This is a genomic window from Dechloromonas sp. ARDL1 (assembly GCF_051122455.1).
GTDB lineage: Bacteria > Pseudomonadota > Gammaproteobacteria > Burkholderiales > Rhodocyclaceae > Azonexus.
The window spans coordinates 1753668-1807898 of record NZ_CP168939.1 but is presented as its reverse complement, the minus strand read 5'-3'; the positions used below and the strand labels follow the sequence as shown (position 1 = coordinate 1807898).

The 54231-nt window shown below is 60.1% G+C and carries 60 protein-coding genes and 2 tRNA genes (2 of these 62 running past the window's edge); 32 read left to right on the top strand and 30 right to left on the bottom strand.

The features are described from left to right. Positions 1–2052 carry the 3' portion of an ATP-dependent chaperone ClpB gene (clpB, locus tag AB6Q56_RS09010; protein WP_434516713.1) on the top strand. Its footprint begins 531 nt before the window's first position, so the window shows 2052 of its 2583 coding nt (coding positions 532–2583); its start codon lies off the left edge, out of view; the stop codon is at positions 2050–2052. Positions 2053–2121: 69 nt separating this feature from the next. Here the strand turns inward: clpB and AB6Q56_RS09005 are convergent, their stop codons facing one another. Further along, complete coding sequence (locus AB6Q56_RS09005) at positions 2122–2424, bottom strand: DUF2502 domain-containing protein (RefSeq protein ID WP_434516712.1); 303 nt, start codon at positions 2422–2424, stop codon at positions 2122–2124. 88 nt (positions 2425–2512) lie between these two features. Here AB6Q56_RS09005 and AB6Q56_RS09000 point away from each other — a divergent pair, with 88 nt between their 5' ends. Further along, on the top strand, positions 2513–3292 hold the full coding sequence (locus tag AB6Q56_RS09000) for a DUF1684 domain-containing protein (protein WP_434516711.1): 780 nt from the start codon (positions 2513–2515) through the stop codon (positions 3290–3292). Positions 3293–3331: 39 nt separating this feature from the next. Here AB6Q56_RS09000 and AB6Q56_RS08995 read toward each other — a convergent pair whose 3' ends face one another. After that, the gene (locus AB6Q56_RS08995) at positions 3332–4462 is read right to left on the bottom strand and encodes an alanine--glyoxylate aminotransferase family protein (protein ID WP_434516710.1); all 1131 of its coding nucleotides are present in this window, start codon (positions 4460–4462) and stop codon (positions 3332–3334) included. Positions 4463–4599: 137 nt separating this feature from the next. Here AB6Q56_RS08995 and AB6Q56_RS08990 point away from each other — a divergent pair, with 137 nt between their 5' ends. From AB6Q56_RS08990 to AB6Q56_RS08980, 3 genes are all read left to right on the top strand, one after another. Then, positions 4600–4773, top strand: coding sequence for a hypothetical protein (locus tag AB6Q56_RS08990; RefSeq protein WP_434516709.1), 174 nt, complete (start codon positions 4600–4602; stop codon positions 4771–4773). A gap of 11 nt (positions 4774–4784) precedes the next feature. Further along, a complete protein-coding gene (locus AB6Q56_RS08985) occupies positions 4785–6068 on the top strand; it encodes a Glu/Leu/Phe/Val family dehydrogenase (RefSeq protein ID WP_434516708.1) in 1284 nt (427 codons plus the stop codon). 61 nt (positions 6069–6129) lie between these two features. Then, positions 6130–6339: a DUF3460 family protein gene (locus AB6Q56_RS08980; RefSeq protein WP_150430025.1), complete on the top strand. Its 210-nt coding sequence runs from the start codon at positions 6130–6132 to the stop codon at positions 6337–6339. A gap of 84 nt (positions 6340–6423) precedes the next feature. Here AB6Q56_RS08980 and AB6Q56_RS08975 read toward each other — a convergent pair whose 3' ends face one another. Then, on the bottom strand, positions 6424–9141 hold the full coding sequence (locus tag AB6Q56_RS08975) for a GNAT family N-acetyltransferase (RefSeq protein WP_434516707.1): 2718 nt from the start codon (positions 9139–9141) through the stop codon (positions 6424–6426). 90 nt (positions 9142–9231) lie between these two features. Continuing rightward, on the bottom strand, positions 9232–9639 hold the full coding sequence (locus tag AB6Q56_RS08970) for an OsmC family protein (protein WP_434516706.1): 408 nt from the start codon (positions 9637–9639) through the stop codon (positions 9232–9234). Here AB6Q56_RS08970 and AB6Q56_RS08965 point away from each other — a divergent pair. Beyond that, complete coding sequence (locus AB6Q56_RS08965) at positions 9638–10177, top strand: class I SAM-dependent methyltransferase (protein WP_434516705.1); 540 nt, start codon at positions 9638–9640, stop codon at positions 10175–10177. The two genes, AB6Q56_RS08970 and AB6Q56_RS08965, sit on opposite strands and share 2 nt — an antisense overlap. Here the strand turns inward: AB6Q56_RS08965 and mnmH are convergent. Together mnmH and AB6Q56_RS08955 are read right to left on the bottom strand one after the other, a co-directional pair. Beyond that, on the bottom strand, positions 10150–11211 hold the full coding sequence (gene mnmH / locus AB6Q56_RS08960) for a tRNA 2-selenouridine(34) synthase MnmH (RefSeq protein WP_434516704.1): 1062 nt from the start codon (positions 11209–11211) through the stop codon (positions 10150–10152). The two genes, AB6Q56_RS08965 and mnmH, sit on opposite strands and share 28 nt — an antisense overlap. A gap of 4 nt (positions 11212–11215) precedes the next feature. Then, positions 11216–11830, bottom strand: coding sequence for an arylesterase (locus AB6Q56_RS08955; protein ID WP_434516703.1), 615 nt, complete (start codon positions 11828–11830; stop codon positions 11216–11218). Between AB6Q56_RS08955 and AB6Q56_RS08950 the strand changes: the two genes are divergently transcribed. Next, positions 11829–12503, top strand: coding sequence for an ABC transporter ATP-binding protein (locus AB6Q56_RS08950; RefSeq protein WP_434516702.1), 675 nt, complete (start codon positions 11829–11831; stop codon positions 12501–12503). The genes AB6Q56_RS08955 and AB6Q56_RS08950 overlap by 2 nt on opposite strands. Here the strand turns inward: AB6Q56_RS08950 and AB6Q56_RS08945 are convergent. Then, positions 12488–13705 carry an ABC transporter substrate-binding protein gene (locus AB6Q56_RS08945; RefSeq protein WP_434516701.1) on the bottom strand — a complete coding sequence of 406 codons (1218 nt, stop codon included), beginning with the start codon at positions 13703–13705 and terminating at the stop codon, positions 12488–12490. The two genes, AB6Q56_RS08950 and AB6Q56_RS08945, sit on opposite strands and share 16 nt — an antisense overlap. A gap of 267 nt (positions 13706–13972) precedes the next feature. Here AB6Q56_RS08945 and AB6Q56_RS08940 point away from each other — a divergent pair, with 267 nt between their 5' ends. Continuing rightward, positions 13973–14575 carry a LytS/YhcK type 5TM receptor domain-containing protein gene (locus tag AB6Q56_RS08940; RefSeq protein WP_434516700.1) on the top strand — a complete coding sequence of 201 codons (603 nt, stop codon included), beginning with the start codon at positions 13973–13975 and terminating at the stop codon, positions 14573–14575. Continuing rightward, entirely contained in the window at positions 14461–16602 is a 2142-nt protein-coding gene (locus tag AB6Q56_RS08935; RefSeq protein ID WP_434516699.1) for a PAS domain S-box protein, read from the top strand. Before AB6Q56_RS08940 ends, AB6Q56_RS08935 begins: the two co-directional genes overlap by 115 nt. A gap of 31 nt (positions 16603–16633) precedes the next feature. Here the strand turns inward: AB6Q56_RS08935 and pqqE are convergent, their stop codons facing one another. From pqqE to hpnC, 11 genes are all read right to left on the bottom strand, one after another. Beyond that, positions 16634–17773, bottom strand: coding sequence for a pyrroloquinoline quinone biosynthesis protein PqqE (pqqE, locus tag AB6Q56_RS08930; RefSeq protein ID WP_434516698.1), 1140 nt, complete (start codon positions 17771–17773; stop codon positions 16634–16636). Then, positions 17770–18042, bottom strand: coding sequence for a pyrroloquinoline quinone biosynthesis peptide chaperone PqqD (gene pqqD, locus AB6Q56_RS08925; protein WP_434516697.1), 273 nt, complete (start codon positions 18040–18042; stop codon positions 17770–17772). Before pqqD ends, pqqE begins: the two co-directional genes overlap by 4 nt. Then, positions 18042–18845: a pyrroloquinoline-quinone synthase PqqC gene (pqqC, locus tag AB6Q56_RS08920; protein WP_434516696.1), complete on the bottom strand. Its 804-nt coding sequence runs from the start codon at positions 18843–18845 to the stop codon at positions 18042–18044. Before pqqC ends, pqqD begins: the two co-directional genes overlap by 1 nt. Positions 18846–18856: 11 nt before the next feature. Further along, complete coding sequence (pqqB, locus tag AB6Q56_RS08915; protein ID WP_434516695.1) at positions 18857–19777, bottom strand: pyrroloquinoline quinone biosynthesis protein PqqB; 921 nt, start codon at positions 19775–19777, stop codon at positions 18857–18859. Between the two features lie 48 nt (positions 19778–19825). After that, a complete protein-coding gene (gene pqqA / locus AB6Q56_RS08910; RefSeq protein ID WP_040395423.1) occupies positions 19826–19900 on the bottom strand; it encodes a pyrroloquinoline quinone precursor peptide PqqA in 75 nt (24 codons plus the stop codon). Positions 19901–20142: 242 nt separating this feature from the next. Further along, on the bottom strand, positions 20143–22944 hold the full coding sequence (locus tag AB6Q56_RS08905; RefSeq protein ID WP_434516694.1) for a response regulator: 2802 nt from the start codon (positions 22942–22944) through the stop codon (positions 20143–20145). Positions 22945–22970: 26 nt separating this feature from the next. Then, entirely contained in the window at positions 22971–23519 is a 549-nt protein-coding gene (locus tag AB6Q56_RS08900) for a YfiR family protein (protein ID WP_434516693.1), read from the bottom strand. Between the two features lie 21 nt (positions 23520–23540). Continuing rightward, positions 23541–25655 (bottom strand): TonB-dependent receptor plug domain-containing protein, encoded by a 2115-nt coding sequence (locus AB6Q56_RS08895; RefSeq protein ID WP_434516692.1) that lies wholly within the window; start codon positions 25653–25655, stop codon positions 23541–23543. A gap of 199 nt (positions 25656–25854) precedes the next feature. Then, positions 25855–27096, bottom strand: a complete 1242-nt coding sequence (gene hpnE, locus AB6Q56_RS08890; protein WP_434516691.1) for a hydroxysqualene dehydroxylase HpnE — start codon at positions 27094–27096, stop codon at positions 25855–25857. A 4-nt stretch (positions 27097–27100) separates the two neighbouring features. Then, complete coding sequence (gene hpnD / locus AB6Q56_RS08885) at positions 27101–27934, bottom strand: presqualene diphosphate synthase HpnD (RefSeq protein WP_434516690.1); 834 nt, start codon at positions 27932–27934, stop codon at positions 27101–27103. A 4-nt stretch (positions 27935–27938) separates the two neighbouring features. Continuing rightward, entirely contained in the window at positions 27939–28748 is an 810-nt protein-coding gene (hpnC, locus tag AB6Q56_RS08880; protein WP_434516689.1) for a squalene synthase HpnC, read from the bottom strand. Positions 28749–28787: 39 nt separating this feature from the next. Between hpnC and AB6Q56_RS08875 the strand changes: the two genes are divergently transcribed. From AB6Q56_RS08875 to AB6Q56_RS08825, 11 genes are all read left to right on the top strand, one after another. Continuing rightward, positions 28788–28872 (top strand) — tRNA-Leu (locus AB6Q56_RS08875). 163 nt (positions 28873–29035) lie between these two features. Beyond that, complete coding sequence (locus AB6Q56_RS08870) at positions 29036–30253, top strand: tyrosine-type recombinase/integrase (protein WP_434516688.1); 1218 nt, start codon at positions 29036–29038, stop codon at positions 30251–30253. 9 nt (positions 30254–30262) lie between these two features. Continuing rightward, positions 30263–30751 (top strand): hypothetical protein, encoded by a 489-nt coding sequence (locus AB6Q56_RS08865; protein ID WP_434516687.1) that lies wholly within the window; start codon positions 30263–30265, stop codon positions 30749–30751. Positions 30752–30825: 74 nt separating this feature from the next. Next, on the top strand, positions 30826–31158 hold the full coding sequence (locus AB6Q56_RS08860) for a helix-turn-helix transcriptional regulator (protein WP_434516686.1): 333 nt from the start codon (positions 30826–30828) through the stop codon (positions 31156–31158). A 9-nt stretch (positions 31159–31167) separates the two neighbouring features. After that, positions 31168–31611, top strand: coding sequence for a hypothetical protein (locus AB6Q56_RS08855; protein ID WP_434516685.1), 444 nt, complete (start codon positions 31168–31170; stop codon positions 31609–31611). Between the two features lie 76 nt (positions 31612–31687). Continuing rightward, positions 31688–32452, top strand: a complete 765-nt coding sequence (locus AB6Q56_RS08850) for a hypothetical protein (RefSeq protein ID WP_434516684.1) — start codon at positions 31688–31690, stop codon at positions 32450–32452. After that, a complete protein-coding gene (gene dnaB / locus AB6Q56_RS08845) occupies positions 32449–33816 on the top strand; it encodes a replicative DNA helicase (protein ID WP_434516683.1) in 1368 nt (455 codons plus the stop codon). Before AB6Q56_RS08850 ends, dnaB begins: the two co-directional genes overlap by 4 nt. Next, positions 33813–34070 (top strand): hypothetical protein, encoded by a 258-nt coding sequence (locus tag AB6Q56_RS08840; RefSeq protein WP_434516682.1) that lies wholly within the window; start codon positions 33813–33815, stop codon positions 34068–34070. The genes dnaB and AB6Q56_RS08840 overlap by 4 nt, the downstream gene beginning before the upstream one ends. Before the next feature lie 31 nt (positions 34071–34101). Next, positions 34102–34476, top strand: a complete 375-nt coding sequence (locus AB6Q56_RS08835) for a hypothetical protein (protein ID WP_434516681.1) — start codon at positions 34102–34104, stop codon at positions 34474–34476. Between the two features lie 2 nt (positions 34477–34478). Next, complete coding sequence (locus AB6Q56_RS08830; protein ID WP_434516680.1) at positions 34479–34829, top strand: hypothetical protein; 351 nt, start codon at positions 34479–34481, stop codon at positions 34827–34829. Positions 34830–34876: 47 nt separating this feature from the next. Continuing rightward, positions 34877–36619, top strand: coding sequence for a hypothetical protein (locus tag AB6Q56_RS08825; RefSeq protein ID WP_434516679.1), 1743 nt, complete (start codon positions 34877–34879; stop codon positions 36617–36619). A gap of 78 nt (positions 36620–36697) precedes the next feature. Here the strand turns inward: AB6Q56_RS08825 and AB6Q56_RS08820 are convergent, their stop codons facing one another. Both AB6Q56_RS08820 and AB6Q56_RS08815 read right to left on the bottom strand, forming a co-directional pair. Beyond that, complete coding sequence (locus AB6Q56_RS08820; protein WP_434516678.1) at positions 36698–36946, bottom strand: hypothetical protein; 249 nt, start codon at positions 36944–36946, stop codon at positions 36698–36700. Between the two features lie 68 nt (positions 36947–37014). Further along, the gene (locus tag AB6Q56_RS08815) at positions 37015–37500 is read right to left on the bottom strand and encodes a hypothetical protein (RefSeq protein WP_434516677.1); all 486 of its coding nucleotides are present in this window, start codon (positions 37498–37500) and stop codon (positions 37015–37017) included. A gap of 1053 nt (positions 37501–38553) precedes the next feature. Between AB6Q56_RS08815 and AB6Q56_RS08810 the strand changes: the two genes are divergently transcribed. The 4 genes from AB6Q56_RS08810 (at position 38554) to AB6Q56_RS08795 (ending at position 42888) form a co-directional block, all read left to right on the top strand. Then, complete coding sequence (locus AB6Q56_RS08810; RefSeq protein ID WP_434516676.1) at positions 38554–41496, top strand: LPD38 domain-containing protein; 2943 nt, start codon at positions 38554–38556, stop codon at positions 41494–41496. A gap of 22 nt (positions 41497–41518) precedes the next feature. After that, a complete protein-coding gene (locus AB6Q56_RS08805) occupies positions 41519–41974 on the top strand; it encodes a hypothetical protein (RefSeq protein WP_434516675.1) in 456 nt (151 codons plus the stop codon). After that, on the top strand, positions 41974–42435 hold the full coding sequence (locus tag AB6Q56_RS08800; RefSeq protein ID WP_434516674.1) for an HGGxSTG domain-containing protein: 462 nt from the start codon (positions 41974–41976) through the stop codon (positions 42433–42435). The genes AB6Q56_RS08805 and AB6Q56_RS08800 overlap by 1 nt, the downstream gene beginning before the upstream one ends. Positions 42436–42567: 132 nt before the next feature. Then, on the top strand, positions 42568–42888 hold the full coding sequence (locus AB6Q56_RS08795; RefSeq protein WP_434516673.1) for a hypothetical protein: 321 nt from the start codon (positions 42568–42570) through the stop codon (positions 42886–42888). A 20-nt stretch (positions 42889–42908) separates the two neighbouring features. On the opposite strand, the gene AB6Q56_RS08790 is transcribed toward AB6Q56_RS08795, so the two are convergent. The 5 genes from AB6Q56_RS08790 to AB6Q56_RS08770 form a co-directional block, all read right to left on the bottom strand. Next, complete coding sequence (locus tag AB6Q56_RS08790; protein ID WP_434516672.1) at positions 42909–43349, bottom strand: hypothetical protein; 441 nt, start codon at positions 43347–43349, stop codon at positions 42909–42911. 158 nt (positions 43350–43507) lie between these two features. After that, complete coding sequence (gene istB / locus AB6Q56_RS08785; protein ID WP_434517117.1) at positions 43508–44308, bottom strand: IS21-like element helper ATPase IstB; 801 nt, start codon at positions 44306–44308, stop codon at positions 43508–43510. Next, a complete protein-coding gene (gene istA / locus AB6Q56_RS08780) occupies positions 44298–45794 on the bottom strand; it encodes an IS21 family transposase (RefSeq protein WP_434517118.1) in 1497 nt (498 codons plus the stop codon). Before istA ends, istB begins: the two co-directional genes overlap by 11 nt. 91 nt (positions 45795–45885) lie before the next feature. Further along, a complete protein-coding gene (locus AB6Q56_RS08775) occupies positions 45886–46011 on the bottom strand; it encodes a hypothetical protein (protein WP_434516671.1) in 126 nt (41 codons plus the stop codon). Further along, positions 46008–46223, bottom strand: a complete 216-nt coding sequence (locus AB6Q56_RS08770; protein ID WP_434516670.1) for a hypothetical protein — start codon at positions 46221–46223, stop codon at positions 46008–46010. Before AB6Q56_RS08770 ends, AB6Q56_RS08775 begins: the two co-directional genes overlap by 4 nt. 160 nt (positions 46224–46383) lie before the next feature. On the opposite strand from AB6Q56_RS08770, the gene AB6Q56_RS08765 reads away from it, so the two are divergent. Beyond that, entirely contained in the window at positions 46384–46590 is a 207-nt protein-coding gene (locus tag AB6Q56_RS08765) for a hypothetical protein (RefSeq protein ID WP_434516669.1), read from the top strand. Continuing rightward, the gene (locus tag AB6Q56_RS08760) at positions 46590–47147 is read left to right on the top strand and encodes a hypothetical protein (RefSeq protein WP_434516668.1); all 558 of its coding nucleotides are present in this window, start codon (positions 46590–46592) and stop codon (positions 47145–47147) included. The genes AB6Q56_RS08765 and AB6Q56_RS08760 overlap by 1 nt, the downstream gene beginning before the upstream one ends. Positions 47148–47352: 205 nt before the next feature. Here the strand turns inward: AB6Q56_RS08760 and AB6Q56_RS08755 are convergent, their stop codons facing one another. From AB6Q56_RS08755 to AB6Q56_RS08735, 5 genes are all read right to left on the bottom strand, one after another. Next, positions 47353–48636 carry a type II toxin-antitoxin system HipA family toxin gene (locus AB6Q56_RS08755; RefSeq protein ID WP_434516667.1) on the bottom strand — a complete coding sequence of 428 codons (1284 nt, stop codon included), beginning with the start codon at positions 48634–48636 and terminating at the stop codon, positions 47353–47355. A 2-nt stretch (positions 48637–48638) separates the two neighbouring features. Next, positions 48639–48950: a helix-turn-helix domain-containing protein gene (locus AB6Q56_RS08750; protein WP_434516666.1), complete on the bottom strand. Its 312-nt coding sequence runs from the start codon at positions 48948–48950 to the stop codon at positions 48639–48641. 73 nt (positions 48951–49023) lie between these two features. Then, positions 49024–50010 (bottom strand): DHH family phosphoesterase, encoded by a 987-nt coding sequence (locus AB6Q56_RS08745; RefSeq protein WP_434516665.1) that lies wholly within the window; start codon positions 50008–50010, stop codon positions 49024–49026. Positions 50011–50012: 2 nt separating this feature from the next. Continuing rightward, on the bottom strand, positions 50013–50213 hold the full coding sequence (locus AB6Q56_RS08740; RefSeq protein ID WP_434516664.1) for a SlyX family protein: 201 nt from the start codon (positions 50211–50213) through the stop codon (positions 50013–50015). A 9-nt stretch (positions 50214–50222) separates the two neighbouring features. Beyond that, positions 50223–50360 carry a hypothetical protein gene (locus AB6Q56_RS08735; RefSeq protein ID WP_434516663.1) on the bottom strand — a complete coding sequence of 46 codons (138 nt, stop codon included), beginning with the start codon at positions 50358–50360 and terminating at the stop codon, positions 50223–50225. Between the two features lie 102 nt (positions 50361–50462). On the opposite strand from AB6Q56_RS08735, the gene AB6Q56_RS08730 reads away from it, so the two are divergent. The 6 genes from AB6Q56_RS08730 to pheS all read left to right on the top strand — a co-directional run. Next, positions 50463–50539 (top strand) — tRNA-Val (locus AB6Q56_RS08730). Between the two features lie 139 nt (positions 50540–50678). After that, on the top strand, positions 50679–52595 hold the full coding sequence (thrS, locus tag AB6Q56_RS08725; protein WP_434516662.1) for a threonine--tRNA ligase: 1917 nt from the start codon (positions 50679–50681) through the stop codon (positions 52593–52595). Positions 52596–52663: 68 nt separating this feature from the next. Continuing rightward, positions 52664–53143: a translation initiation factor IF-3 gene (gene infC / locus AB6Q56_RS08720; RefSeq protein WP_434516661.1), complete on the top strand. Its 480-nt coding sequence runs from the start codon at positions 52664–52666 to the stop codon at positions 53141–53143. 102 nt (positions 53144–53245) lie between these two features. Beyond that, positions 53246–53443, top strand: a complete 198-nt coding sequence (gene rpmI, locus AB6Q56_RS08715) for a 50S ribosomal protein L35 (RefSeq protein ID WP_027458635.1) — start codon at positions 53246–53248, stop codon at positions 53441–53443. An 11-nt stretch (positions 53444–53454) separates the two neighbouring features. Beyond that, positions 53455–53814, top strand: coding sequence for a 50S ribosomal protein L20 (rplT, locus tag AB6Q56_RS08710; protein ID WP_434516660.1), 360 nt, complete (start codon positions 53455–53457; stop codon positions 53812–53814). Between the two features lie 85 nt (positions 53815–53899). Then, positions 53900–54231, top strand: partial view of a phenylalanine--tRNA ligase subunit alpha gene (gene pheS, locus AB6Q56_RS08705; protein WP_434516659.1) — the beginning only. 715 nt of this gene lie beyond the right edge of the window; the window shows 332 of its 1047 coding nt (coding positions 1–332); it begins with the start codon at positions 53900–53902; the stop codon falls past the right edge of the window.

Below are 54231 nucleotides of genomic sequence, written 5' to 3'. Positions count from 1 at the left end.
GACCCGGTGATCGGCCGCGACGATGAAATCCGCCGCGCCATCCAGATCTTGCAGCGCCGCACCAAGAACAACCCAGTGCTGATCGGCGAACCGGGCGTCGGCAAGACGGCTATTGTCGAAGGTCTGGCCCAGCGCATCGTCAATGAAGAAGTGCCGGAAACCTTGAAGGGCAAGAAGGTGCTGGTGCTCGACATGGCCGGCCTGTTGGCCGGTGCCAAGTATCGCGGCGAGTTCGAGGAACGCCTGAAGGCGGTGTTGAAGGAAGTGGCGCAGGATGAAGGGCGCATCATCCTGTTCATCGACGAACTGCACACCATGGTCGGCGCCGGCAAGGCTGAGGGCGCCATCGACGCCGGCAACATGCTCAAGCCGGCACTGGCGCGTGGCGAACTGCACTGCATCGGCGCCACGACGCTCGACGAATACCGCAAGTACATCGAGAAGGACGCCGCGCTGGAGCGCCGTTTCCAGAAGGTGCTGGTCGACGAGCCGAGCGTGGAATCCACCATTGCCATCCTGCGCGGTTTGCAGGAGAAGTACGAACTGCACCACGGCGTCGATATCACCGACCCGGCCATCGTCGCCGCTGCCGAGTTAAGCCATCGCTACATCACCGACCGCTTCCTGCCGGACAAGGCCATCGACCTGATCGACGAGGCTGCCGCCCGTATCAAGATGGAAATCGATTCCAAGCCGGAGTCGATGGACAAGCTCGACCGCCGCATCATCCAGCTCAAGATCGAGCGGGAAGCCGTCAAGAAGGAGAAGGACGAGGCCTCGCAGAAGCGCCTGGGCCTGATCGAGGACGAGATCGCCCGTCTGACCAAGGAATATTCCGATCTCGAGGAAATCTGGAAGGCCGAAAAGTCGGCCGTGCTGGGGTCCGCGCAGATCAAGGAGGAAATCGACCACCTCAAGGCGGACATCGCCCGGTTCCAGCGTGAAGGCAAGCTGGAGAAGGTTGCCGAGTTGCAATACGGCAAGCTGCCGCAGCTTGAAGCCCAACTGAAGAGTGCTGAAGCCGCCGGTGATGGCGCGCCGCAGAAAAACAAGCTGCTGCGCACCCAGGTCGGCGCCGAGGAAATCGCCGAGGTCGTGTCACGTGCCACCGGCATCCCCGTTAGCAAGATGATGCAGGGCGAGCGCGACAAGCTGCTGAAGATGGAGGAGCGCCTGCACAAACGCGTCGTTGGGCAGGATGAAGCGGTGCGCCTGGTGGCCGATGCCATCCGCCGTTCGCGCGCCGGCCTGTCCGATCCCAACCGGCCCTACGGCTCTTTCCTTTTTCTGGGCCCGACCGGGGTCGGCAAGACCGAGTTGTGCAAGGCGCTGGCCGAATTCATGTTTGACAGCGAGGAGCACCTGATCCGCATCGACATGAGCGAGTTCATGGAGAAGCACTCGGTTGCCCGCCTGATCGGCGCTCCTCCAGGATACGTGGGCTACGAAGAGGGCGGCTATCTGACCGAAGCCGTGCGCCGCAAGCCGTATAGCGTGATCCTGCTCGACGAGGTCGAGAAGGCCCACCCGGACGTCTTCAATGTGCTGCTGCAAGTGCTGGACGATGGCCGCATGACCGACGGCCAAGGCCGCACCGTGGATTTCAAGAACACGGTGATCGTGATGACGTCCAACCTGGGCAGCCAGATGATCCAGCAGATGTCAGGCGACGATTACGGCGTGATCAAGATGGCGGTGATGGCGGAGGTGAAAACCTACTTCCGGCCCGAGTTCATCAACCGCATCGACGAGGTGGTGGTCTTCCACGCGCTGGACGAGAAGCACATCGCCGGCATCGCGAAGATACAGCTCGGTTATCTTGAAAAACGGCTGGCACAGCTGGAAATGGGCATCGTCGTCGACGACAGCGCCTTGTCCGAACTGGCGCAGGCCGGCTTCGACCCGGTGTTCGGCGCGCGACCGCTCAAGCGCGCCATCCAGCAGCAGATCGAGAATCCGCTGGCCAAGGCCATCCTGGAAGGGAAATTTGGTGCCAAGGATACGATCCGCGTGTCCTGCGAAAACGGCATCATGCGTTTTGGCAAGGATTAAGCAGAACCTTTCTGCCAAAAAGAAGTGTGGCCGAAAGGTCGCGCTTCTTTGAGGAGCCTGTCGTGGAACTCAGCAGTTGCCCTTCTTGGCCTGGCCCGGCGGGCAGTGGCCGCCGCCTTGATGAGGAACCCCATTGTTGCCGCGGCCGGTATAGTATTTCTCGCCACGAGGACCGTCGTGCCGACGCCAGTATTCGGGGTCGCGGTATTCGTAGCCGTCCCAGTAGTAGCCGCGCGTATCGCGGCTGCCGAAGGTGACGGTCACGCCGCCAGGGCCTTGCACGCGGACGTTGCCGAGATTGACATTGACGTCTACTGCTTGGGCGCAAAGGGATGCGGTACCGATCAGTGCCGCCAGAATGATGTTTTTCATGATGTTGCTCCTCGTCTTGACTTCAGAATGGTCAGGTTAAGCGAATAACGGATCGCTGCGGGTGCGGAAAACAAGGGAATTGTAATTTATGGTAAATGATCTCGAAATTTGGCAGCGTGAACGACAGGCCGAACTGGCAGCGCCATCCAGCTGGCTAGGGTTGATCGGCTTGTTCTGGCTGCAGCAAGGTGTCAATCGCGTTGGTTCCGACGAGGGGGCAGAGGTCGTCCTGCCGAATGGTCTTCCCGAACAGGGGACGATTGTCTGGGAAGCGGATGCGCTGCGCTGGCAACCGACGGGAGGGCAGCCGCAAACCCTGAAGACGGATTTTGATGGCGAGCCGACGATGGTGGAAGTCGGCCAGCTTTCCCTCTTCGTCGTCGATCGCGAAGGGCAGCTGGCGGTTCGCGTGCGCGACCGTGACTGGGCACGCCGCACGCCCTTCGCCGGCTTGGCGTACTTTCCGTTCGATACCTCTTGGGTGGTGGATGCCGTCTGGGAGACGATCGATCCGCCGCTGCTGATGGAAGTGCCCAATGTCAGCGGCGATCTGAAACCGGTCAGCGTTTCGCACCGCGCCGTATTCGAGCACGCGGGCCAGGCGGTGGCCTTGCTACCGATGTCGGTTGGCGAGCACGAGGTTTTCTTCGTGTTTCGCGATCGCACCAGCGGCAAGGAAAGCTATGGTGCCGGACGATTCCTGAAAGCGTCGGCACCGGAAAATGGCCGCATCCGGCTGGATTTCAATCGTGCCTACAACCCGCCCTGCGCCTTTACGCCGTTTGCGACCTGCCCCTTGCCGCCGCCAGAAAACTGGCTGCCGTTCGCGATACCGGCCGGTGAGCAGAAATACGTCGGAAAATCCTGACTCCAAAATCGAAAAAGCGCGGCTTGGACCGCGCTTTTTTTAGCCCTGGAGCGAATCCAGCGCCCTGGCAAGGTGGGCGACGGTGCGTTCCGGATGGTGCAGTTTGTCGAGGCCGAAAAGGCCGATCCGGAAAGTTCGGAACTCCGGTGGTTCGTCGCATTGCAGCGGAACGCCGGCGGCCGTCTGGAAACCCTGGGCGATGAATTTCTTGCCCGACTGGATATCCGGATCGCTGGTATAGCTGACGACCACGCCGGGTGCCTTGAAACCGTCGGCCGCGACGCTGGGGAAACCGCGGGATTCGAGCAGTTCGCGGACCTGCCGGCCGAGTTCGCGTTGTTCCTGGCAAACCTTGTCGAAACCGTAGGCTTCGGTTTCCAGCATGACATCGCGCATCGTTGCCAGTGAATCGGTGGGCATCGTGGCATGGTAGGCGTGGCCGCCGTTTTCGAAAGCTTCCATGATCTGCAGCCACTTTTTCAGGTCGCAGGCGAAGCTGCTGCTCGTCGTCTCGTCGATGCGGGCACGGGCGCGTTCGCCCAGGGCGATCAGGGCACAGCAGGGCGAGGCGCTCCAGCCCTTCTGCGGAGCGCTGATCAGGACGTCGACATCGTTGGCCACGATATCGAGCCAGATGGTGCCCGAAGCGATGCAATCGAGCACGAACAGGCCGCCAACCTCTCGTACCGCGGCGCCGACCGCCTTGATGTAGCTGTCGGGCAGCATCATGCCGGATGCCGTTTCAACGTGCGGTGCGAAGACCACGGCTGGCCGGTGCTGGCGAATCGCCGCCACCACCTCGTCGATGGGAGCTGGGGCAAAGGGCGCCTGGCTACCGTTGCCGACCTGGCGCGCCTTCATCACGATGCTCTCGGCGGGAATGTTCCCCATGTCGAAAATCTGCGTCCAGCGGAAGCTGAACCAGCCATTGCGGATGACCAGCACTTTACGATTGGTGGCGAACTGGCGGGCGACGGCTTCCATGCCAAAGGTGCCGCTACCGGGAACGATGATGGCCGAATGCGCGTTGTAGACCTTTTTCAGCAGGCGCGAGATGTCCTTCATGACGCCCTGGAAACGCTGCGACATGTGATTCAAGGCGCGGTCGGTATAAACCACCGAGTATTCAAGCAGGCCATCGGGATCGGGGTGGGGTAGCAGGGCGCTCACGTTTGTCTCTCCGGTTGTTGAGTGCAGTGGCAGAGCATAACTCCAGGGCAGGCGGCTGTGCCAGTCAAGGCCACAAAAGATGATTGTTCGGAAATCGTGTTGAAAAGGCTTCAGTTGCCAGTCGCGCTGCGTGATGAATGAGCCTTTCGCGGCGGTTGCCATCCCCGTCGACGAAGAATGCTCTGGCGCTGGCGGTTTTCATGCTGTCCGCGGAAGGCTATTCTTCGCATTGCGTGGTCGTCGAGCACGTGGTCAGCACCCGCATCGCCACGGTCGGCGGCAATATTGCCCTGATGACGCTTGAAGCATGAAAGGTGTAGCCATGATGCAGACCCAATTGCCTTCGTACATTTCTGCCGAAAATCTCGGTCCCTGGCGCATTTTCCTGCACCAGGTCGAACAAGTGGCACCCTTGCTCGAACCGGCGCTGCAACCCTGGGTGGAAACCTTGCGCCGGCCCAAGCGTTCGCTGATCGTCGATGTGCCGATTCGTCTTGATAATGGTGAAATTGCCCACTACGAGGGCTACCGCGTGCATCACAACACATCGCGCGGGCCAGGCAAGGGCGGCATCCGCTACCATCAGGACGTCACCCTGTCCGAGGTCATGGCGCTGTCCGGCTGGATGACCATCAAGAACGCTGTGGTCAACGTGCCTTTTGGCGGCGCCAAGGGCGGCATCCGGGTCGATCCGCGCCAGCTCAACGCCTCCGAGCTGGAGCGCCTGACTCGCCGCTACACCAGCGAGATCAGTTCGATGATCGGCCCGGACAAGGATATTCCGGCGCCGGACATGAACACCAATGCCCAGACCATGGCCTGGATGATGGATACCTACTCGATGGGCGAGGGGCGGACCGTGACCGGCGTGGTCACCGGCAAGCCGCTGGCGCTGGGCGGTTCGCTCGGGCGGCAGGACGCCACCGGGCGCGGTGTCTTCGTCACGGCGCGCGAGGCCGCTCGGCGCATGAATCTGCCGATCGAAGGCGCGCGGGTGATCGTGCAGGGCTTCGGCAATGTCGGTGAGGCGAGTGCCCGGATGTTTTCGCAGGCCGGGGCCAGGATCGTTGCCATTCAGGATGTCAGCGGCACGGTTTACAACCCGGCCGGGCTGGATGTGGCGGCCCTGAAAGCTTTTCATGCGGCCAACGGTACGCTGCTCGGTGCCCTGGGGGCGGAAGTGTTGCCCAATGCCGATTTCTGGGCACTACCGTGCGAATTTTTGGTGCCAGCGGCACTCGAGTCGCAGATCAATCGTTACAACGCCGAGCAGATCGCGGCTCGAGTCGTCGTCGAAGGTGCCAACGGCCCGACAACGCCGGAGGCCGAGGCTATCCTCGCCGAGCGAGGCGTGATGGTCGTTCCCGACGTGCTGGCCAACGCCGGCGGCGTCACGGTGAGCTATTTCGAGTGGGTGCAGGATTTCTCCAGCTTCTTCTGGAGCGAGGATGAAATCAATGCTCGCCTCGATCGCATCATGACCGAAGCCTTCGATGCCATCTGGCAGCTGGCTGGGGAGCGTGGCTTGTCGCTGCGCACGGCGGCCTTCGTGATCGGCTGCAGTCGCGTGCTGGCGGCGCGGGCGACCCGTGGTTTGTACCCCTGAGGGCCGATACGGCATGCTAGAATCGCAAAATCGTCTTGTTTAGCTTGAGGAATGTCGCGAAATGGGTGACGTCAATACCACGTACACGTCCGATCATCAGGATTGGATGAACGAAATGCTTGCCAAGAATCCGGAGTGGGTCGAAGACCAGAAGGCCGGCCGCGCCCTGTGGTGGGACAAGAAGCAGGATGTCGATACCTCGGCACGCAACGCCGCTTCCAAGGTTCCGCAGAAATCCTACCCGTACGACGTGAATTTCTTCGGCGAATAAACGCCGCGACGTTCAAAGAAAAAGCCGGTCATCGACCGGCTTTTTGCTTTGGTGCGCTCCGGACGAGTCCGGAGCAATCCAGTGTCAGCCCGTCAGCGGCTTGACCACGCGCTTGACGGCCGTGTCGTCCGGGTGCGGGTGGATGGTAAAGCCGAGGCTGGTCATCAGGCGGAACATCTTGGCGTTGGTCGACAGCACGTCGCCGACCACGGCGCGGTAGCCCTTCATGCGGGCACACTCGATCAGCGCCGTCATCAGCTTGCGGCCGACACCGCACTTCTGCCAGTCGTCGCCGACGGCCAGCGCAAATTCGACCGATTCGCCGTCCGGATTGACCACGTAGCGGGCGACGCCAATCTGGTGCTCGTACGGTTCGACGCCGTCGACATTGTCCTCGAGTTCCTTGGTGATCGTCGCCACCAGGGCCATTTCGCGATCGTAGTCGATCTGCGTGAAGCGCACCAGCATGGTCTGGGTCAGCTCGCGCAGGGTATCCATGAAGCGGTAGTAGCGGGATTCGTCGGACATGTTCTTGACGAATTCCTGCTCCATGTCGGCATCCTCCGGGCGGATCGGACGGATGGTGACGACCTGGCCGTCGTTCATCTGCCATTCCTGGATCAGGTGTACCGGATAGGGATAGATCGACATGTGGGCGTAGCGGTCGCCGGTGGCGCTCGCCGCATGGTCGATGACGATGCGGGCATCGGCGGCGATGGCGCCGTTTTCATCGACGATCAGCGGGTTGAGGTCGAGTTCCTGGATCCACGGCAGTTCGCAGACCATTTCCGAGATGCAGAGCAGCACTTCCTTGATCGATTCGCGGTCGGCCGGCGGCATGTTGTGGAACTGGCCGAGAATCTTGGCGGCACGGGTGGAGTCGATCAGGTCCTTGGCCAGGAAACGGTTGAGCGGCGGCAGGGCGACAGAGCGGTCGGAGAAGATTTCGACGTCGAAACCGCCGGCACCGAAGGTGATGACCGGTCCGAAGATCGGGTCGCGGAAAACGCCGATCATCAGTTCGCGGCCGTTCGGGCGCGACAGGAAGGGTTCGATCGATACACCGTTGATTTTGGCGTCCGGACGGCGCTTGTGCACCGTATCGATGATGTCGTGGTAGGCGTTGCGCACGGCCGGTGCATTGCCGATGTTGAGGCGCACGCCGCCGGCATCCGACTTGTGCGGCAGGTCCGGCGAATCGACCTTCATGGCAATCGGGAAGCCGATCTGCTCGGCGAGCAGGAGCGCTTCGGTCGCGGTACGGGCAACCATGGTCTGGGCAACGGGCACCTTGAAGGCACGCAGAATGGCCTTCGATTCCATTTCCGAAAGTACCTTGCGGCGCTCGGCGAGCAAGGCCTCGATAAGCATCTTGGCGCCTTCGGCTTCCGGGCGGCCGTGTTGGCGGGTCGGTTCCGGCGTCTGCAGCAACAGCTTCTGGTTGCGGTAGTACTTCGAAATGTGATGGAACAGCTCGATGGCGGTTTCCGGCATGCGGAAGGCCGGGATGCCGTTCTCTTCGAGCAGCTTGCGCCCCTCGCGCACCTGGTCCTCGCCCATCCAGCAACAGATCAGCGAACGGTTCAACTTGTCGGCAACTTCGATGATCGCCTTGGCAACGCCGAGCGGATCGGTCATCGCCTGCGGCGACAGCATGACCAAGGTGCTGTCTACGTTGGCGTCGTGGGTGACGGCCATGATCGCGTCGCGGTAACGCTCGGGCGTCGCATCGCCGCCGATGTCGATGGGGTTGGCGTGCGACCAGTTGGTCGGCATCGCCTTGTTGAGCACCGCCATCGTTTCGTTGGTCAGTTCGGCCAGCGGAATGCCGAGGTCGCCGGCACGGTCGGCGGCCATGGCGCCCGGGCCGCCGCCGTTGGTGATGATGGCCAGGCGGTTGCCCTGCGGGCGGAACTTGGAAGCCAGTGCCTTGGCGGCATAGAACAGCTGGCCGACGTTCTGCACGCGAACGACGCCGGCACGGCGCACGGCGGCGTCGAACACGGTGTCGGATACGGCGGCCATGCCGGAGTGGGTGGCGGTGGCCATGGCGCCGGCCTCGTGGCGGCCTGCCTTGAGCAGGATGATCGGCTTGATGCGGGCAGCGGAACGCAGGGCGCTCATGAAGCGGCGGGCATTGCGGATGCCTTCCACGTACATCAGGATGTAGTGGGTGCGGCTATCGTAGATCAGGTAATCGAGGATTTCGCCGAAATCGACGTCGGCGGTCATGCCGATGGAGATCACCGACGAGAAGCCGACGTCGTTGGCCTTGGCCCAGTCGAGCACGGCGGAGCACATGGCGCCGGACTGCGAGACGAGGGCCAGGTTGCCGGCCTTGGCGGTGATCTTGGCGAAGGTGGCGTTGAGGCCGAGTTCGGGGCGGATGATGCCCAGGCAGTTCGGGCCGAGGATGCGGACGTTGTAGGAGCGGGCGATCTCGAGCATCTTGCGCTCGATGGCGGCGCCGACGTGGCCGGACTCGGAGAAACCGGCGGTGATGACGATGACGTTGCGCACGCCGCTGCGGCCGCACTGCTCGATCAACTGGGGGACGGTCTGGGCGCGGGTGGCGATGACCGCCAGCTCGACGCGGGCGCCGATTTCCTCGATCGACTTGTAGGCCTGCTGCCCCTGGATGGTGTCGTGCTTCGGGTTGATGGCGTAGAGCCGGCCTTTGTAGCCGGAGCCAAGGATGTTCTTGAAGATGATGTTGCCGACCGAATTTTCACGGTCCGAGGCGCCGATCACGGCGACGGATTTCGGTTCGAAAAGCGCGGTGAGATAGTGCTGTTCCAGCATGGCAAGCCCCTCGTGTTAGGCTGTTATTGTGCAGTGCGTCATTTTCTCACAGGTGCCCTGTATTGTCATTGATCCAGTCAGGGTTATTGGCTAGTTTTCCAGACTGCATGCAAGGACCGCCGACTGCGACAAGAGGCGATGGACCGGGCACTTGTTGGCGATTTCCAACAGGCGCTGGCGCTGCTCGTCGCTCAAGTTGCCTTCGAGGGTGATCCGCCGGCTGATCCGGTCGCGATTGGCGCCGTCGACCTCGACCTTGTCGTGACTCAGCGCGACGCTGATCCGCTCCAGCGGCAGTCCTTTGCGTTCGGCATACATACGCAGCGTCATCGAGGTACAGGCGCCCAGTCCGGACATCACCAGATCGAACGGCGCCGGGCCGGCATCCGAGCCGCCCAGGCTTTCGGGTTCGTCGGCAAGCCACTGGTGCTGGCCGGCAGTCACCACCTGCTGGTATCTTCCCTTTCCATTTTCCGCAACGATCACGATGCCCGACATGCCGATCTCCTTGAATGAAAACCCGACGATCATACCGCCATCTTCCTGGGTATTGCGGCATGGCGAGCGAATTCCGGCAGGCGGGACGGTGCTCGACCTGGCCTGCGGCAGCGGGCGCCATGCCCGCTGGCTGGCCGCCAAGGGGTACGCGGTGCATGCCGTCGACCGCGATGCGGCGGCCATCGCCGGCCTCAGCGGCTGCGCCGGTGTCGAAACCAGCCGGCTCGACCTGGAAGGCGACGCATGGCCCTTGAGCGGTCGTCGCTACGCCGGCATCGTCGTCACCAACTACCTGTGGCGAGCCCGTCTGAACGATCTGCTGGCCATGCTGGCGCCAGGCGGGGTACTGATCTACGAAACCTTCATGCTCGGCAACGCGGCCTACGGCAAGCCGTCGAATCCCGATTTTCTGTTGCGCCCCGGCGAATTGCGCGAAATTGCCGCTGCTGCCGGCTTGCGGGAAGTAGCCTTCGAGGAAGGCTACGTGGATGGCCCGAAACCGGCCATGCGTCAGGCCATCTGCGCCGTGCGCGACTGAGCGATGGCATCGGCCAGGTGCTCGATACCGGCCGGTGACAGGTCGTCGGTGGTGAAGGCTTCCGGGTGGCGCATGCCGGTGAAGTTGTTGTGCTGCGAACGGTGGTACAAGGGGTCGTAGTGCAGTTCGAGCAGTTCGCGCACCAGCGCCGGCCAGTCACCGGCCCTGACCTGTTCATGCCAGCGCTCGATGGTTTCCCGGCTGTGTTGCGAGCGCAGGACTTCCAGGCGTGACGCCAGCAGTTCCGGGCGGCCAAGAAAGTAGTCGTAATCCTTGAGCAGGAAGCTGACGCGGGCCTCGCGCGTGGCATCGACCGTCACGCAGTCGCTTTGCCGGATGCGCTCGATCAGGGCTTCCGGAACGTGCAAGTTGCCGATTTTGCGACTTTCCGCCTCGACGAATACCGGGCGCTGCGGGTCGAGTCCTGACAGCGAGGCCAGCAGGGCCGTTTCAAAGGCTTTCTGCGAAGGCTGTGGCTGATCGGGCAGCACGCCGAGCACCGACCCCTTGTGGCTGGCCAGCGTTTCCAGATCGAGAATCTGCGTACCCCGTTTACCCCGCGCTTGCAGGATGCGCGTCTTGGCGTTGCCGGTGGCGCCGCAGAGGACGATGAAGCGGTATCGTGCCGGCAGTTCATCCAGTTGCGCGATGACGTGGCTGCGCCAGGATTTGTAGCCACCGTCGAGTTGTCCGGCGTTCCAGCCGATGGCGCGGAAGATGGTCGTCATCGAGCCGCTGCGCTCGCCGCCGCGCCAGCAGTAGATCAGCGGCTTCCAGCTTTTGGGGCGATCAAGAAAGCGTTCTTTCAGGTGGCGACCGATGTTCTCGGAAACCAGCGCGGCGCCGATCTTCTTGGCTTCGAAAGGCGAAACCTGTTTGTAGAGGGTGCCGACCTCGGCGCGCTGCGCATCGTCCAATACCGGGCAATTGATGGCGCCCGGAATGTGGTCTTCGGCGAATTCGCTTGGGGAGCGCACGTCGATGATTTCGTCGTAGGCCGCCAGGTCGGCCACGGTGGGGTTGGGACGTTTCATCCCGCTATTTTAGCAAGGGGAGCAGGGTGGGCCAGACGTGGTCCAGTATCAGCGGCTGCGCTTCGGCAACCGGGTGCAGGTTGTCCGCCTGGAAGTAGCGGGCCTGGGCGGCTACCGGCTCAAGCAGGAATTCGATCAGGGGCGCCTTTTTCGCCTTGGCGATCTCGGCAAAGCTGCGCACGAAGTCGTTGGCGTACGGGCCGTAATTGGGTGGCAGGCGCATGCCGGCCAGCGCCACCTTGGCGCCGCCGGCGCGCGATGCATCGATCATGGCATTCAGGTTGTCGCGCATCTGGCCTAACGGCAGGCCGCGCAGGCCGTCGTTGGCGCCAAGGGCAATGACGACGACGGCCGGCTTGTGGGTCTTGAGCGCCGCGTCAAGGCGGGAACGACCGCCGGCTGTGGTCTCGCCGGAGATCGACAGGTTGGCGACGCTATAATCGAGCCGTTTTTCGGACAATCGCTTGCCGAGCAGGGCCGGCCAGGCCTGCTCGGGCCGTATGCCGTAGCCGGCGGAGAGCGAATCGCCCATGATCAGGATGGTCTTCGCCGCCTGGGCTGGCAGCGGCAGACAGAGCAGGGCAGACACGAACAGGCAAAGGAAGAGGACGGGCCGCATGGCAGATAAACCGGTAGTGGAAGTCTCGGGCTTGGGCAAGACCGTCGATAACGGCGGTGAACCACTGACGATTCTGCAGGATATTTCCTTTTCGGTCATGTCGGGTGAAACGGTGGCGATCGTCGGTGCCTCGGGTTCCGGCAAGTCCACCCTGCTCGGCCTGCTCGCCGGCCTGGATGCGCCAAGTTCGGGGGAAGTCCGGCTTGACGGCGTATCCTTGAACGCTCTGGATGAAGATCAACTGGCCAGGTTGCGGGGACGCGCGCTCGGCTTCGTCTTCCAGTCCTTCCAGTTGCTGCCTTCGCTGACGGCGCTGGAGAATGTCATGCTGCCGCTCGAACTGGCGGGAGTTGCCGGCGCGGCGGAGACGGCGCGCGGTTGGCTGGAACGTGTCGGCCTCGACCATCGCCTGAAACATTACCCCAAGCATCTCTCCGGCGGCGAGCAGCAGCGTGTCGCGCTTGCCCGCGTCTTCGCGCCGAACCCCGGGCTGATCCTCGCCGACGAACCGACAGGCAATCTCGATGCGGCAACCGGCAGCCAGATCATCGAGTTGATGTTCGATCTCAATGCCCGCCAGGGAACCACCTTGCTGCTGGTCACCCACGACGAGGCAATCGCCGCCCGTTGTGGACGGACGCTGCGTATCCAGTCAGGTCAGTTGACCGGCTGAGCTTTCGGCTTGCGGTGCACGAGCAGGCTGCGCCGCTCGTCGTCGGGGTGGGCAAAGCCGACCTTTCCCTGTTTCACCTCGCCCATCAGCACCATGTTGTCGCTCAGCGCCTCGTGGTCATCTTTGGTGAAGGGAGGGGAATAGGTCGTGATCACGCCATAGACCGGTTTTTGCAGGTTTTCCAGCGCGGCGCGGATTTTCGACCCTTCGGTACTGCCTGCCTGGTTGATCGCCGCCATGAGCAGCAAGGCAGAGTCGTAGCCCTGGGCAGCCGATACGGCGGACGGAATCCGCTTGCTGCCATTGGCCTGGTGATAGGCGCTGATGAAGGCGGTGCGTCGGTAATTGTTGGGTGCCTCGATGAAGGTTTGTGGCATGCGCGCGCCGTCGGCGTTCTTACCGGCGGCTTCGATGAAATTGGGTAGCGACAAGGGCCAGCTGCCGATCATCGGCACCTTCCAGCCAAGCTTGGCGCGGCCGTTGGCGATCACGGCGAGATCCGGGCCGATGGCATAGGTCAGGATCGCCTCGGCACCGGCGGTTCGGGCGCGCTGCAGGGCGGCGGCAAGATCCTTGGTACCTGGCGCGAAGCTTTCAACCGCCACCGGTTTGAGATCGAGTGCAGCCAGCTCCTTGGTCAGTTGATCGCGACCCTGCTCGCCGTATGGCGTGCTGTCGTGAAAGATGGCCAGCTTGGTGTAATGGCCGCGCTTGACGGCTTCGCGAACGATCATTGCGGCCTGGATGTCGTCACTGGCCGAGTTCCGGAAGGCGTAGCTGTCGGCAACGGCGGGCGGGAAAAACTGTCGGGCCACGGTGCTGCCAGTGGAGACGTTGACGATCACCGGTACGTGCGCTTCTTGATAGGCCTTCAGCGAAGCCAGCGCGACCCCGGTATTGACGAAGCCGAGGCCGGCGACCACCTTGTCCCGACGGATGGCCTCTTCGACCACTTGCTTGCCGACTGCCGGCTCTCCTTTGTCGTCCTTTTCGACCAGTACCAGTTGTCGCCCGAGCAGCCCGCCGCCTAGATTCATTTCGCCGATCGCCAGCCGTACCCCGGCCAGCATCGACTGGCCCATGGGCGATGATGGGCCTGAATAAGGGCCGGTCACGGCGATACGGATCGGTTCATTGGCTTGTGCGGTCTGCATGCTTAAGCACAGTGCGATGCCGGTGATTGCGGTGGTCAGTCGATACATGAGGTTCCTCCTGTTTGCCAGGAAAGCCTAGTGAATCGCGAGCAATAACGAAATTGGGGTTGTCACTAAGCGGGAAAACCCGCAGCACGCCCTACGAGTGCGTGATATCGCGGCTTATGGCACTCGGATTTCTTGCCGCCAGAAGATTTTTGAGAGCATGTGGCTTGTGTCGGCGCATATCTTGAGTCATTTCTACCGCGTTCGGCCGCAAAATGTCATGCGGTTGGCGTAGCATGGTGGCTGAGACTATTCTGGGTTTTCTGAAGCATGTTCATCAATCTGATCAACAATATAGCCTTTCTGGTTGCCCTTGTGGCAGTTGGGCAGCTTGTCGTCTCGCGTTTTCCCCAGAATTCGCCAGGCCGCCGGGTTTTTCTCGGCGTGCTCTTTGGCTGCGTGACCCTGCTTGGCATGGTCAATCCGGTCAACTTCGCGCCGGGCCTGATATTCGATGGTCGTTCGATCGTACTGTCGCTGGCCGGTTTGGTTGGTGGTGGCGCGGTGGCCGCCATCGCAGCGGGCATGGCTGCTGTCTATCGCTATCATTTGGGCGGTATCGGAGCGCCGGTGGGGATCATGGTCATCCTTCAGTCGGCATTGCTGGGCGCACTGGCTCGGCAATGGTTTTTGCGGCGCGGTGATTCACCCGGGACGAAGCATTACCTGGGATTGGGTGTGGTGGTGCAACTGGCACAACTGGGGGCTTTCGCCTTGATTCCCAATCGTGCCGGTTATGCCTTTATCGAGCAGGCTTGGTGGGTGCTTTTGTTGTTCTACCCACTTGCATTCCTGTTTTTATGCTTGTTTTTCAACATTATGCGCAGCAGCAGGTCGATCGGTTGGCATTGCAAAGCGCCCAGGAGGCTGTGACGGCGGAGGAGCGCGCCAGCATGCAGCGCTTTCATGCCTATTTCGATCATTCAATCGTCGGGCTCGCCATTACCAGCCTGGAAAAAGGCTGGCTCGAGGTTAACGATGCCCTGTGCGCCACGCTCGGCTATTCACGGGCAGAACTGACGAATTTGAGTTGGACGGAGCTAACCTATTCGGATGATCTGGCGCTCGATCTGGTGCAATTCAACCGTATGCTGGCCGGCGAGATCGACAGTTATGCAATGGACAAGCGGTTTGTTCACAAGGACGGCCATCTGGTCCATACGCGCCTGGCCGTCAGCAATGTACGCAAGGCGGATGGTAGTGTCGATTACGTTGTGGCGATGGTCGAGGATATCTCGGAGCAGAAGATAGCCAGCTTGGCGCTGGAGCGCAGGGAAAAACAGCTGCGTTTTGTGCTGGCCGGCTCAGCGCTTGGCTTTTGGGATTGGGACATTGTTAGCGGTTCGGTGGATAGAAACGAGCGCTGGGCGGAGATGCTGGGCTATTCCCATGAAGAAATAGAGCATACGACGCGGCAGTGGACGGATTTTATTCATCCTGAGGACCGCGAACGGGCATGGAATTCGATCAATGCCGTTCTTGAAGGTGGCTCGGCCATACACCGGCTGGAATACCGGATGCTCCACAAGGATGGCAGCGTGCGCTGGGTTCTTGATCAGGCTAGCGTGATGCAGCGCGATCCGGATGGCAAGCCGATGCGGATGTGTGGCACCCATACTGATATTACGGAGCGCAAGCAGGTTGAGTTCGAATTGCTGCGGCATCGCCACCACTTGCAGGAGCTTGTCGAGGCCCAGACGCGGGATTTGGTTGTCGCCAAGAATGCTGCCGAAGCAGCGAATCGTGCCAAAAGTGCGTTTCTCGCCAACATGAGCCACGAACTGCGGACACCGATGAATGGCGTCATGGGTATGCTTGAGTTGGCCAAGCGGCGGATGACCGATCCTCAGGGCCTGGACCAGCTAGGCAAGGCCAAGCACGCTGCCGAACGTCTGCTCGGGGTACTCAACGATATTCTTGACCTCTCCAAGATCGAGGCGGAGCGCATGGTGCTTGAAGACGCACCGTTGCAGTTGCGTGACAGCGTGAATGGCGTGGCCGGTACCCTTGGCAACGAAGCGGCCAGGAAGGGCCTGACGTTACAAATCGACTTGCCGGCGGATCTTGCCGAACGGACGCTCAAGGGGGATTCGCTACGCTTAGGACAGATATTGCTTAATCTGCTCGGAAATGCCATCAAGTTCACCGAACAGGGCGGTGTCAGCCTGAAAGTTCGTGCACTCGGCGAGACGCGTGAGGTCCTGCAGGTGCGTTTCGAAGTCAGCGACACCGGTGTCGGGATAGACCTCGAGGCCAGGGGGCGCCTGTTCCAGTCCTTCGAGCAAGCTGACAACAGCATGACTCGGCGCTACGGTGGTACCGGCCTCGGATTGGCGATCTGCAAATCGCTTGGCCAGCTCATGGGGGGGGAAATCGGGGTGGACAGCGTACCGGGAGAAGGAAGCATGTTCTGGTTCGTCGTTCCCCTGAAAAAACGAGAATCAGGCTTGCCTCAGCCAGAAACATCATGCCCCGACTGCTCCGTCGAACAACACCTGCGCGGACAATACGCCGGTTTACGCGTTTTGCTGGTGGAAGACGAACCGATTACCCAGGAGGTCGCGCGTAATCTGCTGGAGGAGGTTGGTCTGTCGGTGGATACTGCCGAAAACGGGCGACAGGCGCTGACACTGGCCAATTGCAACGAATATGCCTTGATCCTGATGGACATGCAGATGCCGGTGATGAACGGTATCGATGCTGCTGGCGCCATCCGGGCCGACTCGCTCAACCGGGAGACTCCCATACTGGCGATGACGGCAAATGCCTTCGACGAAGATCGCCGACACTGCCTCGATGTCGGCATGAACGATCACATCGCCAAGCCGGTTGATCCGGAAAAGCTGTATGAAACCCTTTTGCAATGGCTGGAAGTGGGAGCCAGGAAGGCTACTGCCTGACAAGGGGGGGCGCTGAGCATTCTTGCGCCGGTCATGGCGTATCTGCCGTCAGGCGGCGACTTTCCTTCGGATCGCGGAAAATCAGCGGCAGTGCCCGGCGGGTCGGGTTTTCGGCATTTTCCAGCGCAGCGACTACTTGGTCGTGCCGTGGGCTTTTCGGGCAAACCGGGTCGGCAGCATCCGGGTCGCCGGCCAGCAGGTAGGCCTGGCAGCGGCAGCCGCCGTAATCCTTTTCCTTGTCGTCGCAGCTCGAGCACGGTTCCTTCATCCAGCCCGTGCCACGGTAGTGGTTGAAGCCTTCCGACTCGAACCAGATGTGGCGCAGGCTGTGTTCGCGGACGTTGGGGAAGCTGAGTCCTGGGAGCATGCGGGCGGTGTGGCAGGGCAGGGCGGTGCCGTCCGGCGTGATGGTCAGGAAAACGTTGCCCCAGCCGTTCATGCATTTCTTCGGTTTGCCTTCGTGGTAGTCGGGCACCACGAAGAGGATGCGCATGCGGTCGGCCAGCTTGGCCTTCCATTCGTTGGTGATTGCCTCGGCACGCTTGAGCTGTTCGCGGCTGGGCATCAACTGGTCGCGGTTGAGCAGCGCCCAGGAGTAGTACTGGGCATTGGCCAGTTCGAGGTATTCGGCACCGAGTTCGTCGGCCATTTCGATGATGCGGCCGATATGCCCGATGTTCAGGCGGTGGATGACGACGTTCATGACCATCGGCCAGCCGCGCGCCTTGAGCATGTCGCCGACCTTCTGCTTGAGCTCGAAGCTGCGGGTGTGGGTCAGGAAATTGTTGATCTCCTTGGTCGAGTCCTGGAAGGAGAGCTGGATGTGGTCGAGGCCGGCGGCCTTGAAGGCGTCGAGTCGGGCTTCGGAGAGGCCGACGCCGGAGGTGATCAGGTTGGTGTAGTAACCGAGTTTCCGTGCTTCGCCGATGAGGATTTCCAGATCGTCGCGCAGCAGCGGTTCGCCGCCGGAAAAGCCGCACTGCACGGCGCCGAGTTCGCGCCCTTCGCGCAGCACGCGCAGCCAGTCGTCGGTGGAGAGTTCCTGCTCGTGTTTGGCGAAGTCGACCGGGTTGTAGCAGAACACGCAGTGCAGCGGGCAGCGGTAGGTGACTTCGGCGAGCAGCCACATGGGCGGGCCGATAGTCGGGGCGGGAGCGAGCGAGGCGTTCATGCAGCAACCGATTCGAGGCGCAGCCAGCGTTTGTCGACGGCCATGGCGATGAAGGCTTCGACGTCGGCGCGCAGGCCGCTGGCGGCGAAGGCGGTTTCAAGATCGGTGACGATGGCGGCCACATCGCGCAGGCCGTCGCAGCGCGCCAGGATTTCCCCGGCGCTTTGGTTGAGCTTGATCATCCCTTCCGGGTAGAGCAGCACGTGGCAGTTCTGCACCGGCTCCCACTGGAAGCGGAAGCCGTGGCCGAGGTGTGGGATGCCGTCCATCAGGCTGCCTTGCGCTCGGCTTCGGCTGGAGCGGTCACGCCGTTGGTGCCGTAGTGCTGGCCCATCACGTCGTTCATGGCCCACAGGATGTCGAGCTTGAACTTGAGGATCTGCACGGCGCGTTCCTGCATCGGGCGGGTGCGGAAGTAGTCGAGCGTGACCTGCAGACCCTGCTCGACATCGCGTGGCGCCTGGCTGGTGCGGTTGCGGAAATATTGCAGGCCTTCCGCTTCGATCCACGGATAGTGTTCCGGCCAGGTGGCGAGCCGCTGGCGGTGGATGGCCGGGGCGAACAGCTCGGTCAGCGACGAGCAGACGGCCTCCTGCCACGGGGCGCGGCGGGCAAAATTGATGTAGGCGTCGACGGCGAAGCGCACGCCGGGCAACACGTGGCGCAGATCGACGATTTCCTCGCGCGTCAGGCCGACCGCCTCGCCGAGGCGAATCCAGGCCTCGATACCGCCGGCGTCGAACTGCTTCTCGCCATTCGGCAGGCCGTACTCGAAGCCGTCATGGTCGAGGATGCGCTGCACCCAGCCGCGGCGCACTTCGCGGTCCGGGCAGTTGGCCATGATCGCCGCATCCTTCACCGGGATGGCGATCTGGTAGTAGTAACGGTTGGCCACCCAACCGCGAATCTGCTCGGGCGTGGCGCGGCCGGTGTTGAGCATGACGTTGAACGGATGGTGGATGTGGTACGACTTGCCGTTCTCGCGCAGCTGCGCCTCGAATTCTTCACGGCTCCAGGCCGGGCGGCCGTCGTCGGCGTCGTGGGATTCGGCAAGGATGTCGGCTCGGATCATGGGGGCTCTCGTCAGATGGTGATGCGCCAGCCGTCCTCGGCGACTTCGATGCCGCGCCGGGTCAGTTCGGCACGCTGCGGCGAGGCTTCGTCGAGGATGGGGTTGGTGTTGTTGATGTGGATGAGGATCTTGCGCACGTGCTTCGGCAGTTCGTCCAGCCAGTCCATCATGCCGCCGGCACCGGATTGCGGTAGATGGCCGATGTCGCGAGCGCTCTTCGAGGAAAGCCCGGCGGCGATCATCTCGTCGTCGGTCCAGAACGTGCCGTCGACCATCACGCAATCGGCTTCGGCCATGCGGGCGAAGACTTCGGGCGTGCGGGCGCCGAGGCCCGGTGCGTAGAAGAGCTTGGCGCCGCTCCGCTGGTCGGTGATGGTGACGCCGATGTTGTCGCCATCGACCGAGGCCTCGCGGTGCGGCGAGTAGGGCGCCGCCTTGCTCGAGAGCGGCAGTACGGAGAATTCGATGCCGGGCACCTTGGGCATGGCAAACGACAAACCGTCGAGCGGCACGGCGTGGCGATCGATGCCGCAATAATGCGAGAGGACGTTGAGTACCGGGTTGCCGGTGGTCAGGTCTTCATACACCGGGTCGGCGCACCACAGCGGTATCGGCGCTTTTTGTTCGCGCAGCATGAAGAGGCCGGTGGCATGGTCGACCTGGCCGTCGACGAGCAGGATGCCGCCGATGCCGGTGTCGCGCAGGGCACGGTTGGGCGTCAGTTCGGGCGTTGCCTTGATCTGTTGCAGGATGTCGGGCGAGGCGTTGAGCAGCGCCCAGTCGGCGCTGGCGTCGGCGGCAACGCAGATCGAAGATTGAGTACGCGCTTTGGCCAGGATGCTGCCGCTGCGTACGCCGGTGCAGTTGCGGCAGTTGCAGTTCCATTGCGGGAAGCCGCCGCCGGCCGCGGCACCGAGAATGATCAGTTTCATGGGGTATGCGTGGAAGCCGCCATCCGCAGGGGATGGCGGCAGGCCGGCTTAGCGCGCGGCGATGTACATCGTGATTTCGAAGCCAAAGCGGAAATCACAGGCGCTCGGGGTTTCCCATTTCATTGAAAGTCTCCTTTGTCGGTTGAGGTGCCGGGGCATTGACCGTCGGCGCGTCCGGCTTCGCAGGAAGCGGACTGGCAACCACTATCGCGCATGGCTGGACATGAGCCATCCGGAATAGCTTGAATGGAGGCTCATGATTTTCATGAGCGTGAAGTTGGGGGGAGTCGGCCGGGCAAAGCAATGTGCCCGTTGTTGGCAGGATTGCCCTGCGAGGCGACGGATTTGCCCGTCGTCGGAGTTTCCTAGGCTTCCTGCGGTAGCAGGGATTGCAGTTCGGCGACGACTCGTTCGAGTTGAGCAGCGGCGGCAGACAATCGGGTATCGAGCCCGGCCAGCTGGCAATGTGCCGCACCATGCTCGATCTCCAGGCAGGTTGCGGCCAGGGCGTCCGCCCCGAGATATTTGCTTGCCGATTTGAGCGTGTGAGCTGCCAGCCGCAAATCAGCGCTGTTGCCGGATGACAGTGCCGTACGTGCCTTGGTCAATTGCTGCGGGGCGTCGGCCAGGTAGGCCGAGATCACGCGTTGGAGCAGTTTTCCCGAGCGATCCAGTTCGCGCAGGGTGTCCAGGCTTGCCGGGTTGAGCGCAGTGCAGGCGATATCGTTCGCGTCGGCCGCGCGGGCAGGCGGGGCGTCAGGGTGCGCCCCGATCGTCACGTAGCGGCTCATCGTGTCGAAGAGTATCTTTTGCTGGAACGGCTTGGTGATGTAATCGTCCATGCCCGCTGCCAGGCAGAGCTCCCGGCTGCCGCGCATGGCATTGGCGGTCAGCGCAATGATCGGAACCCGGCGGGCGGGACTGCCGGCGGCGGCCTGCTCGGTTTCCCAGACACGGATGCGGCGGGTTGCCTCGTAGCCATCCATGTCGGGCATCTGGCAGTCCATCAGGATCATGTCCCATGGTTTGGACGTCGCTTCGGCAACCCCGTCGATACCCCCCTCGGCAATGGCAATCTCGCAACCAAAGCGACGCAGGATGGCGCCCGCAACTTCCTGATTGACCGGGTTGTCTTCGACCAGAAGCACGTGCAGCGACGCCAGGGTTGTCGATGACCGATCCTTTTGCGTGGTTTCCTCGAGATCATCGGGGGCCAGGCCCAGGGCGATGCGTAGGGTGTTGAAGAGGTGGGCCTTGCGGACCGGCTTGACCAGATGCTTGTCTACACCGGCATCGCGCGCAGTACGCGTTGTCGAAATGCGGTTCAGCGAGGTGAGCATGACGACCCGGATGCCGTCGAGAAGGGGGCCTTCCTCACGAATTGCCCGGCTCAGGTCGATGCCGTTCATTTCAGGCATGCGCATGTCGACCAAGGCAATGTCGTAGGCCTGTCCACACACGGCTGCCAGGCGCAGTTTGTCGAGTGCTTCCTTGCCGCCGGCCGCGGCATCGGCTGCCATCCCCCAGGCCTGGGCGTGCATGATCAGGATTTCCCGATTGGTAGCATTGTCATCGACGACCAGAACGCGGCGTCCGCACAGCCCGTTACCATCCCGTTCGTGTTCGAGCAGGGGTTTTCCGCTGACGCGTTCGGCCTTGATCACGAACCAGAAGGTACTGCCGATACCAGGCTTGCTGATAACACCGACTTCGCCTCCCATCAATTGGCACAGACGGCGAACGATGGCGAGGCCGAGTCCGGTTCCGCCATGGTGGCGGGCGGTACTGGCTTCGCCTTGCTCGAATTCTCTGAAAACGTTGGCTTGTTTGTCGGGCGAAATGCCACGACCCGTGTCGCGGACTTCGAAGCGCAGTTCCATGCCCAGTTCGTCGGGTAAGGAATTGGCCGTGATGTGCACATTGATTTCGCCGCGCTCGGTGAACTTGACGGCATTGCTGAGCAGGTTCGATAGAATTTGCCGCAAACGCCCCGAATCGGCGTTGATCCAGAGCGGCACATCGTTTGCGATCCGGCAGCTGATTTCCAGCCCTTTGTTTTGGGCCGCTTCGGCAAACAGGCCGACGACATCCTCGGCTGTGTCGCGCAGATGGAAATCGACAGGGTCGAGTTCGAGTTTTCCAGCCTCGATTTTCGAGAAATCCAGGATGTCACTAATCACGCTGACCAAAGCCCTGCCCGAGCGCAGCGCCGTTTCGGCCTGACGCCGTTGTTCTTCCTGCAGGGGAGAGTCCAGCAACAACTCCAGCATACCGAGAACGCCATTCATGGGGGTACGGATTTCGTGGCTCATATTGGCCAGGAACATCGACTTGGACTGGGTAGCCTCTTCGGCTCGGCGCTTGGCGGAGTTTGCTTCGGCTACCGCCTGTTCCAGTTCGTGGTTCGTTTTTGCCAGTTCCCGGCTGCGCTCGGCCAAGTGTGTGTCGCGTTCGTCAAGTTGCGCCAGCATCCGGTTGAAGCCGTCAGTCAGAAGGCCGATTTCGTCATCATCCTCTTTGCGCGCACGCAACGAAAAATCCTGCTCGACCGTAATCTGTCGCATGGAGTCCGCGAGATGGAAGATCGGTTCGATGATCCGGCGCTGCAGGCGTGAGGCCCAATACAAGGCCAGCGAGCCGGCGAGCAGTGCAATGCCGAGAATCATGCCGATGCTGAGGGCGATTTGCCGATAGAAGCGTTTCGGGGTGGCGTGGAGGTGGATGAATCCGATCGTCTCACCGTACATTTCGATGGGTGAAACATGGTCAATGGCGTCCGGGTTGAACATGAATGCCTCGGCCTTGGCCGCCATGTTGTCCCGAAGCCAGCTATTGATCGCCTCGTCATCCCGCTTGTCGGTGTTCTGTCTGCCGTGCCCGGCAAAGAAGACACCATTCCGGTCGAAGATCGTAACGGCCGCGATGTCCTGTTCCGCCGAGAGGCTTTCCAGCAGTTTTGTGGCTTGACGTGGTTCGTCGAATTCCAGCGCGGCCTTGACGTTGCTCGACAGTACCTGCGAGATGGCGGAAAGCCTTTCGGAGATTGCGGTGCGGAAGGTCCAGAACTGGAATACGACGAAGGCGATGGTGATGCAGGCCAGGGCACCGCCGACCGTTGTCCAGATCAGTCGGCGTAGTTTTTCGCGTATGGATTGCGTGTGGGGCATTGGCGGCGGAAACCGATGTACGAGGCTCAGTCTACGATAGTCGCCAGTTCGAGCAAAGAGGCGCCGGGTTCCAAGCCGCCTTCGCGGGCGGTTCGCAGGTTGATTTCGAAGGTCACTTTGTTCTCGCCCTGGGCCAGGCCGATCATGCCGCCGCGGCGGGCGAACTCGGGGTGGTCACTGACCGTCAGCAATCCAGTACCCCGGGGGCGCAGGGCCGGCGGCACGCCGTTGAGCAATTCCCTCGTTCCGCCGGCGACGAACAGGACATGGCATCCCTTGATGTCATTGGCCGCCAGCGAGTCGAGCTTTCGGAAGCGGGCGGTTCTGTCCCTCGCTGGCTTGCCATCGGCGGCGGCGAGTGCTTCGGCGACGCCCGAATTGCCATAGGCGCACAGTTGTAGTGGCATGTTGCCGGAGAGCGCGGATGCCGGCCATTCGACGAATTTGACCAACTTGAAAACAAGCGCCGCCTTGATCCGATCCTCACGCTGAATCCCCTCGGCATGGACGACGGCGGACAGCAACAAGGCTGTTGCCGTCAGTAGTCCAGGAGTGATTCGGGTGGATGGGGACATGTTCGAAAGCGGGCCGATGCGTCAGAATTTCCACTTTACTTGAGCGAAGACCGAGCGGTCGATCAGCATGTGCTGGACATCCAGCAACTCCGAGGTAAATTCCTTGTGCTGCTTATGCAGCAGGTTGCGTCCCACCAGCGCCAGTTCAACCCCTGTTCCGGGGCGCCAGGCGACCCGCATGTCAGCTTCGTTGTAGGCGGGAATCGACACGGCGCCTTGCGCGTCGTCGCCCAGATCGCCGAGTGCTCCGACGCGCCGGAGCCAGACATCGACATCGATGTTGCTGCGCGGGTTCCAGGCCATGCGTAGTCCGGCTTGATGCTTGGGGGCGCTTTCCTCGCGATCGGTGGTGAAGGAGGTACCTTCTTCCCTCATACCCATGCGCAGTTCGCTCCAGGTCAATTGAAAACGGAGGTCAGGGCGAGCGCGCCAGTCGACAGAAAGTTCCATGCCGTTGCTGTAGCCGCGTGCCCGGTTGCCTGCTCCGAACGGATACAGGATGGAGGTCTGGCCAGGGAGAAACAAGCAGCCGGCGGATACCGGGAGACCCGAAGGCTGGCAGACGGCGGGGCCAAAAACAGCCGTCCGCAGATCCTTGTATTCGTTGTGAAACAGCGCCAGATCCAGGCTCAGTGTGGGGAGAACCTGTTGCTTCCAGCCTGCTTCGTAGGCCACAACGGTTTCAGTGCCGACCTGCCCCCCACCCGCCAGGAGGAGGGGGCGAGGCGTGGGGTTGCCCTGGGCGCCCGGTTGCAGGACGGCCTGGTTGACGAATCCCCCCGTGTCAGTTCGGCTGGGAGTGCGGACGGCGCGCGCGACGGACCACCAGAAGGTGCTTGTTTCACTCGGTGTCCACAGCAGTCGCGCATTGGGTTGGTGCTCGTATCCGGTGTAGTCGTTGTGTTCCAGCTTGGTGCCGAGTGTCAGTACCAATTCCTGCGGGAACAAGGTGATGTCGTCTTGAATGAAGATGCTGTAGAGGGTTCGCCGCGCCGAACTGGGAGAAACGGTCACGAACGACAACGTGTTGGCTGGGACGCCCCGGTTGGAAGCCTCCATGCTGTCCTCGCTGACACGGTAGCCGGCGCCCATGACGAGGTCGTGGCCGGTGAAGCGCTTGGTGCGATACTGGAAATCGACATCGTAGGTATTGCGAACTTCGTTCAGGTGGGCAGGCCAGTCGCGTTCCGTGTGGTCGAAATAGCCTTGCAGGGTGAAGGATTCGCTTGCCGATAGGTCGCGCTGCCAGCGCCCGAGCAGGTTGCCGCCGGATACTTTCTGCGTCGTTCCGATCAGCCGGTTATAGGGAGGGGTGAGCGAGTTGAGCCGTGACGACTCACCGGACCATCCATCGTAGTAATCGCCCTGTATGGTGACGGCATCGCGGGAACTGGCCGCGAAATCGGTGCGGAAGCCGGCTCGTTGCTGCTGCCAGCTGTCATTGCCTTGGGCGCCGGTGGACTCGACGGTCGATCCATTGCGGTCGAATCCCTTGGCATAGACGCGCCAATGGCCGACATCGCCCAGCTTTCCACCGTAGCGGGCCGATGCCGCCAGCTTGTCAGTCGTCCCGGCGGCTGCCTCGATCATTCCCCCCTGCGTTGCCGCAGCCGATTTGGTGATGATGTTGATCACGCCATTGACGGCGTTGGCACCCCACAGCGAGGCTCCCGGGCCCCTGATGACCTCGATCCGCTCGATGTCGGAGAGGACCGTGTCCTGCACGTCCCAATAGACGCCCGAGAAGGTCGGGGTATAAACGCTGCGACCATCGATCAGGACGAGGAGCTTGTTGGTGAAGCGGCCATCCATGCCGCGGGCGCTGATCGCCCAGCTGTTGTTGCTGATCTGCCCAACCTGGACACCGGGCGCCATTCTCAGGACGTCCGGAATGCTGGTGGCTCCCGAGCGACGAATGTCGTCGCTGGTGATGACGAATACGGCGGCGGCAGCGCGCGAAACGGTCTGCGGTTTCTTGGAAACCGAGGTGATTTCAAGATTGAGAACTTCCTTCAGGTCTAGATCGAAGAAGGAGTCTCCTTCGGCTCCCGATGCCGAAACCGATCCCAAGGCTAAAAGAATGCTCAGGGCGAGTCGGGATAGCGTTCCATTGGGACGTTGGCTAAGGTGCATCATGGTTCCCCTTGAAAGCGACAACTAATACTGACGAATTGTTGTTTTTATTGATTTTTCGTTTCGTATTGTCGAATTACGATAATGTCGTGCTTTTGATACATGCTGTCAATCGGCAATACCCTGCTCGCGTGAGGGATTCCGGGGTTTGTGACAAATTACTTGCTGCAGCTGGATTTAAAGCCCGCGACGCATGAGTGCGTTACGTTTGGCGCGGCCTGTTTGGAAGGTGATAGTCGAGAGTGGCATTCGCTGCACGCAAGCCGCTTCGGATCGCTCCTTCCAAGGTTGCCGGATAGTCGCTCCAGGAATAGTCGCCGGCGATCTGGAGGCGTCCGCTTTGCGGGTCGGGGCGATGCAGGCCTGGTGTGGCGGAAAAGGTGGCACGTTTTTCCCGGATGACCGAGGCGCCGAGCAGTGGTGCGTCGATTTGCAATTCGCGATCCAGTACCCGTGAGAGTGCCGCGTCATCGTACATTTCCCAATCGCCATGGCCGCTGAGGATGCAGGCCAGCAGACCATTTCCCCGGTCGACGACCCACTGGCCCAGCCCTCCGGAGAGCGAGCGCAGGGGGAAAGAGAGCTGCGTATCGGGCGGGTATTGCAGATAGACCGTGGCAATCGGCTCGAAGTCTTGTGGTACCGGAGTGTCGGGCCACAGCGCGGCGGCGTGCTGCGGTGCGACGGCGAGTACGGCGGCATCGAAAGAGGTGCCGTCTACCCGCAGCGTGTCGGCCTCACTGGCCAGGGAGCGTACGCGATGGCGCAGCCGGATGGTCGCACCGTGGGCCGTCAGCCAGCGGCCGGCGGGTTCGGGCAGCAACTGGCCGAGCGGGACGCGCGGCAGCAGGAGGTCAGTATCCTCGCGGTGCGAACTGCCCAGGCTGTCGCGCAGCACGTTGGCGAACAACTGGGCCGAAGCGCGTTCGACGGGCGTATTCAGCGCCGCGAGGCAGAGCGGGTTCCACAGGCGGTTGCGCAGCACACCGGTTTGCCCGGCGGCATCCAGCCACTCGGCAACCGTGATGTCGTGTGGAAGGCGGAATCCCCGGCGCTTGACGCACTCCATCCACCAGGCGGTCCGGAGCTTTTCGCCGAGCCCGACGCCATGGGCCGCGAGCAAGCTCCAGGCGACATTGAGCGGTGCCGGCAGCCGGGGAAGGCTCAGGCGAAAACCGGCATTGTCGACGACTTGCAGGGGGCGCCTGTCAAGCAGGAGGTCAGGGTCGGCGCCCACCCGGCGCATCAGCGCCAGCGTGTCGCGATAGGCGCCGAGCAGGATGTGCTGGCCGTTGTCGAGCTCGCGGCCCTCCAACTGGACACTTCGCGCCCGACCGCCGAGGATGCGGCCGGCTTCGAACAGCGTGGTGTCGACGCCGGCGGCAGTCAGTTCGACGGCGGCCGCGATGCCCGACCAGCCGCCACCGATGACGGCGACACGCATCCGTTCAGCCCTTGATCCAGGTCTTGACGGCCAGCCACAGCTTGCGCGTCGGCGGCAACGAAATGCGTTGGTGCAGCACCTGGAAGTTCTCGCGCTTGATTTCGTCAAGCACGGTGCGATAGATAGCCGCCATGATCAGGCCCGGGCGCTGGCTCTTGCGGTCGACGGCTGGCAATTGGGCGAAGGCCTGCTCGTAGTAGCGTTCGGCCCGCTCGTACTGGAATTGCATCAGCGCCGTGAAATTGTCGGAGTACTTGCCATTCAGGATGTCGGCGGCCGGCACGTTGAACTGCTTGAGCTCGTCCATCGGGATATAGATGCGGCCCCGCCGGGCATCCTCGCCGATGTCGCGGATGATGTTGGTGAGCTGGAAAGCCATGCCCAGGTCGTGCGCGTATTTTTGCGTCTGACGATCCTGGTAGCCGAAGATTTCGGCGGCGAGCAGGCCGACGACGCTGGCCACGCGGTAGCAGTACAGCGACAGGCCCTTGAAGTCGAGATAGCGCGACTGCTGGAGGTCCATCTCCATGCCGTCGATGATTTCCAGCAACTGCTCTTTTGGTAGGTTGATGCCGGGGGCGACCTTTTTCAGCGCCTGGCCGACCGGATGCTGCGGGTTGCCTTCGCCGATGCGCTCGACTTCCTGGCGCCACCAGGCGAGCTTGGTCGAGGCCAGCGCGATGTCGTTGCATTCGTCGACCACGTCGTCGACCTCGCGGCAGAAGGCGTAGAGCGCCATGATGGCCTGGCGCCGCTCCGGCGGCAGGAACAGGAAGCTGTAATAAAAGGAGGAGCCGCTGGCGGCGCACTTCTCCTGGCAGTATTGGTCTGGATTCATGGGGCTACATTCTAAGGGATCGGGCGCCGAGGATCAGCCAGTCCGTCAGGCCCAGCTTCGGCCGGCGACGGAAAACGTCGCCGCGGACCTGTCGGATGCGTTCCAGGATGCGCAGGCCACCCTGCACGGTCAGCCGGATTTCCCAGCCCATGCGGCCGGGTAGGGCATGTACCAGTGGAGATCCCCGCCGCATCAGGGCTGTGGCGCGGTCGATCTCAAAATCCATCAGGGCAGCCCAGTTGGCCGAACTGCGACCGGCCGCGATGTCGTCTTCGCTGACACGGAAATGCGGAAAATCGGTTTGCGGGATGTAAACGCGATCCTTTTGCCAGTCGATCGCCACGTCCTGCCAGAAATTGATCAGTTGCAGGGCGGTACAGATACAGTCGGACTGCATCAGGTGGACATCCTCGGTTCGTCCAAACAGGTGCAGCACCAGCCGGCCGACCGGGTTGGCCGAGCGGCGGCAGTAATCGAGGAGTTCCGGATAGTCGGCATAGCGCTTCTTGACCACGTCCTGCGCGAAGGCATCGAGTAGGTCGCGGAAGAGCTGGATGGGCAGGGCGTGGGCGGCGATGACCTCGGCGAGGGCCACGAACAGAGGCGTCTGTGGCTGGGTGCCGGCCGCGATGCGGTCCAGTTCGGCCTGGTAGGCCGCCAGCCCGGCGAGTCGCTCCTCTGGCGTGGCATCGCCCTCATCGGCAATATCGTCGGCACTGCGGGCGAAGCGGTAGATCACCTCGATCGGCTTGCGCAGTCGGGGCGGCACGAGCAGGGAGGCGACCGGGAAATTTTCGTAATGATCGACTGGCATGGGCGTTAGCCTCAGACGGTGCTAGAATTCGGGCCGCTTGCCCAGGTGGCGAAATTGGTAGACGCACCAGATTTAGGTTCTGGCGCCGCAAGGTGTGGGGGTTCGAGTCCCTTCCTGGGCACCAAGTTATTATTTTTCATAGTTCAAGCATGTCCATTAAACCCGCGTAACTGCGGGTTTTTTATTGGGTTTTTGTCCGGTTGTGTGTAACATGGTTTAAACATATCCAGTGCTCGGTGTGTATAACTCTGGGTGTAACTGGATGAAAGCCTGATGGAGTTACACACATGCCGTTGAGTAACACTGCAATCATCAATGCCAAACCTTCGGACAAGCCCTATACGCTGACCGACGAGCGCGGCCTGTCTATTCAGATTCAACCAACTGGCGGGAAGTGGTGGCGCCTGCGGTATCGCTTCGACGGCAAGGCAAAGATGCTATCCCTCGGAGTATATCCCGACGTTGGGCTCAAGGAAGCCAGGGATAGGCGCGAAGAGGCTCGCAAGCTCTTGGGGGCGGGTGTTGATCCAGGGGAGCACCGCAAGGCACATAAGGCTGCAAAAACTGAGCGGGCAGCCAACAGCTTCGAAGTGATTTGCCGCGAATGGCTTGAGCAGCGCAAAGATACGGTTGAGCCTGCCCAGACTGCCAAGACCTTGGCCCGGATGGAGAACGACGTTTTTCCATGGATTGGCAGCAAGGCGATCACCGAAATCACCGCCCCTGATGTACTGAGCGTAATGCGCCGCATGGATGAGCGAGGTGCACGCTACACCGCACACCGTGTGCGTAGCGAAATAAGCCGAGCATTCCGTTATGCGATTGCCACCGGCCGTGCTGAGCGTGATCCATGTCCAGATCTGCGCGGGGCGATTCCGCCAGCTAAGGAATCGCACTTTGCTGCGATTACCGACCCCAAGGAAGTGGGTGGGCTTTTAAGGGCATTTGACGGCTTCAGCGGTACGTTCGTGGTTAAGTCGGCGCTACTCCTCGCTCCGCTGTTATTCACTCGCCCTGGTGAGCTACGAAAAGCAGAGTGGGCAAGTTTCGATCTTGATAAGGGTGACTGGCGCTATTTCATCAATAAGACGAAGACCGAGCATCTAGTCCCACTGGCAACTCAGGCAGTGCTGATACTTCGAGAGTTGCATGCACTGACCGGCCGTGGTCGCTACCTTTTCCCGAATGCCAGAAGTAGCGAACGGCCTATGAGTGAAGCTGCCATCAATGCAGCGCTTCGCCGGCTGGGTTATGACACCAGAACCGAAATATCAGGCCATGGCTTCAGGGCAATGGCCAGAACGATCCTACACGAGGAACTGCACGTAAAGCCCGAGGTTATCGAGCACCAGTTAGCGCATACCGTTCCGGATGCCTTGGGTACTGCCTACAACCGCACCAAGTTCCTCAAGGAGCGCAAGGCGATGATGCAGCTATGGGCTGACTACCTGGACAAGCTGAAGGCGGGGGCGGAAGTCATTCCGCTTCATGGGGATGCTGCTTAGGGGGATGTGATGTTTTCGTCAAAACATGCAATTTGGAAAGCTGCAAATGCCGCAGACAGGCTGGATGACTGGCTTGGTAACGCTGAATTCATGATTGGAGAGTGGTCAGCCCAAAGTAGCGAGGGGGTTGAATTTAAGAGTACTTGGGAAATTATTCTCGCAGGGCTATTACTTGAAGATGACCTATTGCCAGCACCGGCGCGAGTGGCTTTTGCGAAAGTGATGCTTCAAACCATCGGCGAGGCTAATGCCAATAAGATTCGGGTGAATAGTCTGCACATTGAACCACCGAAGCCAGGACGCAAAGAAGACCGCCAGCAAATGGGCATAAGGCTTCGCAAGGTTGCGGGGCTAATTAAAGAAGGGATGCCTGCTACCGAAGCCTACAAGATCGTGGCAGAAGAACACTGCAAATCCCCTGAAACCATCCGGCGAGACTACGAGAGAGCGATCAAGAGACCTCGCAAACAGAAGAGGACCGGGGAAATCGATAAATAATTTCCCCGGTGCGTTTCCGTATCTGGCTCAATATATTTCAAGTCATGTTTAACAACGCCCAATAGGGTGCAGACATGGCCGACATCAAAACATTGCCTGAAACCGGATTTCTGAATCTCTACGATATTGTTTGTCGTCCAGAAATCACCCCAGAACAATCCGCCGCAACATACCGAGCATTTGAAGATGCCAAGGTACGGGGCGACGCTAAGGCTATCGAGAAAGCCAGGTTCAACGTCAGGAAACCTCGATGCGCAACAAGGGGTCTTCTGCCAATTTCGAAATCAACATGGCTAAACGGTGTCCGGACTGGAAAGTATCCGAAGCCCGTCAAGCTCGGACCAAAAACTACGGTGTGGCGAGTTGAGGATATCCGCGCGCTAATCAATAGTTTTAGCCAGTCCTGAGGGCTGGCCATGTTCGCCAATTCGTTGCGGCCGCTCGGCCGCGCATGTCGCATGACCCCGAGCCGGTTCGAAAAGCCGGCAGGTTGCCAGCAATGGTTGCCGAAATCGCCGATACTGGCGACGCGAACCCCGCGCAGCAAGCGCTCCGGGAGCGTTCGTGCTGATGGCACGGCCATCTACCGGGATGACCTTTCGAGGATCATCCAAATGTTTACCCCGAAAAACAAAACCCCCAGAACCGGCGAAGAACTGGGGGCTGACGAAGCAAGCGAGGCGGGCAACCTCAAGGCCAATGGTACATCACCGGCCAGCATGTTGTTCGCTGTGGCTGATCAAATCATCGAGACGTTTCCAAGCATCATGACTAGAAGGACGAAGCACCAAGCACAAGCTCGGGTGTTGCGTCTGTTCTTGTCGGCGCTGGCTGCTGGTCGAATTGGACGGGCGGTGTGAAATGGCCCGATCGAGGAACATCAAGCCAGGATTTTTCCGCAACGAACTGTTGGCCGAGTGCTCGCCTTTGACTCGCTTGCTGTTCGCCGGCCTGTGGTGTCTAGCTGACCGCGCCGGGCGTCTGGAGGATCGTCCAAAGCGCATCCGTGCCGAGGTTCTGCCTTACGACGATGGCAGCGTCGACGAGATGCTAAACGAGTTGGATCAAGCCGGTTTCATCCTGCGCTACCAGGTTGGCGGTCTGCGATTCATCCAGGTGCAGAACTTTGCCAAGCACCAGAATCCACACCACCGGGAAGCTGAAAGCACGATACCTGCACCGGTCGAGGACGGTGCTAGTCATGCACAAGGCACGGACAAGCCTGGGGCTAGCCTGGGGCTTGCCCCAGATAAGCCTGGAACTAGCCGTGCTGATTCTCTGATTCCTGATTCCCTTAACCTGATTCCTGAAGAAGTGGCTTACGCCACTGTCCCCGGCAAGCCGGCGACCGAGCAGAAACCGGCATGCCCAGCTGAAGATATAGTTCGCCTCTACCATGAGGCCATGCCCGATAACCCAAGGGTTCGGGTACTAAATGACTCACGCCGGAAAACCATTCGGGCACGTTGGAAGGAAGCAGCCAGTCTGACATGCAAGCCATTCGGCTACAGCAGCCGAGAAGATGGGCTGACTGCCTGGCGGCAGTTCTTCGAAGTCTGCGCCGAGTCGGATTTCCTGACCGGCAAGGCCACACCGCAGCCCGGAAAGCCGCCATTCGTGGCTGATATCGATTTCCTGATGTCGTCGGCCGGGTTTGCGAAGTGCCTCGAGAACAAATACCACCGCGAGGTATCTGCATGAGCCAGGCCGACTATTCTCACCTTCACAGTAACGACGCGGAGCAGTCGGTACTCGGGGCACTGCTGCTCCCCGGGTCCAATGCAGTCGACCGGCTTGGCAACCTCAAGCCCGGCCACTTCTTCACCGAAGCACATCGCCTGATCTTTGCCGAAATCATGGCCATGGCCTCGCAGGGGATTGCCATTGACCCCGTCACCGTTGCCGAGCGCATAGACGCTGCCGGCTTGTCGGACAAGACCGGCGGCTTGGCCTACCTTGGCGAATTGGCGTCGAACACACCGTCATCAGCGAACGCCGGCCGATATGCGCAGGTTGTGGTCGACAAGGCACTCGAACGCGAGCTCGTTGCTGCGGCCGACCAGATTCAGGCGATTGCCTCCGGGGTCGGATCGACCAAGGACAAGCTGTCGGCTGCACAGTCGGCAATTATGGCCATCACTGAGGCAGCCGAACCAAAGAAGCCAAAACTGATTCGCGAGGTGCTGATACGTGCTGTTGCAACGATCGAACGGCGTGGTGAAGGTTCCGACAACGCGATGCCTACCGGTTTCAGCGCTCTCGATACCAAGCTGTCAGGTGGACTTCGACAACCAAACCTCGCAATTGTCGCCGCACGCCCAGGCATGGGTAAAACGGCGCTGGCCGGGTGCATCGGCTACAACACGGCATCGGCCGGCGTGCCGACTCTTATCCTATCCATGGAAATGGGTGACACCGAACTGGCTGACCGCATGATCGCTATTGCCGGGCGTGTGCCGCTTGATGACATTTTGGCGGGCAACATGAAAGGCGAGGCCGGTGACCGCATCCTGGCCGGTACAGCCAGGCTGCACGAATTGCCGCTGATCATTGACGAGCAGGGTGGGCTGTCGCTGTTCGACATCGCCAGCAAGGCCAGGTCGGTGAAACGTCAGCATGGCCTTGGCCTGCTGATCATCGACTACCTGCAACTGGCGTCTGGCGATGGTGATACCCGAAACAGCCAGATCGAGGGCATTACGCGGGGATTGAAGGCACTGGCAAAGGAACTGGAAATCCCAATTATTGCCCTGTCGCAGTTGTCGCGGAACTGCGAGAGCAGGCCGAACAAGCGCCCGATGCTTTCCGACCTTCGCGAATCCGGCGCCATCGAGCAAGACGCCGACATCGTTTTGATGTGTTACCGGGATGACTACTACGACCATTCCAGCCCTGATGCAGGAACGGCCGAAATAATCGTGGCCAAGAACCGGCAGGGTTCCACTGGGATGGCTCGGCTTGCGTACATCGCACCTCAAACACGCTTCGAAACGTTGGCACATGATTGGCGCCCGACTGTGGTTGACCGGCCGTTTGCGCAGAAAAAGCGGAAAGGGTTCGAATGATGAGCGCCCTCGAAAACCTCGCTGCAGCAAAAGCCAAGGCCGATGCCATGGCCAACTTTGACCGGTTCATTGCGGCCCGGCGTGCTAATGGCTGGACTGATAGTGACGTTGCTGAATACCGCGAATCCATCCGCATCTTGATGAGTGATGACGATGCCGCAGCGCTGGCGTTGTTTCCATCCGGCACCTATCAGACCGCGGAGCAGGCCAGACAGGGCGCCCGGGAGTATTGGGCTGCTTCGGTGTCGGCATGAGCACCAACCACACAACCAGGAACGAATATCCATGAACCAATTTCACGCCGATCCGCGCGCTGTCGCTGCTGGTCTAATGCTCCCGCAAGCGCATCCAACCGATGAGCCGAGATTCACCGATGCCGGCCTGTTCGCGATGGTCGGGGCGTTTTCCTACAACACCGAAATTGAAGAGACGAGGCGATTGCACAACCTCAGCGCCCTGTCCCGAGTGTTGTCCGCGGCCAAGGATGGCGGGCTGGATGACTGGGCAGAAATCTGTCTGCTGGTTTTGTTCGCTGAGGGCGTTTCCCCAATCGATTCCGGCGAGAAGGGCCAACTGCTGGCAGTGCTGTGCCGCTTGGTTTCCTTGTCGGTTGGGCGTGGCCGCATGCTTAGCCTGGTCAAAGGATCCAAGGCGCACTGATCATGACTGCCGCCCTTCGCCAGCCAGCGCCGGCCGATCCGGTTGCCGATGCAGCACGGGTGCTTGGTCGGAAAGGCGGGCGGCCGAAGGGATCCTTCAGTTCGCCATTGGCGGAATGGATCCGGGCAGAGGTAAAGCAGCGTCGGGCAGAAGGCTACCGTTGCCGGGAGGCATTCGAGATATTGCGAGACAGTGAAGAGCCTTGCGGCAAGGACGTTTTCAAGGTCAAGGACTGGACCGCAGATGACCACAACCTGGACATCGGAACCCGCGTCACTTGGGACAACTATAGAAAATTGTGGAATCGCACGGGACAAAAACCGGTTTCTGTCCCATCTACCCGGAAAATCTGATTTACCAGAGCGCATGAGTGCTCGCCTCACAGTACAGGAGCGCACTCATGGCCAAGCAAACCCAAAAACCTTCCCTCCGTCTCAGCGTGCCGCCACCCGGCACCTTGGCCTATGCGGACGGCGGCAAGATCGATCCGGACGAGTTGATGCGGCAGATGACCGCGAAATATGGCGCTCCTGCCGCTGGCCCAGCCCCTCAGAAAGCCGTGCAGCAGGCGGTTCAACAACCCGAACCTAAGGCGCAGCCTAGGCCGGAGCAACAAGGCATTACGACCGGCATCATCGGAATTCTGAAAGGGCGTAAGGAAGCGATCGACAAGGCTACCGGCTATGCTCAGGGCGGGAAGATCAGCGGCCCAGGAACCTCGACATCGGACAGCATACCGGCCACAGTCCGCGAGACTGGGGAGAGTATTCGCGTAAGCAACAGAGAACGCATTGTCAGCGCTGAACAAGACCTGTTCCTTGAAAGCGTTGCCAAGGCTGCCGGCTACAAAAGCCTAGATGCCATGCTCGAAGACGGTACCGGAAAGCCGGTCGGTCCTGTTGTGAAGGCGGGAAAGCGTGCAGCAGCAACTGGTATGGCACCGGAGACTGACCCGGATACAGATGGTCGACGGCAGTACAGCCCGGCATCTGGCGATGCGTTTGCCAATCGTTCTGCTCCCACCGGTAGCGTTGCCGCGGCGATTGCTGCACCTCCGACGCTTGGCGGTGCGCCGTTGGCCAGATCGGAGCCCGCCGGGGTGCTGACGAATCCAGCGGCCAGCGGAATCACAATTGATCCCTTTGGGCCCAAGCCCGAAAAGCTTGGATCTGGCTTGAGCGGTCTCGAGTTGTCAGTTTATCCAGGTCAGCAACCGACCAAGCCAGGACGCGACTCGTCCGAAATCATCACAGCCGATTCTGCGCAGGCTGCGATGGGGGCGGGCATGCAACGTTCGGGCGGCAACTCCGGCACGATCGACATGAAGGGCGTAAACGACATCATGGCCCGCGAGAACAAGACGCGCGGCGACATGATCGATCTGTCGATCGCAGCGAATGGTGGAAACGGTATCGGCATCCTGGGCGATGGCGGTATTGAAGCAGCCAATGCCGAGAAGTCTGCTCGCTGGCGTCAAGATGACCTGCTATCACAGTCCAGTCGCGGAAATCAGAGCTCAGTTGCCGCCGCCATTCATGCCAATGCAACAAGTGATGCTGAGGCTCGCCGAAACGAGATCACAATTCGAGGTCAGGATCTGGGTTACGGTGCCAAGATGGCAGCGCAAGGTCTGACTGCCCGTGGTCAGGACATCAGCCTGCAGCGAGCCCAGGAACGGAACGACGTTCTAACCCGGGGCCAGGATGTGCGGGCCGGCACCGCCGCAGATCGTACAGCTTCGAACGAAGCCATTGCAGCGGCGAGGATCACCGAGCGTAGCGGCCCGTCGCTCGGCCAGCAGCGCGGCAATGCCGAGATTGATGCCGCACGCTCGCGCGTTGCGGGCATGGATGCCACCGAAATCAAACGCCGGACGGCCAACTACACCGCAACCGGCCGCGAGAACCCGGATTACGACCCGACACTGGCCAAGGCCGTTACGCTGGCGAACCGGCGCAAGGTTGGCGCTGACGACGAATTCGACCAGCGCCAGCAGGCGCAGCCGCCGGCCGGCACCGATGGGGATGTGATGACGCGCTTCCGCAGCGACAAGGCGATGCAGGGTTACAAGCTGGGAAAGCAGAGCGACCGTGGACATGAAGTCTTGGATGGTACTGGCAATGTGATCGGGTATTGGAACTAGGTATGCCTATCATTCCTCGCTCGGATAAGCCGCAAGGTGATTCACATCCACAGCTTCAGCGTGACTCGCTAGCACTATTTACTTTGCTGCATTGCCAACCTGAATCGCACTCTGCTCGTACTTTGCAAGCAACTCAACAACTGCGGTTCGCTGTTCTGGTGAGAAATTTGGCGACGCAACTGTATTCGTTGCGAATTGTTGAGCGAATGCGTTCAGGAATAACGAGACTTTGTGGGCATCTGTCGAAGTTGCCAGGAGTGCGCTGATGACAAATCTGGATGCCTCCAAGCTGACTTCCAGCGCAGCTATGCGTTCTTCTAAGGTCATGGGCCGTTCCTTTCGTGAAAAAGCTATGAGAGTGGAATCCGTAGCCTATCACCTTGGAATGGCCCGCCCTATTCATTACGAGTATTCGCGCCATGCCTTTCACACCGCTTGAGCAGTTTGATGAAGCGCCGCGCCGTGGCTTCAGTCCGTTGGTAGCGTCGCATCCGAAGCGTGGCTTCACGCCGCTGCCGGATACGGAAGATCGCCCGTCGATCCTGAAAACGGCTGCCCTGGAAAACCCGCTGACCGCGATCGGTGAAACAGGGGCCAACCTCGCCAGCCAAGCAGTTGCCTTGCCGGTTGCAGGACTGGCTGGTTTGGCAACCGAGGCAGGCAACGCCCTGGGCATGACCGACAAGAAGGGTGCTGATGTCGTGCACCAGGTGGGTGAGGCGCTGACCTATCAGCCTCGCGGCGAAATGGGCAAAGCAGCAACCGATATTGCTACGTACCCGTTCCAGAAATTGGCCGAGGCTGGCCAATGGGCCGGCGGCAAGACCTTGGAGGCGACTGATAGCCCAGCTCTGGCTACTGTGGTCGATACGACGATCCAAGGTGTTCTGCCGATGGTCATCGGGCCTGCAGCAAAGGCAGGCAAATCTCGCATCACCGGCAAGGTTGAAACAACGCCCGAAGCCATCGTGCCAGAGGAGCTGGCAACGAACGCAGGCCCGGCTGTATCAGAGGTAGCCCGGCCGGCTGATGGCCCCTTGGCGCGCGATCCTGTAACGCATGACGGAGCGATTGATGGACAAGTTGCCCAGAGAACTAGCGGCCTGGAAAACAATGCTGAAGCGCTGTTACAACCCGAAGTTCACGGGGTACCCGCAATACGGCGGAGCGGGGATTACAGTTTGCCTGGCGTGGCGGACGAGTTACCAAGCGTTCCTGTCCGACATGGGGCCGGCGCCGAGCCCGACATCATGGTTGGGACGACTGGACGTGAAGCAGGGGTACGGCCCCGAGAATTGTTGCTGGACGACACGAAACGATCAGATGAATCGGCGCGCTTATTGCCAGAAGATCGAATTCAAGGGACAGGTAATGACAGCATCCCAGGCAGAGCAGGCCCACGGAATTCTGGGGAGGGATTGCCTGTTGCGCAGGGCGAGGCTTGGCCTGTCTCTCGAGATACCGGTTCGGAGATGGTTCAAAAAGTCGGCCTGGCTGACCTTGAACGGCGAAACGCTACCGATACCCGAATGGTCAAGGAAGACCGGAATTCCGAGGGACGTATTGCTGCGCCGAATCAACGCGGGATGGCCAGCCGAACTAGCCTTGAATCCGGAGAGGCGCCGCGGCCGCAAGCCATGCTCGACCCGAATGCTGGTCCCCTGAGCCGATCTGCCGCCGTTGCTAGACCTGATTTGGTGAATCCGGCCAGTGCATTTTCTGATCTGCTCCCCGCTTCTCGGCCTTCGGCCGAACCAGCACGCGGTTTTACACCGCTTGCCGAACCTGAACGTGCAGCCCATCCAGGCACTGAGTATTCCTTCGCACCAGGTGCGAATTACGCTCCGCTGATCGATGATTCCCGGGCGCCGGTTGGTACCGCGCCGGCCACGGCTGTCGGGCGAGACAAGCCGATTCGCCGCGAGGACATCATCGTGCCATTCGCCAAGGATCTGGGCGCCTCGATCTACACCGGCCGGGTGAAGATGAAAAACGCCCTTGGCTTCTTCCGCCGAGGTAACGAGGAAGTACGCATCAAGCGACATGCTGACCTTGAGGTGACCGCGCACGAAATGGCGCATTTGATCGACGCTCGCGTCCCGGAGTTGTCCCGCGAGTGGCGCAGCAACTCTGCACTGCGCAAGGAACTGAAAACGGTCAGCTACGACAAGGAAAGCGTGTCTGAAGGCTGGGCTGAGTCTGTTCGTCTGTGGATGACGCAACCGGATGTGCTACAGCAGCGCGCACCGATGGTCTTCAACTGGATCGAAGGCTTTGTGGCCAGCGACAAGAAGTACGGACCGCCGATGCGCAAGGCGCAGGAAGGTATGACCGGCTGGTTTGCGCAGGATGCCGTCGACCGGGCCCGTTCCAAGATCGGCGACCACCGTCCGCTGTCGGACGCCATGAACGGTATTTTCGATCGCTTCCGGCAATCGACCGTAGATGACCTGCACGGCGTCTATCGGATGGAGCGTGAACTGCAGGGCGGCAAACTGGAACCGGTGGGCGCGTATGAATCTGCTAGGCTGTCGCGTGCTTCAGCCTCGATCGCTGACGGCGCTGTACGCTTCGGCTACCCGGTAAAGAATGCTGACGGCAGTTTCACCTACCGCGGAAAAGGGCTGCAGGACATCCTCAAGCCGGTGGCCGAACGCCTGGACGATGCACTGCTGTATTTCGTCGGCCGGTCTGCCAACGAGTTGATGCTGCAGGGGCGGGAGCACCTTTTTACCAAGGGTGAGATTCGCGGCATGCTGGCCTTGGAAACACCGGAAGCCCGAAAGGCCTTCGCCGAATACCAGGCCTGGAACCGTGGCGTTCTCGATTTCGCCGAGGCACAGGGCGTACTTAATCCAGAAACGCGCGCCAAGTGGAAGCGCACCGAATACCTGCCGTTCCACCGTGTGGAGCAGCCTGGCGGCCTAAAGGGCAAGCCGGGCGATTGGAAGGGTATCGAAGCCTTGACCGGCGGTACCGAGAACATCCGCGATGTGCTCGGCAACATGATCGGCAACGCGGCTCAATTGATCGATATCGCCGTGAAGAACGAAGCACGGGTGAAGATTGCGAACCTGGCCAGCCGGCCCGGCGGTGGCAAGTTCATGGCCAAGATCGATCCCGGCAGCCGGCCGGTCAAGGTGTCCGGCAATCAGGTCATGGACGAAATGTTCAATCGCTACGGCCTCCTGGTCGATGGCGAGGCTCCGGCCTTCTTTCAGTTCATGCTGCACAACCAGGCACCGGCCGGGAGCAACGTCGTTGCAGTCCTGAAGCAGGGAAAACCAGTCTGGTACGAAGTGGCTGATCCGATCCTGTACCGGGCACTGAACGCCATTGACCGGCCGCCGATGGACTGGCTGACCAAGTGGCTTGGCCTGCCGAAGCGGGTAGGGCAGACGACCATCACCCTGACGCCCGATTTCATGCTGGCCAACATCGCACGCGACACGATCATGGGTTCGGTTATGAGCCGATCCGGATTCCGGCCAGTGATCGATTCGCTCCAAGGGATGCGCCTGCGGATGACCGAGGATCCTCTGTATAAGGACTACTTGGCCAACGGGGGCGGGCTGTCGAGCATGTTCCTGGATGAAGGTCATGTGCGGACCAAGCTCGAGAAGTTCTACAACCGGCAGGGCATAGATTACCGCACCGTGCTGGATACCCCGGACAAGCTATTGGGCGCAATCGAGACAATGGCTGATGCGTTCGAGATGAGCACGCGCCTTGGAGAATACAAGCGCGCTATCGATGCCGGCGAACATCCGCGCCATGCAGCCTATCAAGGCCGTGAGGTATCGACTGACTTTGCCATGCGGGGCGACTCCAAGGCGCTGGGGTTCATGTACGACACGGTGATGTTCCTCAGGCCGGCTGTGATTTCGATGGATCGCCTTTACCGTGGCATCGCCCACGATCCGAACAAGGCAGCCATCGGCGCCAAAACGGCCATGCTCGCCCTGGCATCGGTTGGCCTCTACATGCTCAATCGTGACGATCCGCGTTTTCAGTATTTGCCGGATTGGGACCGTGACGCGAACTGGCATTTCTTCGTTGGTGATCAGCATTTCCGCTATCCGAAGATTTGGGAGATCGGCGCCGTGGCCAGCGTGGCAGAACGTACCACCGAGAAGCTGATGCAATCCGATCCTGCCGGGCTCGGCAAGGACTTCGCGCGCATCGTTAGCAACACGTTTAGCCTCAATTTCATGCCGCAGGTCGTGGCGCCGCTAGCAGAGCAAGCGACCAACAGGAATCCCTTCACCAAGGCACCAATCGAAACCCCGGGCATGGAAAACGTGCAGCCCTTCCTGCGCGCCAAGCCGAACACCAGTGAAACCATGAAGGCCTTGGGTATGGCAACCAGCAGCCTGCCGGAATCGCTGCAAGTGCCGCCGGCCCGCGCCGAGGCTCTGCTGCGTGGATACCTGAACACCTGGGGCATGTATGGCTTGATGATGTCTGATCGCGCCTTCTTCGGCGACAAGTTGCCGGAGACTCGGACCGATCAGCTGCCGGTCGTTCGCCGCTTCTACAGCCAGGAACCAGCCCAGCACACCAAGTTCGAGACGCAGTTCTACGACATGCTCGGCGAGGCAAAGCGCCTGCAGGGCACGCTGCGCGAACTGGACAAGATGGGGCGCCCGGATCTCGCTGACCAGAAAGAGCAGGGTCCGCTTGCCGGTGAATCGAAACCCCTCGAGCGAGCCAACAAGAACCTGCAGGGGATTAATTCGGAAATGCGGGATGTTCGCCGTGATCAGGGTCTGACGCCGGCCGAGAAGCGCCAGCGATTGGATGATCTGACCGTCGAACGCAACTTGTTGTTGAAAGACGCCGTGCTAGCCGCCAAGGCTGCGCAGCAGCAGAAATAACCCAACTCTTGGAGCACTACAAATGACTACTCGTTCGACTTGGTACGCCCATCAGTGCATCGCAGCCTCCGGCCTGGCTGTGATGGATTCCCGCATCGCCTGGCAGTTGCGTCCCGATCTGTGGAGCGGTGCGCAAGATTGCGGCATCACCTTCCGGAAGCAGCAGAGTGTCGATGGTGCCAGGCGCCTCGTCGCTACCTTCCCGACCTACGGTGATGTGCAGGTCTATGCCCGTTCCCTGGACAACATCGAAAATCGTTTGCTGTGGATTGTAGGAGAAGCACCCACAGAGATTGTCGAATGGCAGCCTGAGGTGCCGGCGGTTTCTCCCCAGATGGCTGCGAAGCGTGCAGCCAACCAGAAGGAAATTGAGCGGCTGGAAACGTTGCGCAAGATTGCTGTTGAAGTACCACCGAGCCATGACTGCAGCCGGCGCCGTGAAATCCTTGAGGCGCGCAGGGAACTTGGGATGCAGTGATGGACACCTGCGGGGCGAAGACCAGGGCAGGCACACCATGTAAGCAGAAGGCCATCTACTCGAATGGTCGCTGCAAGTTTCATGGTGGGCTGGCTACCGGGCCAACCACCGAGGCGGGCAAGGAACAGAGCAGGATCAACGGCAGGAAGGGGGGAAGGCCGCGCAAGGATGACCCAAAGGTTACCCCAAGGGAGCCAGGCGGTAAGGTTTCGGTAAGGGGGAATTGCGCTGAATTGTCCAATCAAGTCTATGTATTGGCGCCTCCTGAACCGCCGAAAATCGTTCCCGAAAAACCCAAGTCATGGATCTTGAAAGAAGCAAACTATTCGCAACTTTGTGAGCGCTGCGCGATGTTCGCTTCGAATGGCGCGTGCCTGGCCGTCGCCAAGGGGGTTATCCCGAGCAGGCCGACTGGAGACACCTGTTCCGGCTTTTCCGACTTCGAAAAACCTAAATCATAGGGGGCAAGTTATTGCCAAGGTACGGCGAGTTTTTAACGAGGTGGATAGTCAAATGTTGAGTCACGGTCTAGCTAAAGGGGTGCTGGCTGGCGCCCGAAAATACTGGACATCGCCACCGTACAAGAGCTTTCAATGGGACAGCACTTACCCACCGATGCAGTTCGGGACGCCATCGAACGATACGTAGAGCGGAGCGTTGAGAAGCGTTTCACGACAGCCGATATCGCGCGGTTCATGGGCGTTGAAGAGTACCCGGTGCGGGCTGCCGTTTCATGGCTGGCACGCTATGGCGTGATCGAGATCATTCCAGGGGTTCGCAGCAAGCGATATCTTGAGCAGCCGGCCAATCGCAGACTACACGGCGATAGCTATTCGGTGTCGATGTACCGGATCAAGGAAAAGTGCGCAGAAGTGGATTTTGCGGCGCTGAATCGGGCCTTCGGATTCGCCTAATGCATCACGCCTGTGCGTTCCTAGGCTTTCGATTCGATCAGCTTTTTAGGCAGATCCGGAAGGGCGTAGCCATTCTTGTCGTAGGAAAGGAAGGGCGCGCTAGATTTGCCTTCCAGCTTCTTGATTTCAGCGCCTACCGTGTTCTTGATCTCGATGTCGATCTTTGAGTGCAGGGAGAACATTTCCTCGTTGATGCTCTCCATTGCTGATCGGAGTGCGGTTGCAGCGGTTCCTAAGCCTGGAATAGCGCAAAGCTCGTTCCAGAGATAATTTTTCACGAACGTCCAGAGGAAGTCCCAAGCGGAATTTAGCGCGAAGTAAGACCCATTCTTGCACTTCTTGATCGTGGCAATGACCTTGCTGAGGGCGTTCATCATCGTAACGCTGTCGACTTCACCGCTGGCCTGGATTTCTTCCAAAATACGCACGACGCTTGTCGGCGCGCGTTTAAATTTGACCACCTGTGCGCGTTGAATTTTGACCAGGTGTGATAGCCACCTGACATAGGTGGGCTTGTGGATAAGTGTAGCTCAGAACAACTGATTTCCGAGCCACGACGAATGCGTTGGGAAAGCCGTGGAGGACGGAGTCCGGAACGGATTTCCCAACGCGGCCTCGATCAGAACGGATCTGCTTCGGGTGGATTTCCCCGCTTGCTCTGCTCCCGCGCCTTGATCCTCGACTTGGCCGTTGCCGTGCTGTGCCGGAAGCGAAACGACTCATTCCCGGTCTCGACGATATGGCAGTGATGCGTCAGCCGGTCGAGCAAGGCAGTGGTCATCTTGGCATCGCCAAAGACGCTCGGCCATTCGGCGAAGGTCAGATTGGTCGTGATCATCACACTGGTGTGCTCGTAGAGTTTCGACAGCAAGTGGAACAGCAAGGCGCCACCGGCCTGACTGAACGGCAAATAGCCCAACTCATCGAGGATGACCAGATCCATGCGCAGCAGCCCCAAGGCAATCCGCCCGGCTTTGCCAGCAGCCTTCTCCTGTTCCAGCGCATTGACCAGATCAACCGTCGAGAAGAAACGCACCCGCTTGCTGTGATGGGTAATGCCCGAGACACCCAGCGCCGTCGCGAGGTGGGTCTTGCCAGTGCCCGTGCCACCAATGAACACGACGTTCTGGGCTTCCTCGGCAAAGGAGAGGTCGGCCAGTTGCCGGATCAGCTTCTGATCCACCTTCGATTGTTCGAAGTCGAATCCGGCCAGATCACGATGTACCGGGAAGCGGGCCGCATGCATCTGATAGCCAATCGAACGCATCACTCGATCAGTATGCTCGGCTTGCAGTAGATGTTCGATCAGCCAACGTGAGGCTTCGACACGGCTGCTACCGTTGGCTGTCAGCTCCTCCCAGGCACCGGCCATGCCGTGCAAACGCAGTTCCTTGAACTCGCTCATCAGCTCACGCATGATCAGTCACCTCGGTACGCAAGCGGTCATAGCGGCCGGTATCGGCAATCGGTACTTCGCTGAGGGTGAGTGGCGTTTCCACCGGTGGCGGCATGGGACCCGACTTCAGGCGGTTGAGCATGTTCTCGATGTGCTCGGCACTGGGTAGGCCGGACTCCAGCACCAGATCGACGGCAACCAGCACCGCTTCCAGATCAAACTGCGAAATTGCCGATAGCACTTTGGCCATCACCCGATCACCACCTTCCCGGCGCAGGAGCAAGCTGCGTAATCGTTGCAATGGCTCCGGCATGTCGGCAAACGGCGCGCCATTTCTCAAGGCCCCTGGCTTGCGTTCGATCAGCGGGATGTAGTGCTGCCAGTCGTAGAGGGTTTGCTGCCGACTGAAGTTGCGGGGATGACTGGCCACCCGAGTATCGTGCGCCACAATGTCGATCCGTTCCGGATAAAGACGCAGGCTGACGGCTTGGCCCACCAGTTCGCACGGTACCGAGTAGCGGTTGCGATCCAGCGTCACCAGGCAGGTGCTCGATACCTTGCCCAAGGTTTCGACGTAGCCATCGAAGGATGCGACCATCGGCATCAGGCTCGGTTGTTCGTGTTCGAGCATCTCGGCCACTGTCAGGTCAGCGTACTCGGGATGACGCAATTCCTGCCACAGCCCCCGGCAGCGCTCGAGCAGCCAGACGTTCAGTTCGGTGAATGAACTGAATCGCTCCTTGCCGGCATCCTGCCAGAGACGGAGCCGACTATCCTGGACGTTCTTCTCGACGACGCCTTTCTCCCAGCCGCTGGCGACATTGCAGAAATCCGGATCAAACAGGTAGTGGGAGGCCATCGCCGAGAAGCGCGAATTGACGATGCGGGATTTGCCTTTCTGCACCTTATCCACGGCCGTCTTCATATTGTCGTAGATGCCGCGCCGGGGAATGCCACCCAGCGCCGCAAACGAGCGGGTATGGGCATCGAACAGCATCTCGTGACCTTGCGTCGGATAGGCTTGAACGACAAAGGCCCGACTGGCGCAGAGTTTCAGATGTGAGGCGAGAATCTTGCGCCAGACCCCGCCAATGACCAGATGCTCTTCGCTCCAGTCGAACTGGAAGGCTTCGCCCAACTCGAAGTGGAGCGGAACGAAGGCTTTACTGACGGCTGCACCGCCATCGGCCCGCCAGCGCCGGATGAATTCGGTGACCCGGCAGTAGGTACCGGTGAATCCGGCGGCCTGCAATTCGCCAAACAGTTTCAGTGCTGTGCGCCGATCCCGTTTCGGACGGCGGGCATCCGCCTCCAGTGCCTTGATCAGGCGCGCCGCATACGGGGCAATCTTGATGTTCGGGTTCTGCCGTTCGTACTTCGGCTCCGCCCCTTCCGGTGTCCGTAACCAACGTTTGACGGTGTTCCGGCTATACCCCGTCTTCCGCGAAATCTCGGACAGCGATAGGCCATCCCGATAAAACAACCGCCGAATCCTTCCCAGATCCTTCATGGTGATCATCTCCTAAAATCCTGCTCAAAAAATGAGCGGACGAGTTAATCACCCTGGTCAATTTTCAGCGCGCACACCCCCACTTTTCTGGTCAGTTTTCAACGAGCGTCAACAGGTGTTCGACGAGTAGGGCAACTGCATCCTGGTGGCCGGCGTGTTTTGCGGCCTCGGGATCGAACCGAATCCGATGATCGGGGCGAGTGATGCTGGTATTCATCCCCGTGCCTTCCGCAGCACAGCCGTTTGATTGAGCAGTTCGCAGGCATCGCCGACCGCAAAGGCCACACCCTGGATAGCCTCGGCCGATAGCTCTTCGCTCATGATGCCTTCGCGCAGCATGGCAGCAAGGCAGGACAGCGTTGCCTTGGCAGATTGCAGGCGCTGATTGGCGTCATTGAACTTAGATTCAGAAACGTTGATGGTGGTCATGGCTAGATCCTCATTGATTGCCGCTGTCGTGCTGGCCGCTGGCGGGGTTGAAGGAAATCGTATTGCTGCAAATAATCGTACGACTAGTCGTATATGGCGTCAACAACTATTTACGACTAGACTACGACCAGTAGCAAATACATCACATTGGAAGCAAGTAATGTCGAAAACTCAGGAAGCGATCGCGCTGGTAAACCAGGGAATGACGCCGTTTGCGGCTGCCAAACAGGTCGGCCTATCGGCGAATACACTCTATGTGGCGCTGAAGAAGCAGAGGGAAAAGCAGGGCATTGAGGCCTGCCCCTGCTGTGGCTCCTTGGTGCAAGCTGAGAAGATCAATCGGGATGTGCTGAAGGAACCAAAGTAATGTCAGTTGATTGGGCGACTGTGAATTGGGGATCTGTTGCTGACTGGGTATCAGGATTAGGGTCAATGTCGGCAGGTATGGTTGCGCTGTACCTGGCGCGGTCATCTGAGCGCATTCGCCTTCGTGGATTTTGTGGAGTTCGAACTATGGTCGGTGGGGGCGTTGATCCAACCGACTTCTTTTTCTTGTCTGTTACGAATGTCGGTACGAGAAGCACGGTGATCAACAATGTCAGCATGCAGGTCGGAAGATTTCGAAAAAAAAGACATGCTGTTATTACCGTCGTAAAAGACAGGTATTCAGTTGGCATTCCGTACGCTATCAATGATGGTCAGGATGCTTACTGGGCAATTCCACTTGGGGACAATAATCAGTGGATGCGTGATCTGTGCGATGGCTTTGTATTGTCGCCATCGGATGCCAAGACCCTTCGAATCAAGGTCCATACCAATCATGGCCAAGTACTTGCGATCAAGCCTGACCCTGAGTTCGTAGAGGATTTAGTGAAAATTCTTGCCGAGATCGATCATCAAGCGCCAACGCTCAGCGCTGGGTGAGTCTTTGCGCCTTCAATAAACAGGTGGCAGCAACGAATTGGTGTGTGTAACTTTGTGTGTAACTTTGATTTGTTTTAAATTGAAATCGTTGTGCTGCAATTAATACGGCGATTTATTCGAGTCCCTTCCTGGCACCATCAAGCAGTTGTTCATTGTCGTTGTCAGTCCATGGAACCCGCCGCGCGCGGGTTTTTTGTTGGCGGTTTCAAAGCGGGCTGAATTGTCGCCCGATTCGCACGATTTCGTTCCCATCGACACCTGCCGCTTCGGCAAATTCAGGCCAGCGGGCAATGGCCGACTTGACTTCCCGGATGACCTGTTTGGCCGGCCCGATGCCGAAACGGTCGGCGATGGTCAGGCAATCGCCTTGCGTGATGGCGGAAAAACGGCCGCCGATGCCCATCAGGTGTTGGTAGGTCCATTCCCCTTGCGGATTGTAGGCGTGGGTCACGTCGTAAGCCGGGGCTAATTCCCATTGGCCGCCCTGGCGGAGCAGGAAGGAGAAATTCTTGCTGTGGTCGTCGCAGTTCGCCGCCATGATGTTGAAAATCATCCGGCGGAAGGCTTCGGTGAGCGCTGCGTGGCCGAGGCCCAGTTGTACGATGGTCAGGAACAGTTGGCTGTAGTCGTGCGTCGCCTTCTGCTTGTAGTCGAGGTGGGCCATGGCGCACAGCGTCTGCATGTGATGCTTGTGATTGCCGTCGCGGTCGAAACGGCGCGTCATGAAGTGGGCGCGGCCGTTCTCCTCGAGCAGGCGGCAGGGCATCATGGTTATGCCGGCTTCCCGGGCCATCAGCGAATAGGCGTACTCGATGCGGCCATAGTCCTGCGAAGCCCCCAACTCATTGTCCTTGCCCATGCCGTCGAACTTGAGCAGCCAGTGTTCGAAGCCCTCCTCGACGTCGAACTGGCCGGCCCGGATTTCATCGGTGGCCGGGTTCCAGGCGATGGCTGCCTTGGCCCGTGCACCGCCGGCCGAGGTGCCGACCTGGATGATCTGGGCCAGCGCGGCCTTGGCATGTGTATCGGTGTCGATTTCGCCGTGCACGGCCTGGCGGGCGCTGTCGACCAGTTTCGAGAGCTTGATCGCGGTCTGGCTGGCGACGTTGGGGCCACGGGTCGGACGGAATTCGAGGGCACCCATGCCGCGTTTGCCCATGTAGGCCAATCGGTCGAGCGGCGTGATCGCCGACTTCGCCACGCCCTTGCTTGCCATCCAGGCGTCGATCAGGCTGTTGCCGAAGTCGTCGGGAAGCGCATCGGCCAGCAGGGCGGGCAGGCGCTTGAAACTGGCTTCTGGCAGGTCGGTGAAGATGAAGGGCTCGCGGGCTTTGGCGAGCGGCATGGTCAGTGGTGACAGATCAATGCCGGAGGCAACGAAGCGCGGATCATATTCGAAGGCGTAATAGCCCAGCCGGGGGTCGAGAGCGACGGCGCCGACGGTTTGCCCCCAGATGCGGACTTCGATGGCGTGAACGGGACGATGCATGCTTATTCGGCTTTTGGCTTGCGGGGGCGCGAAGCACGCTGACGTACAGGTTGCGTCTTGAGCATTTGCAGCGGGCTAATCGAAACGTTCGGAGCCAGGGTTTCCAGCCAGGCGGCACGGTCAAGCGCACGCAGGGTCTTGATCAGCGTTTTCAAGGTTGCTCCTTTGCCGGATTCGAGATTTTTCAGCGCGCTCAGGCCAATTCCCGCTCGCCTGGCTAGTGACTGCTGGTCGAGATTGGCGCGCAGACGAAGCTGGCGGACTTGTTCCCCCAGCTCGGCTTCCCAGTCTTCGGTTGCCTTTGATATATCCATTTAATGGTTGCTTAAAAGTCCGCTAATTTAATATTTATATATTATGGATTTAAAAACGTCTATTAATTTTATTTCAGTTCTCGATGCCCAGTACTTCGCTGAAAAACTGCCTGGCCGGCAAGCGGAAACCGGCTGCATTGGGGTGGCCCCCGCCGCCATAGCGTGCCGCGATTACCGATACATCGGGGCTGCTTCCTCTGGAGCGCAGCGATGCCTTGACCTCGCCGTCGCCTGAGAGTTGCCAGATCAGTCCGAAGCTCGCCCCTTTTTCGGCCAGCAGGTTACCCAGATCCGATGCAAACAGCGCGTTGGCATTCACGGCCAGCCCGTTGACGGCAAGCCAGCTTCGATCGCCTGAGGAGACAATGGCTTGTCCGTGGCGTAGCGCCTGCAGGGCGTCCACCGGTTCACCGCGCAGGCGTGCCGGCCCACACAGGCTACCTTGCGCCAGGCCATCAATTTCGCGCTGGAAGAATGTTTCGATGGCCGTGCCCGATTTCACCATGTCCACGTAGCGCTCAGTCGATTCATTGTCGGTGTCCACAATCAGCGCATGCCACCTCTCCAGGTCGAACGGCATCAATCGCAAGGCGCGGCAGAAGGGGCGTGTACCGGCCAGCGCAAAGCGCCACATGTCCTGGTCTTCAATGTGCCGGATGGCGAGGGGCGTGGGGGTTTCCGGATGAAAATAATCCCACGTCAGGCGAGCGCCCGATTTGTTCAGGTTGAAGTGGATCTTGAGTGGCAGTGCCGGGTGGCTGTAGTAATACGCCTCGCCATCCGGCTGGGCGATAGCTGACCATTCCTTCAAGGCCGAGGCGTGGTGGTCGATCTGGGTTACCGAGCGGGCGACTCTTGCCATCTCCTCAAGTACTGCCGGCGGAAACGAAAAGTCGAGGATGAAAACCTCGTGTCCGGCCACATCGTCTGTGTTCCAGTGCTCGCCGTGGTGCATGGGGCGATAGATGGCATTACTTCGATAGTGTCGCCAAGCGGCGTAGGCCGCTCCGAAGCCATCCAGGCAGTCGCCGTGGTAAAGAATCGTGACAGGGTGTTCCATGCTCAGTAATGCGGCGGGATGTCGTCCCGCAGGCTGCGAAACTCTTGGGGCTGGTTGTTCTGGACCTGGTCACGGAGGTTGCGCAGTTCCTTCGCCAATAGATCGATTTGTTGTTGCTGGCGGAAAACGGTGCGGTTCAGTTCCTCGACCAGATCCTCGGTGTAGCTGATCTTGATTTCCAGTTCGGTAATGCGTGATTCCACATTGCTTCCTTATTTCTCGTTGCGCCAGTCGCGCAGGGTTTCCTTGGGGGGCGGCGGTGGTGTTTGATCGCGTTGTCGGATCAGGGGGAGTGCAGCTCCTAGGATGACGATGACGCAAATGCCGAGCACAATCCATACGTTGCTCATTGTTTCTCTCCTCGATGACTGATGCGAAGTGTACTGCGCTTCAAAAAAATCGCGAAAGGCTGTTGACAAGGGCGAATAAGGGTCTATAATGCGGCCTTCTTCAGGCGGTTAGCTCAGTTGGTTAGAGCGCCACGTTGACATCGTGGAGGTCGTTGGTTCGATTCCAATACCGCCTACCAAATTCCTGATGAGGCTGATCATGCTGTTCCGAACTTGCACCGAAGTTCAGAAACTGTAATCGAGTCAGCTATTCGTCAAAAAAAGTGCGGCTCGGACCGCACTTTTTTTTCGTCCAGATTTTTATCCAGAGATTCCGCCATGCCTGATATCAAACTGCCCGATGGTTCCATCCGCTCCTACGAGCAAGCAGTCACCGTTGCTGAAGTCGCCGCTAGCATCGGCGCCGGTCTGGCTCGTGCGGCACTGGCTGGTAAAGTCGATGGTGTTCTGGTCGATACCTCCTATTTGATCGACAAGAGTGTCGATCTGGCGATTATTACCGAGCGCGATGCGGAGGGTGTCGAGGTTATCCGCCACTCGACCGCTCACCTGTTGGCCTACGCCGTCAAGGAGTTGTTCCCGGAGGCCCAGGTCACCATTGGTCCGGTTGTCGAAAACGGCTTCTATTACGACTTTGCCTACAAGCGCCCGTTTACGCCGGAAGATCTGGCCGCCATCGAAAAGCGCATGGCCGAGCTTGCCAAGAAGGATATTCCGGTCAGTCGCGAAGTTTGGGGGCGCGACGATGCGGTCAGGTTCTTTCTCGATCAGGGCGAAAAGTACAAGGCCGAGTTGATCGAGGCTATCCCGGCTGACCAGCAGGTGTCGCTGTACCGCGAAGGTGACTTCATCGACTTGTGCCGTGGCCCGCACGTGCCAAGCACGGCCAAACTCAAGGTCTTCAAACTGATGAAGGTGGCCGGCGCCTACTGGCGCGGCGACCACCGCAACGAACAACTGCAGCGCATCTACGGCACGGCCTGGGCCAAGAAGGAAGATCTCGACGCCTATCTGCACATGCTGGAAGAGGCAGAGAAGCGCGATCACCGTCGCCTTGGCAAGCAATACGACCTGTTCCATATGCAGGAAGAGGCGCCAGGCCTAGTCTTCTGGCACCCCAAGGGCTGGGCGATCTGGCAGGAAATCGAACAGTACATGCGCGCCGTCTATCGCAACAACGGCTACCTGGAAGTGCGCTGCCCACAGATCCTCGACAAGTCGCTGTGGGAAAAGTCGGGCCACTGGGAGCACTACAAGGACAACATGTTCACCACGTCCTCAGAGAATCGCGATTACGCGGTGAAGCCGATGAACTGTCCGGGTCATGTGCAGGTGTTCAATTCCGACCTGCGCTCCTACCGTGAACTGCCGCTGCGTTACGGCGAATTTGGCTCCTGCCACCGCAACGAGCCGACGGGGGCGCTGCATGGCCTGATGCGAGTGCGCGGTTTTGTGCAAGACGACGGTCACATCTTCTGTACGGAAGACCAGATCGAATCGGAAGTGACTGCCTTCAATGCGCTGGTCAAGAAGGTCTATGCCGATTTTGGTTTCAACGATGTTGAGGTCAAGCTGGCGCTGCGGCCGGATAGTCGCGTCGGCTCAGACGAGGTTTGGGACAAGGCGGAGGATGCGCTGCGTCAAGGCTTGCGCGCTTCCGGCCTGGAGTGGGCCGAACTGCCGGGCGAGGGGGCTTTTTATGGCCCGAAGATCGAATTCCATATCAAGGATGCTATTGGCCGTTCTTGGCAGTGTGGCACCATGCAGGTTGACTTCTCGATGCCGGGGCGTCTTGGTGCCGAGTACGTCGCCGGCAACGACGAGCGCAAGGTGCCGGTCATGCTGCATCGCGCCATCCTCGGCTCGCTGGAGCGCTTCATCGGTATCCTGATCGAGAACTTTGCCGGCGCCCTGCCACTGTGGCTGGCGCCGGTACAGGCGGTGGTGCTGAATATCTCCGAAAAGCAGGCCGATTATGCTGCCGATGTTGCGCAAAAGCTGCATCAGGCAGGCTTCAGGGCCGAGGCGGATTTGCGTAATGAGAAAATTACCTATAAAATTCGCGAACATAGCTTGAACCGGCTGCCTTATCAGCTTGTTGTAGGCGATAAGGAAAAGGCGGACGGACTGGTGGCCGTGCGTACACGCGGTGGTCAGGATCTCGGACAGATGACTGTCGAGGCGCTGATCGAGCGACTCCAAGGGGAAGTCGCGGCGCGTAGTGGCACGGCTTAATTATTTGATATTTCGGGGGTTTTACCATCGCTCAGAACAAGGCCCATCGTTTAAACGATGAGATCACGGTGCCGGAGATTCGTCTCCAGGGTGTTGAAGGTGAGCAGCTAGGGATTGTGAATATCCGTACTGCGTTGCAGATGGCCGAGGAAGCCGGGGTTGACCTGGTCGAGATCGCGCCGACGGCAAAGCCGCCTGTCTGCCGCATCATGGATTACGGCAAGTTCAAGTACCAAGAGCAGAAGCGCGCTCACGAAGCGAAGCTGAAGCAGAAACAGGTGCAGGTCAAGGAAATCAAACTGCGCCCGGGTACCGACGAGAACGACTATCAGATCAAGCTCAGGAATATGACGCGTTTCTTGGAAGAGGGCGACAAGGTCAAAGTGACCTTGCGCTTCCGGGGTCGCGAAATGGCGCATCAGGAATTCGGCATGCGCCAGCTGGAACGTATCAAGGCAGACCTCGAGGCCGTTGGTGCCGTCGAGCAGATGCCGAAGATGGAAGGTCGTCAGATGATCATGATCATCGGGCCGGCGAAGAAGAAGTAAAAGGCGGTACCCGCGGTTCGCCGCGGCAACACAAGTGCTTTCGGGTAGTACAAGCGTTCCCGCCGGGAACCACCTGACGGCATGACATTAAGGAGCATCCAAATGCCCAAGATGAAGACCAAGAGCAGCGCCAAGAAGCGCTTTTCGGTCCGCGCTGGTGGTTCCATCAAGCGTGGCCAAGCCTTCAAGCGTCACATCCTGACCAAGAAGACCACCAAAGTGAAGCGTCACCTGCGCGGTGCTACTGCTGTTCACGAGCGCGACGTCGCATCCGTCCGCGCCATGATGCCCTACGCGTAAGGAGATAGAACATGTCCCGAGTTAAACGTGGTGTAACGGCTCGCGCCCGTCACAAGAAGGTTCTTGATCAGGCCAAGGGTTACCGCGGTCGTCGCAAGAACGTATATCGCATCGCCAAGCAGGCGGTGATGAAGGCTGGTCAGTATCAGTATCGTGACCGCCGTCAACGCAAGCGTCAGTTCCGTTCCCTGTGGATCGCCCGTATCAATGCCGCCGCTCGCGAGCTGGGCATGAAGTACAGCACCCTGATGAATGGTCTGAAGAAGGCCAATATCGAAGTCGACCGCAAGGTCCTGGCCGATCTGGCCGTCTTCGATCAGCCGGCATTTGCTGCTCTGGCCGCCCAGGCCAAGGCCAAGCTCGGCGCCTGAGCTTAAGCTCTTGAAAAAAAAGGAGGCGCAAGCCTCCTTTTTTGTTTATTCGTTTTGCTGTCGGTAGTTTTGCTGGAACAAGTCCATGGACAATCTCGATCAGATCGTTAGCGAAGCCAAAGCCGCATTCGCTGCCATTTCCGACCCGGACGCGCTGGAGCAGGTCAAGGCCCGTTTCCTCGGCAAGAGCGGCCAGATTACCGAACTCCTGAAGGGCCTCGGCAAACTGCCACCCGAGGAGAAGAAAACTGCCGGCGCGGCAATCAACGTCGCCAAGACCGCGGTCGAAACCGCGCTCAACGAGCGCCGTGAAGCCATCCGCAAGGCCGCGCTCGAAGCACGCCTGGCCGAAGAGGCGCTCGATGTCACGCTGCCCGGACGCGCCGAGGCGCGCGGTGGTCTGCATCCGGTGACGCG

Bases quoted from the DNA above. Each gene is read 5' to 3' on its own strand.
- AB6Q56_RS08805 (WP_434516675.1), top strand. From the start codon at position 41,519: ATGACTACTCGTTCGACTTGGTACGCCCATCAGTGCATCGCAGCCTCC.
- pqqE (WP_434516698.1), bottom strand. From the start codon at position 17,773: ATGAACGCCTCGCTCGCTCCCGCCCCGACTATCGGCCCGCCCATGTGG.
- AB6Q56_RS08945 (WP_434516701.1), bottom strand. From the start codon at position 13,705: ATGTATCGACTGACCACCGCAATCACCGGCATCGCACTGTGCTTAAGC.
- rplT (WP_434516660.1), top strand. From the start codon at position 53,455: ATGTCCCGAGTTAAACGTGGTGTAACGGCTCGCGCCCGTCACAAGAAG.
- AB6Q56_RS08840 (WP_434516682.1), top strand. From the start codon at position 33,813: ATGATGAGCGCCCTCGAAAACCTCGCTGCAGCAAAAGCCAAGGCCGAT.
- AB6Q56_RS08865 (WP_434516687.1), top strand. From the start codon at position 30,263: ATGTTTTCGTCAAAACATGCAATTTGGAAAGCTGCAAATGCCGCAGAC.
- AB6Q56_RS08955 (WP_434516703.1), bottom strand. From the start codon at position 11,830: ATGCGGCCCGTCCTCTTCCTTTGCCTGTTCGTGTCTGCCCTGCTCTGT.
- AB6Q56_RS09005 (WP_434516712.1), bottom strand. From the start codon at position 2,424: ATGAAAAACATCATTCTGGCGGCACTGATCGGTACCGCATCCCTTTGC.
- AB6Q56_RS08895 (WP_434516692.1), bottom strand. From the start codon at position 25,655: ATGATGCACCTTAGCCAACGTCCCAATGGAACGCTATCCCGACTCGCC.
- hpnE (WP_434516691.1), bottom strand. From the start codon at position 27,096: ATGCGTGTCGCCGTCATCGGTGGCGGCTGGTCGGGCATCGCGGCCGCC.
- pqqD (WP_434516697.1), bottom strand. From the start codon at position 18,042: ATGGACGGCATCCCACACCTCGGCCACGGCTTCCGCTTCCAGTGGGAG.
- AB6Q56_RS08735 (WP_434516663.1), bottom strand. From the start codon at position 50,360: ATGAGCAACGTATGGATTGTGCTCGGCATTTGCGTCATCGTCATCCTA.
- hpnD (WP_434516690.1), bottom strand. From the start codon at position 27,934: ATGAATCCAGACCAATACTGCCAGGAGAAGTGCGCCGCCAGCGGCTCC.
- AB6Q56_RS08800 (WP_434516674.1), top strand. From the start codon at position 41,974: ATGGACACCTGCGGGGCGAAGACCAGGGCAGGCACACCATGTAAGCAG.
- hpnC (WP_434516689.1), bottom strand. From the start codon at position 28,748: ATGCCAGTCGATCATTACGAAAATTTCCCGGTCGCCTCCCTGCTCGTG.
- AB6Q56_RS08900 (WP_434516693.1), bottom strand. From the start codon at position 23,519: ATGTCCCCATCCACCCGAATCACTCCTGGACTACTGACGGCAACAGCC.
- AB6Q56_RS08830 (WP_434516680.1), top strand. From the start codon at position 34,479: ATGACTGCCGCCCTTCGCCAGCCAGCGCCGGCCGATCCGGTTGCCGAT.
- AB6Q56_RS08965 (WP_434516705.1), top strand. From the start codon at position 9,638: ATGCCGATCTCCTTGAATGAAAACCCGACGATCATACCGCCATCTTCC.
- pqqC (WP_434516696.1), bottom strand. From the start codon at position 18,845: ATGATCCGAGCCGACATCCTTGCCGAATCCCACGACGCCGACGACGGC.
- AB6Q56_RS08855 (WP_434516685.1), top strand. From the start codon at position 31,168: ATGTTCGCCAATTCGTTGCGGCCGCTCGGCCGCGCATGTCGCATGACC.
- AB6Q56_RS08970 (WP_434516706.1), bottom strand. From the start codon at position 9,639: ATGTCGGGCATCGTGATCGTTGCGGAAAATGGAAAGGGAAGATACCAG.
- AB6Q56_RS08985 (WP_434516708.1), top strand. From the start codon at position 4,785: ATGATGCAGACCCAATTGCCTTCGTACATTTCTGCCGAAAATCTCGGT.
- AB6Q56_RS08905 (WP_434516694.1), bottom strand. From the start codon at position 22,944: ATGCCCCACACGCAATCCATACGCGAAAAACTACGCCGACTGATCTGG.
- pqqB (WP_434516695.1), bottom strand. From the start codon at position 19,777: ATGAAACTGATCATTCTCGGTGCCGCGGCCGGCGGCGGCTTCCCGCAA.
- AB6Q56_RS08990 (WP_434516709.1), top strand. From the start codon at position 4,600: ATGAGCCTTTCGCGGCGGTTGCCATCCCCGTCGACGAAGAATGCTCTG.
- AB6Q56_RS08860 (WP_434516686.1), top strand. From the start codon at position 30,826: ATGGCCGACATCAAAACATTGCCTGAAACCGGATTTCTGAATCTCTAC.
- AB6Q56_RS08940 (WP_434516700.1), top strand. From the start codon at position 13,973: ATGTTCATCAATCTGATCAACAATATAGCCTTTCTGGTTGCCCTTGTG.
- AB6Q56_RS08835 (WP_434516681.1), top strand. From the start codon at position 34,102: ATGAACCAATTTCACGCCGATCCGCGCGCTGTCGCTGCTGGTCTAATG.
- AB6Q56_RS08950 (WP_434516702.1), top strand. From the start codon at position 11,829: ATGGCAGATAAACCGGTAGTGGAAGTCTCGGGCTTGGGCAAGACCGTC.
- AB6Q56_RS08745 (WP_434516665.1), bottom strand. From the start codon at position 50,010: ATGGAACACCCTGTCACGATTCTTTACCACGGCGACTGCCTGGATGGC.
- istA (WP_434517118.1), bottom strand. From the start codon at position 45,794: ATGAAGGATCTGGGAAGGATTCGGCGGTTGTTTTATCGGGATGGCCTA.
- AB6Q56_RS08870 (WP_434516688.1), top strand. From the start codon at position 29,036: ATGCCGTTGAGTAACACTGCAATCATCAATGCCAAACCTTCGGACAAG.
- AB6Q56_RS08765 (WP_434516669.1), top strand. From the start codon at position 46,384: ATGTCGAAAACTCAGGAAGCGATCGCGCTGGTAAACCAGGGAATGACG.
- rpmI (WP_027458635.1), top strand. From the start codon at position 53,246: ATGCCCAAGATGAAGACCAAGAGCAGCGCCAAGAAGCGCTTTTCGGTC.
- AB6Q56_RS08795 (WP_434516673.1), top strand. From the start codon at position 42,568: ATGGGACAGCACTTACCCACCGATGCAGTTCGGGACGCCATCGAACGA.
- AB6Q56_RS08975 (WP_434516707.1), bottom strand. From the start codon at position 9,141: ATGCTGGAACAGCACTATCTCACCGCGCTTTTCGAACCGAAATCCGTC.
- mnmH (WP_434516704.1), bottom strand. From the start codon at position 11,211: ATGAAACGTCCCAACCCCACCGTGGCCGACCTGGCGGCCTACGACGAA.
- AB6Q56_RS08755 (WP_434516667.1), bottom strand. From the start codon at position 48,636: ATGCATCGTCCCGTTCACGCCATCGAAGTCCGCATCTGGGGGCAAACC.
- AB6Q56_RS09000 (WP_434516711.1), top strand. From the start codon at position 2,513: ATGGTAAATGATCTCGAAATTTGGCAGCGTGAACGACAGGCCGAACTG.
- AB6Q56_RS08760 (WP_434516668.1), top strand. From the start codon at position 46,590: ATGTCAGTTGATTGGGCGACTGTGAATTGGGGATCTGTTGCTGACTGG.
- AB6Q56_RS08820 (WP_434516678.1), bottom strand. From the start codon at position 36,946: ATGACCTTAGAAGAACGCATAGCTGCGCTGGAAGTCAGCTTGGAGGCA.
- AB6Q56_RS08825 (WP_434516679.1), top strand. From the start codon at position 34,877: ATGGCCAAGCAAACCCAAAAACCTTCCCTCCGTCTCAGCGTGCCGCCA.
- thrS (WP_434516662.1), top strand. From the start codon at position 50,679: ATGCCTGATATCAAACTGCCCGATGGTTCCATCCGCTCCTACGAGCAA.
- AB6Q56_RS08770 (WP_434516670.1), bottom strand. From the start codon at position 46,223: ATGACCACCATCAACGTTTCTGAATCTAAGTTCAATGACGCCAATCAG.
- AB6Q56_RS08980 (WP_150430025.1), top strand. From the start codon at position 6,130: ATGGGTGACGTCAATACCACGTACACGTCCGATCATCAGGATTGGATG.
- AB6Q56_RS08750 (WP_434516666.1), bottom strand. From the start codon at position 48,950: ATGGATATATCAAAGGCAACCGAAGACTGGGAAGCCGAGCTGGGGGAA.
- AB6Q56_RS08775 (WP_434516671.1), bottom strand. From the start codon at position 46,011: ATGAATACCAGCATCACTCGCCCCGATCATCGGATTCGGTTCGATCCC.
- dnaB (WP_434516683.1), top strand. From the start codon at position 32,449: ATGAGCCAGGCCGACTATTCTCACCTTCACAGTAACGACGCGGAGCAG.